Consider the following 44,564-nt stretch of genomic DNA (forward strand, 5'->3'; position numbering starts at 1 on the left):
GCCACCACCAGCGGCGGCACCGGCGCCGGCACCGGAGCCGTGGTGGCCAGGTTCAGCGACACCGTCAGCCAGTCGCCGCGGCGGTTGCCGGCACCGGGCGCGGCGCTGCTCAGCTTCACCTCGGACGCCTTGCCGCGCGAGCCGTAGATGAAGTTCGGCGACATGCTGGTCGAGCGCACGATGTGCACGAACTCGAAGCTGCTGTCGTGCGCGATGAAGTTCAGGTTGCCGTTCTCGATGAACAGCCGCGCCGTCACCGCGGTCGGCGGCGCCAGGAAGTTGTCGCGCCGCGAGCTGGACAGCAGCAGCACGTCGTCGCCCGGTTCGGCATTCGCGAAGGCCTGCACCAGCGGCTCGGTGATCTCGGCCAGCTCGTCGGCCGCGAACAGCGGCTGCGGCGTGCCGCGCAGGTCGGCGGCCTTGAACTGCGCCAGCTGCAGCCGCAGGGCCTCGACGTTCAGCTTCACCGGGTGCTGGTTGTCCGGCGCCCCGGCCTCATGCGCCAGCAGCTGCACGCTGGTGAAGTCGCGGATGCGCCAGATGCGCTGCTTGCGCGCCGCGGCGGTCTGCGCATCGGCCTGCGCGGCCTGCCGGCCCAGCAGCGAATCGAACAGGCCGGCCGCTTGTGCCGACCCCAGGGTACTTGCCACGCAGGCTGAGACGACACCCAGCTTCAGCCACGGAGATGCTCGTTTCACGGTCGGTCGATCCTCTGGGATACGGGGGGAAGCCGCGCCCTGGAAAGGCGGCGCGGGTCGCATTGTAGTTTTGCTACGCACCACGCCGCCTACGCGTTTCTCCCCGTCAGCCAAAAGGGCTGCCGCGGCGTTCAGCGCGCCAGCAGGCCGCCCCACTGCCAGAGCGCGAAGCCGGCCAGCAGCACGGCCGACGCCCGGTTGATCAGGCGGCGCCAACGGGCCTGGAAGCGCTCGCGCAGCCGCCCGACCGCGGCCGACAGCAGCAGCCACCACAGCGCCGAGCCGACGAAGACGCCGGCCACCATCACCAGCGGCGAGCCGCCGGCCACCTGGGCGCTCATGGCGCCGAAGATCGCGATGAAGGACACGATGGTCATCGGGTTCGACAGCGTCAGCGCGAAGGTGGCCGCGAAGCAGGTCCACAGCGTCGGCACCGCGGCCGCGCGCCCTGCCGCGTCGGGACCGGCCGCCTGGTGCCAGCCCGACCACGCGAGCCGCAGCAGCACCAGGCCACCGAACACCGCGAGCCAGGTCTTCGCGCCCACCAGCCACGCGATCAGCGCCGTGGCACCGAAGGCGCCGACCGCGCCATACACGGTGTCGGCCGCGGCGGCGCCCATGCCGGTGGCGAGGCCGGCGCGCCAGCCGGCGTCCAGCGTGCGCTGGATGGTCAGCAGCCCGATCGGGCCGACCGGTGCGGCGATCGACAGGCCGATCAGCACCGATTGAAGGAACAGCAGCAGCGATGTCGTCGAGGTCATGCCCCGGATTGTCCCGGCCGGCCCGCGGTTGAGCCATCCGAAACTTCAGGCCAGAATCCAATCGGCCCTCCATTTTTTCGGCCGACCTGCCCGATGACAGAAACACCTCCCGCCCCGGCGCTGGACGACAAGGCCTGGCGCATCCTGATGGCCCTGCAGCGCGACGCACGCAGCCCGCTGAAGACGCTGGCCGAGGCGGCCGGGCTGTCGATCCCCGCCACCGCCGAGCGCATCCGCCGGCTGCAGGACGCCGGCGTCGTCAGCGGCTTCGGTGCCGAGGTCGACCCGCAGCGCGTCGGCTACGGCGTGCGCGCCTGCGTCGGCATCACGGTGCAGCAGCCGCACAAGCGGCGCTTCATCGACAAGCTGCGTGGCACGGCCGAGGTGCTCGAATGCCACCACGTGACCGGCGACGATTCGTTCATGCTGAGCGTCGTCGCGCGCGACCTGCAGGACCTGGAGCGTTTCCTGGGCGAGATCAACGGCTACGGCGAGACGCGCACCTCCGTCGTCTTCTCCACGCCGATCCCGCGCCGCGGCCTGGTGCCGCCCGGCACGGGGCGTGGCAAGGCGGCGCCATGAAGCTGCGGATCGAACCGCTGACGCCCGAGCGCTGGCCCGACCTGGAGGCGATCTTCAACGCCCGCGGCTGCTCGGTGGCGCGCGGCTGCTGGTGCATGTTCTACCGCCGCAGCGGCGACAAGCCGCCGCGTCCGCCGGGGGTCACGCATGCCGAGGCGGCGCGGCGCGAGTTCCGGCAGGTCGTCGAGCGCGGCGAGCCACCCGGGCTGATCGCCTACCGCGGCGACGAGCCGGTCGGCTGGGTCGCGATGGCGCCGCGCGAAGAGTTCAAGAAGCTGCAGCGCTCGGTGGTCATGAAACCGGTGGACGACCAGCCGGTCTGGTCGATCACCTGCTTCGTCGTGCCGTCGAAGTGGCGCGGGCAAGGCGTCGCCAGCGCACTGCTGGCCGGCGCGGTGGCCTACGCGAAGCAGCGCGGCATCGCGCTGGTCGAGGCCTACCCGGTCGACAAGCCCGGGCGGGCCGACGACGACGCGATGTGGTTCGGCGCGAAGTCGATGTACGACGCGGCCGGCTTCGAGGAGGTGGCGCGCCGCAAGCCGACGCGCCCGGTGGTGCGCATCAGGCCCGGCTAGATCACCGGATCGAGCGTGCTCAGGCTGGGCCTGCCGCGGCGGCGGCGCAGCGGCGCGTCTTCGTGGCGCAACTGCTGCGCCGGCAGCGGCCGGCCGAGCAGAAAGCCCTGGATCTCGTCGCAGCCGTGCGCCTGCAGGCGCGCCAGCTGCGTCGCCGTCTCCGCGCCTTCGGCATTGACGCGGATGCCCAGCGCATGCGCCAGCGAGACGATCGAGCCGACGATCAGGTCGACCTTCGGGTCGTTCTCCATGTTCTGCGTGAAGGTGCGGTCGATCTTGACCTTGTGGAACGGGAAGCGCCACAGGTACGCCAGGCTCGAGTACCCGGTGCCGAAGTCGTCCATCACGATGCGCGTGCCCATCGCTGCCAGCGCCTGCAGCGTCTGCAGCACCTGGTCGGTGTTGCGCATCAGCAGCGATTCGGTGATCTCCAGCTGCAGGCGCTGCGGCGCGAGGCCGGTGCTGCGCAGGCAGTCGCTGACGACGCCGACCACGTCGCCCTGGAATTGCGCGGCCGACAGGTTGACCGACACGTCCAGGTGCACCGGCCAGCGCACCGCCTCCTCGCAGGCACGCAGCAGCACCCAGCGGCCCAGCGCCTCGATCAGGCCCGACTGCTCGGCCAGCGGGACGAACTCGGCCGGAGAGATCGCGCCGCGGTCGGGGTGCAGCCAGCGCGCCAGCGCCTCGTAGCCGCTGACATGCAGGCCGTCGGCCTCGACCAGCGGCTGGAAGTGCAGCGTCAGCTGGTCGGCCGCGATCGCCGCCCGCAGGTCGCGCACCAGCACGCGGCGCAGCTGCAGCTCGGCATCCATGCCGGGGTCGTAGAAGCTGAACTGGCCGCGCCCGTCGGCCTTGGCCCGGTACAGCGCCAGGTCGGCCTTGTGCAGCAGCTCGTCGCGCGTCTCGCCGTCGACGCCGTAGATCGCGGCGCCCACGCTCGCCCCGCCATCCAGGCGCAGCCCGCCCAGCTCGTGCGGCACGGCCAGCGCGTCGACCACGCGCTGCGCCAGCGACGACACGTCGTCCGATGCGCGCACGCCGGCCTGCAGGATCGCGAACTCGTCGCCGCCCAGCCGCGCCACCAGGTCGAACTGGCGCACCAGCTCGCCCAGCCGCACCGCGACGCTGCGCAGCGTCTGGTCGCCGGCCGCCTGGCCGTGGGTGTCGTTGATCAGCTTGAAATGGTCCAGGTCCAGGCACAGCACCGCGAACTTCGGCCCGCCGGCGCGGGCGCGCGCCTCGGCCTCGCTGAGCGCCGCGTTGAAGCTCGCGCGGTTCAGCAGGCCGGTCAGCGTGTCGTGCTCGGCGAGGTAGCGCACCTGGTCCTCGGCCTGGCGCTCGCGGCGCGTGCGCACGATCCACTGCCGCACGCTGAAGCCGATCAGCAGCACCAGCGCCAGCGCGACGGCCACCGACACGCGCAGGAAGGCCGACGCGATGCGCGCCGCGCGCTCGGCCTGGTCGACGTAGACCTCGACCACGCCGCCGACGTTGCCGTTGGCGCCCTGCACCGGCACGTAGGCCTCGCTGTAGATGCGCGGCCGGTYGGCGCGCGACGATTCCTTCAGGTAGACGATGCTGCGCCCGCGCAGCACCAGCTCGCGCACCTCGTCGCTGCGCTGCAACGTGTCCGGCGGCGCGGCCCGGTGCGCGCGCGCCAGCTCGTCCGGCCCCAGGCCGAGCTGGTCGGAGGCGAGCATCTCGCGCCCGTGCGGGTCGTAGAGCTTGAAGCGGAACACCTCGCCCAGGCGGCGCAGCCGGCTCAGTTGCTCCACCGCGGCCGGCGTCGGCGGCCGGCCGTCGAAGATGGCATTCAGCTCGGGGACGGTGTCGCGCACGTACTGCGCCCACTGCAGCGCGCTGTGCTCGGCGTCGGCGCGCAGCTGCGCACGCGAGGCCGTCTGCATGGCCCAGCCCACCACGGCGCACGCCAGCGCACTGGCCAGCAGCCAGGCGAGCACCGCACGCCAGGTGGGATTGAGCGAGGTCATTCGGTTCTCCGGCAACCGTTTCGTGCCCGTGCGCAGACGCGGGCGACGGTTTTCCATCCAGGGTTATCGGACACCGAGGCGGCAACCTGAGCCTGCCTTGCGCTGTCCGGCCGTGCGGAATCGCACGACCGTGCGCAGCACGCCTTCCTTCACCTCAAGAAGCGGGGGCTGGCGCCGACATAGGAGCGAGTCTCGTCATGCCCCATCAAGCCCAGCATTCCGTCCCCTTCCCTGCTGCTGGCAGCCACCTGCCGCCCACGGTGCCCGAGGAACGCCAAGCCCGGGCCGGCCGCCGCCGCGGCGAGCGGCTGCGCATGCTCGGCTGGGTGTTCGTCAGCTGCATGATCGACGCCTTGCTGCTGTCGCTGCTGGCGGCCGCGGGCGCGGTCGGCTGGACGGCGCCGGTGTTCTACATGGCCGGTGCCACGCTGGGCTGCGCCGCGTTCTACCTGATGCTGTTTCGCGGCTGGAGCGAGCGCTTCGCCGACCCGTACCTGACCGGCCCGCAGATGATCACCGCGTCGGCGCTGGAGCTGGCGATGGTGCCGCTGGCGCCGGAGGTGGGGGCCTTGACGCTCAGCGTGGTCTTCATCGTGTTCGCCTTCAGCGCGCTGCGGCTGACGCCGCGCCAGCTGCTGCCGCTGTGGGTCGCGATCTCGTTCGGGCTGGTGCTGACCATCGCGCTGTCGCCGCAGGCGCCGGCGCTGCCGCGCGGCACGCCGTGGCAGGCGGCGCTGTCGGCGCTGTGGCTGTCGCTGGCGGTGGGCCGCTGCGCGGTGGTGGGCCTGTACGGCGCCTCGGTGCGCCAGCTGCTGGGCACGCGCAACCGCGAGCTCGCGGCGGCCCAGGGCCAGCTGCAGGCGCTGGCGACGCGCGACGAGCTGACCGGTGCGCTGAACCGCCGCGCCATCATGGCGGCGCTCGAAGAAGCCCTGCAGGCCGGTGCGGCACCGACCGTCGCGCTGATGGACCTGGATCACTTCAAGCAGGTCAACGACAGCCACGGCCACCTGGTGGGCGACGGCGTGCTGCGCCGCTTCGTGGTCAGCGCGATCCGCGCGCTGCGCTCGCACGACCGGCTGGGCCGCTATGGGGGCGAGGAGTTCCTGCTGCTGCTCGCGACCGGCGAGCGCGACACCGCGGCCGCGATCGCCGAGCGGGTGCGCCGCGTCATCGCCGCCGAACCCTGGTGCGAGGTGGCGCCGGGGCTGCGGGTGACGGTCAGCATCGGCCTCGCGACGGCCGCCCCGGGCGAAAGCGCCGAGCAGTTGCTGCAGCGCGCCGACGATGCGCTGTACCGCGCGAAGGCGGCCGGGCGCGACCGCGTGCTGTTCGGCTGATCCGACAACCCGGCACCCCCGCCCTTGAAAGCGCCGTGGGCCGCGCCCACATGCGCATCCTGGAGGACCTTCCCGTGGGTGCGAACGACGCTTTCCTGCTTGATGCCTATTCCGAGACCGTGGCCGGCGTGGTCGAGCGCGCCGGGCCGAGCGTCGCGTCGGTCAAGGTGGTCGGCCACGCCGGCAACCGCGATGCGGCGCTGGGCGGCGGCTCGGGCTTCCTGTTCACGCCCGACGGCTACCTGCTGACCAACTCGCACGTCACGCGCGCCGGCGCGGCGGCGCTGCCGTCGCCGCAGGTGACGCGCCAGCGGGTGTCGCTGAGCGACGGGCGCGAGTTCGATGCGCGCTGGGTCGGCGACGATCCCGACACCGACCTGGCGCTGCTGCACATCGACGGCATGTCGCGCGGCGGGCTGACGCCTCTGACCATCGGCCGCTCGGCGCTGCTTCGGCGCGGCGAGATCGCGATTGCGATCGGCAACCCGCTGGGCTTCGAGCACACGGTGACGGCCGGCATCGTCAGTGCCCTGGGCCGCAGCATGCGCTCGGGCACCGGGCGGCTGATCCCGGACGTGATCCAGACCGATGCGGCGCTGAACCCGGGCAACTCGGGCGGGCCGCTGCTGAATGCGCGCGGCGAGGTGATCGGCGTCAACACCGCGATCATCCGGGGCGCACAGTCGATCAGCTTCGCGGTGGCGATCGACATCGCCGAGTGGGTGATCCCGCAGCTGCTCAAGCACGGCCACGTGCAGCGCGGCTACCTGGGCGTGGGCGGCAGCACGACGGTGCTCGACCGGCGCATCGTGGTCGGGCTCGGGCTGCAGCAATCGCAGGGGGTGCGGGTGCTGGCGGTGGAACGCGAGAGCCCGGCGGCGCGCGGCGGCCTGCGCGAAGGCGACCTGATCATCGGCATCGACGGCACGCCGATCGAATCGGTGGACCGGCTGCACCAGGCGCTGGACGCGAGCCGGATCAACCGCGATTGCGTGCTGAAGCTGCTGCGCGGCAACGCGACCGGGCAGCCGATGTACCTGACGGTGCGGCCGACGCCGCAAGCCGCCAGGTAGTCCGGCCTCGAATCAGGATTAGCATCCGCCCTGGCGCACCCGCCACGCGTGGTGCTCATCACGCCCCTCGGGGCAGGAGCGAAGCGACTGGGGGGCCATGAGAGTTCTGTTGGTCGAGGATGACCGGATGATCGGTGCTGCCGTGCAGCAGGCGCTGGCCGACGCCGCGCACGCGGTCGACTGGGTCACCGACGGCCAGCAGGCGCTGGCCGCCGCCTTCACGCACGCCTACGACATGCTGCTGCTCGACCTCGGCCTGCCACTGCGCGACGGCTTCGACGTGCTGCGCCAGGTGCGCAGCCGCAATCCCCAGGTGCCGATCCTCATCGTCACCGCGCGCGACGAGGTCGAGGACCGCATCGCCGGCCTCGACCTGGGCGCCGACGACTACGTGCTCAAGCCCTTCGACGTGCAGGAACTGCTGGCCCGCATGCGCGCCGTCGTGCGCCGCCAGGCCGGCACCGCGACACCGGTGCTGACCAACGGCGCGATCACGCTCGATCCGGTCACCCGCGACGTCGCCTTCGACGGCCGCAGCGCCGCGCTGTCGGGCCGCGAGTTCTCGCTGCTGCAGGCACTGCTGCTGCGCCCCGGCGCGATCCTGTCGCGCCAGGAACTCGAGGAACGCATCTACGGCTGGAACGAAGAGGTCGAGAGCAACACCGTCGAGGTGCTGATCCACGGCATCCGCCGCAAGCTCGGCCCCAAGGTGATCCGCAACGTGCGCGGCGTCGGCTGGTGCGTGGACCGCGCGGCATGATGCGCACCGCATGAGAAATTCGCTGCAGTTCCGCCTCTCGCTGTGGATGGCCGTGCTGCTGCTGGCCACCGGCGTGGCGGCCGGCGCGCTGTCGTTCTTCTGGGCCCTGCACGAGGCCAACGAGCTGCAGGACGACTTGCTGGAGCAGACGGCCGCGCTGGTGCTGGCCGGCCAGCTGAGCATCAACCCGGTCGAGCCGGCCAGCGCCCCCGTGGGCATGAAGCCGCGCGTTGTGGTCGAGCTGGTCGACACCGCCGTCGCCGAGCCGCTGGTGCCCGGCATCGGCCGGCTGCCGGCCGGCCTGCCGGACGGCCTGGACACCTACACCGCCGAGGGCCACTCGTGGCGCATGCTGCTGACCCACGTGGCCGACGGCCGGCGCATCGTCGTCGCGCAGCAGACCGAGCGCCGCGACGACATCGCACAGGACAGCGCGCTCGCCGCGCTGGTGCCGCTGGTCGTCCTGCTGCCGGTGCTGCTGCTGCTGGTGCGCGTGGTGATCCGCAACACGCTGCGGCCGATCGCGCAGGCCTCCCACCGGCTGGACAAGTTGGACCGCCATGGCGGCATCCCCCAGGTCAACGTGCCGGCCGGCGAGATGCCCGACGAGGTGCGGCCCTTCGTCAGCTCGATCAACGCCTTGCTCGGCCGGCTGGCCGAGGCACTGGAGCAGCAGCGCCGCTTCGTCGCCGATGCGGCGCACGAGCTGCGCTCGCCGATCACCGCGCTGACGGTGCAGGCCGAGAACCTGGGGCACGCCGAGATGTCGCCCGAGGCGCGCAAGCGCTTCGTGCCGCTGCGCGAGGGCCTGTCGCGCTCGCGCGCGCTGCTGGAGCAGCTGCTGTCGCTGGCGCGCGTACAGGCGCGCACCGAGATGCCGCAGCAGGCCGTGGCCCTGCACGAGGTCGTGCGCGAGGTGGTGGCCGACCTGCTGTCGCTGGCCGAGGCGCGCGGCGTCGACCTCGGCGTCGCGCGGCTCGACCCGGTGCAGCTGACGGGCACCCGCGTCGACGTGCGCACGCTGGTGCGCAACGCGGTCGACAACGCGGTGCGCTACACGCCGGCCGGAGGCCGGGTCGACATCAGCGTCTTCGACGAGGCCGGCAGCGCGGTGCTGCGCGTCGACGACAGCGGGCCGGGCATCGCCCCCGACCAGCGCGAGCGCGTCTTCGATGCGTTCTACCGCCTCGTCGGCACGCAGGAGACCGGCAGCGGCCTCGGCCTGTCGATCGCGCGCGGCATCGCGCAGCGCCTGGGCGGCCAGATCACGCTCGGCGACGCACCGGCCGGCGGCCTGCGCTTCGACTACCGCCAGCCGCACGGCCCCGCGAAACTGGGGGGGCCGCTTCCCTAAAGTTCGGTATGGACGCCACGGCGCAGGCCGCTACCGTGGCAGGCTCCTGCACCACCGGAGCAACGGCATGGCCTTGTATCGCAACGTCGGGGGCATCGTGACGATCACGCCCGGCGCCACCCACTACTGGGAATACTGGTTCGACGGTTTCGGGCGCGACGTCGGCGTCGCCGTCGCGGCGCCCAACATCCAGGAGCCGCAGGTCGACGTGAAGCTGGTGGCGCTGAACCCCGGCGTCGTCGCGCATGCCAGCGGCGAGACCGACGGCATCTTCTACACGATCGACATCCGCAACGCGGGCGCGGCGCCGATCCGGTACAACCTGTGCCTCGCAGACTGGAGATGAGCCCCATGCACAGCGCCATCGTCATCACGGAGGCCGGCCGCGTGGTCGGCGTGCAGGTCGAGCTGCCGGTGGGCTCGCGCCACGTCGGGCCGGTCGCGACGCTGCGCGCCGGGCCGTCGCAGCAACTGCACCGCATCGACGTCGAACTGCCCGAAGCGCTGGCCACGGCCGACGAGGTCGGGCGCTTCCACGCCGGCATCGAGAAGCAACTGGCCGGGCTCGGCGTCAAGACCAAGACCAAGACCAAGACCAAGTCCAAGACCCGGAAGTAGCGCCTGCCGCAGAATGCTCCCCTTCGAACGATCGACGATCACGACAAGGGGCAGCGGATGAAGGTATGCATCTATGGCGCGGGCGCCATCGGCGGGTTCATCGGCGCGCGCCTCGCGGCCGGCACCCCGGCCCAGGTCAGCGCGGTCGCGCGCGGGGCCACGCTGCAGTCGCTGCAGCACCATGGCTGGCGCCTGCGCCAGCGCGGTGAGCTGCTCACCGGGCCGGTGACGGCCGTGTCGGATGCGGCCAGCCTGGGCCCGCAGGACCTGGTCGTGATCGCCGTCAAGGGCCCGGCGCTGGCCGCCGTGGCCGACCAGCTCGCCCCGCTGCTGGCCCCGCACACCGTCGTGCTGCCGGCGATGAACGGCGTGCCGTGGTGGTTCGGCCGCGGCATCGCGGCCATCGGCGATGCGCCGCTGGAGAGCGTCGACCCCGGCGGCCGCATCGCCGCGAAGATCCCGCACGAGCAGGTGCTCGGCTGCGTCGTGCATGCCGCCACCACCAGCCCCGAGCCCGGCCTGGTCGAGCACAAGATGGGCCAGGGGCTGATCATCGGCGAGCCCGCGGGCGGCGAATCGGCCCGCGCGCGCGCGGTCGGCGCGCTGCTGGCGCAGGCCGGCTTCGACGTCACCGTGTCGGCCGGCGTGCGCCAGGACATCTGGTACAAGCTGTGGGGCAACATGACGATGAACCCGGTGTCGGCCATCACCGGCGCCACCGTCGACCGCGTGCTCGACGACCCGCTGCTGCTCGCCTTCTGCGCGAACGCGATGCGCGAGGCCTCGGCCATCGGCGCACGCATCGGCTGCGCGATTGCGCAGACGCCCGAAGACCGCCAGCAGGTCACGCGCAAGCTGGGCGCCTTCAAGACCTCGATGCTGCAGGATGTGGAAGCCGGGCGCGGCATCGAGCTCGATGCGCTGGTGGGCGCGGTGCGCGAGATCGCGCAGCGGCTTTCGCTGCCGACGCCCAACATCGATGCGCTGCTCGGGATGACACGGCTGTTCGGGCGCGTACACGGCCTGTACCCCGACTGACCCCTTCACCGGACACCCCATGAACCACCTTGCCCGCTCCCTCGCCGCCGCGCTGCTGACACTGGCCGTCACGTTCGCACATGCACAGACACCGGCGCAGCCCGCCGCCCCCACGCAGCGCCTGCGCGGCACCGTCGAATCCTTCGACAACACCACGCTGGTGGTGAAGGAACGCAGCGGCGAGGTGCTGCGCCTGGCTCTCGCCGACAGCTTCGGCATCAACGAGGTGGTACCGACCGAACTCGGCAGCATCGCCGCCGGCAGCTACATCGGCACCGCCGCGATGCCGCAGGCCGACGGCACGCTGCAGGCGCTGGAGGTGCTGGTGTTTCCCGAGCAGGCGCGCGGCACCGGCGAAGGCCACTACCCCTGGGACCTGCAGCCGGGCAGCACGATGACCAATGCCACCGTCGCCGACGTCGTCGGCCAGGCCAAGGGCCGCACGCTGAAGCTGCGCTACAAGGACGGCGAGAAGACGCTGCAGGTGCCCGAAGGCGTGCCGGTGGTCACCGTGAAGCCGGGCGACCGCTCGCTGCTGGTGCCGGGTGCGAAGGTGCTGGTCACCGCGCAGCTGCGCGACGGCAAGCCGACGGCGCTGCGGGTGCTGGCGGGGCGCAACGGGTTTGCGCCGCCGATGTAGGACCGCCCAGGTCAGGCGAACGAGGCCTGGCGCGCTCCGGTGCGGAAAGCCGCGATCACGTCCAGCAGCCCGGCCGCCTGGATCTTCAGGCTCTCGGCCGCCGCCGCGCTCTCTTCCACCAGCGCCGCGTTCTGCTGCGTGCCGGAGTCGATCGACGCCACCGCCTGGTTCACCTGCACGATGCCGGTGCTCTGCTCGGTGGTCGATGCATTGATCTCGGCGATCAGGTCGGTCATGCGGCGCACCTGGTTCACGATGTCGTCCATCGTGCTGCCGGCCTCGGTGCACAGCAGGCTGCCCGCTTCCACCTTCTCGACGCTGTCGCCGATCAAGGCCTTGATCTCGCGCGCCGCCTGCGCCGAGCGCTGCGCCAGGCTGCGCACTTCGCCGGCCACCACCGCGAAGCCGCGGCCCTGTTCGCCGGCCCGCGCCGCTTCCACTGCCGCGTTCAGCGCCAGGATGTTGGTCTGGAACGCGATGCCGTCGATCACGCCGATGATGTCGGCGATCTTCCTGCTCGACGCAGTGATCTCGCCCATCGTCGCGACGACGCGCTGCACCACCTCGCCACCGCGGCCGGCCACGTCGGCGGCCGACGCCGCCAGCTGGCTGGCCTGGCGCGAGCTGTCGGCGTTCTGCTGCACCGTCTGGGTCATCTGCTGCATCGAGGCCGCCGTCTGCTGCAGAGCGCTCGCCTGCTGCTCGGTGCGGCTGGACAGGTCCTGGTTGCCCATCGCGATCTCGGCCGAGGCCGTCGCGATGCCGTCGGCCGACTGGCGCACCTTGCCCACCATGGTCACCAGGCTGGCGTTCATTTTCTTCAAGGCGGACAGCAGCAGTCCGGTCTCGTCGCGGCTGTCGACCTGGATGTCCGAGCTCAGGTCGCCCGAGGCCACCGCCTCGGCCAGCGTCACCGCACGCAGCAGCGGTGCGGTCACCGCGTTCGACAGGAACCAGCCCAGTGCCACCGCCGCCAGCGTGGCCGCGGCACTCGCGATCACCATCACCAGCCGGTCGCCGGCATAGCCGGTTTCGGCGGCCTTGCCCTGCAGGTCGGCCTGCGCATGCTCGTAGTCGATGACGTCGGTGGTCAGCTTCAGCAGCGCGGCCAGCAGCGGCCGGCATTCGGCGTTCATCTTCGCGACCGCCTCGTCGCGCTTGCCTTCCAGTGCCATGCCGACGATCGACAGTGCGACGGCGTCGTAGCGGGTTTCCACGTCGTCGAGCTGCGCCACCAGGTCGCGGTCGCGCTGGGTCACGTCCTTGCTGGTCGACAGCGCGGCCTTCAGCCGGGCCATCGCCGCCTTGGTCGCCTCGTGCGACTGCGTGACCGCCGCCTTCTCGAGGTCGCGGTCGGCCGGCGTCGTCACCAGCACCAGGTTGCGCGCGGCGATCGCGCGCTGCGTGGCGGCGCCGCGCAGCTCGGTGGCCAGGCGCTCGCGCTGGCCGACGCCGCCCAGGTAGTCGGTGAAACGGCCGTTCGAGCGGCCCAGCGAATGCAGCGCCAGCCCCGACACCAGCAGCACGATGGCCGCCAGCAGCGCAAAACTCAGCATCAACTTGGTCTTGACGCGGACGTGCCTGAAGTTCATGGGTCTATCCTCGGGATCGCTGTGGATCGGTGACGGTGTTGAAGGTCGATTGTTCGATGGCGCTGCCATGCTGCCCAGACGGCGCCCGCCGATGCGTCCCGTCGGCGCAGCACCGATTGAACTTGAAGGCAATCAACCTACAAGGCCGGAACAGGCGCTCGTTCCGGCGCCAATCGCCGCGCCGATCCCCTGCAGTCGCGGGGGGCCGGGCCGGCTTCTCCCCAAATGTCGGGATGGCAGCCTGCACCGGGGCGCCTAAGGTTGCCGCCATGGATCCCGCGAACCTCCCCGCCGTCCCCGACACCGCCCTCGTGCTGCAGTGGGTGTTCGGCGGTGTGGTGGTGCTGCTCTACGCCCGCGACCGCTTCGAGCACCCGCAGCCGATGCGCGCCACCACCACCTTCTGGCGTTACTGGTCGGCCTGGTGCGGCTACATCGCCGCGATGCTGGCGCTGTTCGTCGTGCTGGGCGGCGGCATCACGGCGGTGAAGACGCAGCAGCTGCTGTCGCTGGTGAACCTGGCCGGTGGCGACGCGGCCACGCCGGCGGCGCTGAAGGACGCCGCCGTGCTGCCAGGCCCGCTGCTGTCGGCGCTGGTGCTGACCTCGCTGCTGCCGCACTTCCCGCTGCTCGGCCGCATCGACGACGCGGTGAAGAAATGGTTCCAGCGCGTGGGCAACATGCCGATCGAGGTGCGCATGCTCAGCGCCCGGCTTGCCGCGGCCCACTACGAACTGCCGCCGCAAGCCGCCGAACGGTTGAACCCCGGGCTGCGCGCCTTCGGCGTCGATGCGGCGTGGCTGCGCGAGCCGCCCGACACGGTGCGCAACCGCTGGGCCCGCTGCGTCGCGCTGCTGGCCCAGGTGCAGCACTGGGAGGAAGAACGCAGCTACGCTCGCTACGTCGACGAGAACAAGGCGGCGCTGAACGAGGTCCGCACGCGCATGGCGACGCTGGCCGAGCTGCTGGACGCGCAGGCGCTGGCCGAACTCGACCGCGACGGCGCGACGCCGCTGCTGCTGCACGTGCGCAAGGGCGTGTTGCGCGACCTCTCGCAGGCGCAGCGTGCGCTGCACGACTTCGTCAGCGGCGGCGTGCTGAGCGGCGGGCGCAGCCATGCACAGCGGCGCGCGGCGCTGGCGCGGCTCGGCTTCTCCGGCCTGCCGGCCACGCGCGAGCCGCTGAACGCGCACGACATCGTGCTGGTGATGGGCATCGTGTTCCTCGCGATGCTGTTCGTGCCGCTGATGACGCGGCGCTTCTTCTATGCGCAGCCGCTGGACGCCAGCCTGCGGGTGCTGGTGATGGTGCCGATGATCTACGCCATCGCCATCGTGCTGGCGGTGTACCCGAAATCGATGTGGCCGGCCGCGAGCCGCTCGACCGAGCGCCGGCCGGTGGCCGCCTACGCGCTGTCGGGCGCGCTGGCCGCGGTGGCGGCCTTCGGCGTCTCGCTGCTGTTCCGCTTCGCGTTCGACCAGCAAGGCAACGTGGTGCAGGCGCTGGCCACGCCGGATGCCTTCGTCAAGGCCTGGAGCGTGACGGTGCAGCGCTGGCCCTGGCTGCTGCAGACCTTCTTCGTGACGGTGGCGATCGCGTGGGCGGCCGACGACCACCTGCCCGCCACCGGCCCGGCACCGCGCTGGCTGCGCTGGAGCGAGACGGCCGCCCTGGCAGGCATCTTCATGCTGCTGCAGTGGACGGTCGTCGAGCTGCTGATCGCCTACACCGGCGGCGGCGCGCGCCTGGCCGGGCGGCTGCCGCAGATGCTGGCCACGTCGGGCGTCGTCGGGGGCGCGATCGGCTGTTTCGTGCCGCACCTGTTCCGCTCGCGCGCGCGGCCGCCGGCCGAGGCGGTGACCGGGCCCGAGGCCGTGCAGCCTGTCGCGCACAGGGCAGCATAGGGCACTGTCCGACCCGACGAGGGGGTCGCGTCCGGCAGATCCGGGGCCTGCGGCTGGCGACGATGGGGGTCTCTCACCCGCCTGGAGATCCGCATGGGCCTGTCCCGTTTCCTCGGCCGCGCGATGATGCCGGTCTTCCGCAAGGCCTTGCCCGCGATGGGCGACACCGAGCGGGCCGCGCTCGAGGCCGGCACCGTCGGCTTCGAAGGGCAGTTGTTCGCCGGCCGGCCCGATTTCGATGCCTTGCTGGCGATGCCACCGAACCGGCTGACGCCGGCCGAGCAAGCCTTCCTCGACGGCCCGGTGCGCGAGCTGATCGCGATGGTCGACGACTTCGCGATCGACACCGAAGGCGACCTGCCGGCCGGCGTGTGGCAGCACCTGCGCAGCCACCGCTTCTTCGGCATGATCATCCCGACCCGGCATGGCGGCCTCGGCTTCAGCCACCACGCCCATGCGACGGTGGTGGCACGCATCGCGAGCGTCAACGTCGCGACCGCCGTGACGGTGATGGTGCCCAACTCGCTCGGCCCGGCCGAGCTGCTGCTGCGCTACGGCACCGAGCCGCAGAAGCAGCACTACCTGCAGCGCCTGGCCGACGGCCGCGACCTGCCCTGCTTCGGGCTGACCTCGCCGCATGCCGGCTCGGACGCCGCAGCCATCCCCGACCGCGGCGTGCTCACCGAGCGCATCGTCGACGGGCAGCGCGTGCGCGGCTTCAGCGTCGGCTTCGACAAGCGCTACATCACGCTGGCCCCGATGGCCACCGTGGTCGGCCTGGCGTTCCAGGCGGTCGACCCGACGCGGCCCGAGGGCGAACAGGACCTGGGCATCACCTGTGCGCTGCTGCCGGTGCCCACGCCCGGCATGGAGATCGGCCGGCGCCACCGGCCGATGGACTCGGCCTTCATGAACGGGCCGATCCGCGGCACCGACGTGTTCGTGCCGATGGACTGGGTGATCGGCGGCGAGAAGCAGGTCGGCCAGGGCTGGCGCATGCTGATGGAATGCCTGGCCGCCGGGCGCGCGATCTCGCTGCCGGCGATGGGCTCGGCGATGCAGCAGACCGCGCTCTTCGTGATGAACGGCTACGGCCACATCCGCGAGCAGTTCGGCCTGCCGATCGCGAAGTTCCACGCCATCGCCGGGCTGATCGCGCGCAGCGCGGCCGACCTGTACGCGAGCGACGCGGCGCGGCACTACACCGCGGCCGCGCTCGATGCCGGCCAGCGGCCCAGCGTCGCCAGCGCCATCCTGAAGGTGCAGCTCACCGAGGCCGGCCGCCGCGCGGTGATGCACGGCATGGACGTGCTGGGCGGCAAGGGCATCATCAGCGGCCCGGGCAACCTGCTCGGTGCGGCATGGCGGCAGGCGCCGATCGCGATCACCGTCGAGGGCGCGAACCTGCTGACGCGCTCGCTGATCATCTTCGGCCAGGGCGCGGTGCGCTGCCATCCGCACGTGCTGGACGAGATGGCGGCTGTGCAGGCGAAGGACGATGCCGCGCTCGGCCGGGCCCTGCTGGGGCATGCGCGCCACGTGCTGCGCAACCTGTGGGCGAGCCTGGCCGGCGCGGCGGTGCACGGCGAAGCGCCGGTGGGGCTGGAGAAGGAGCTGCGGCTGATCGCCCGCGTGTCGGCCAAGTACGCGCTGACGGCCGACCTGGCGATGGGGCTGCTGGGCGGCAGGCTCAAGCGCATGGAGCTGCTGTCGGCGCGCCTGGGCGACGTGCTGTCCAACCTGTACCTCGCATCGGCCAGTGTCTGGCGCTACCGCCAGGAAGCGGACACGGCGCTGCTGCCGATCGCGCGCGCGGCGATCCGCGTGCAGCTGGACCAGGCCGCCGCGACGCTGCGCGAGCTGTACGCCAACCTGCCGTCGGGGTTGCTGCGCGCGCTGGCGCCGCTGCTGCTGCACGGCACCGGCCGCCTCGCGCCGCTGCGCGACCGCGACCTGGTGGCGCTGGCCGAATCTCTGCACGGCGAGCCGGCCGTGCTGGCCCGGCTGTGCATGGACGTCGGCGTGCCGGGGTCCGGCGGCCTGCGCGACCTGCACGATGCGCTGGCCCGGGCGCGCGCCCTGGGGCCCGACGAAGCGGCCGCGCTGAACAAGCGGCTGCGCGAAGGCAGCTCGCTGGAGAACAGCGCGAGCTTCTCGCGCGATCCGGGCGCCGCGCTGGCCTACCTGCGGGCGGCGGCGAAGGTGATCCAGGTCGACGATTTCCCGGGCCCGTGTAGGCCGGCTCCGACGCCGGAATCCGCCGTCGGACTAGAGACACCGGCGCCGGCGCGTCCGACGATCCGGCCACGCGCCGCCGTCGCGGCGACATCCGACTCGGAGGGCCCATGAGCAGCACCCGTCCCACCACCCGCGCGAACGCCGTCGAGAGCCCGATCCGCCGCGACGGCGTGCTGCCGCCCGAGAACAAGGTCTTCATGGCCTTCCGTTCGGCCGACGACCTGCAGGGCGCGCTGAATGCGTTGCTTGACGCCGGGTTCCAGGACAGCGAGATGCTCGCCTTCACGCCGGAACGGATGAAGCGGCAGATGGAGGTCAACATCGCCCATGCCGGACCGTTGGCCTCGATCGGGCAGGACCTGAACCTGCTGAAGACCAACCTCGCACTGGCCGAGCAGGGCCACAGCTGGCTGGTGGTGCTGTGGCCGAAGAGCGATCACGAGGACCTGCTGACCAATGTTGCGCGCGAGTACAACGCGGCGCGGGCGCAGAAGTACGGGCGCCTGATCATCGAGGAGCTGGTGGACCCGGGCTCCGAGGGGCAGCAGCATTTCGAATCGGCCGACCGCGGGTTGGATCAGAGGACCGCGTAGCGCCCCGGCTTGTGGTTGACCGCGATGAAGAGGTTCATCACGACCGCCGCGAGCACCGACCACGCGACGCGCGTCGGCTCGACCACCGTCAGCGCCAGCAGCACCACGCTGCAGTCGACCGCCATCTGCACCTTGCCGGCGCGCCAGCCGCGGCTTTGCTGCAGGTAGAGCGACACGATGGTCGCACCGCCCAGGCTTGCCCGGTGCCGGGCCAGGAACAGGCAACCCGATCCCAGCAGCAGGCCGCCCAGCACCGCCGCATAGGCCGGGTGCAGCCGCTCGATCGCGAACAGCCGTGGTGACCATTCGGTCATCGCCGACAGCAGGCTGATCGCGATGAAGGTCTTCAGCGTGAACTCGCGCCCCATGCGGCGCCACGCGAACCAGTAGAACGGCAGGTTGATCGCGAAGAACAGCTTGCCCAGGCCGATGCCGGTGGCGTAGTGCAGCACGAAGGCCACGCCGGCCGTGCCGCCGGTGAGCAGCCCGACCTGCGCGAACAGGATCAGCGCCAGCGAGACGAACAGCGTGCCGGTGAAGATGGCCTGGGCGTCTTCGAACAGCGTGTGGCGATCGGCGCGGGATGGGGCAGGCGTGGCACTCATGGCGCCGGGGATTGCAGGAAGCGTGCCGAGTCAACAAGCCGTCATGCGCGGCCCGCACAGTCCCGGCTGCCGTACCGAGCAGTCCCCAGCCACCCAACCTGCCTACCCCCTCCATGCACCATCCCATCCTCCGTGTCGTCCTGGTCGCCGCCCTCGGCCTGACCGCGATCGCCGCCCGTGCCGATGAACTCCCGCGCTGGGACACGGCCATCACGAAGTACAACGAGCAGGCGGTCCGCGACTTCCACCCRGTGTTCGATTTCGACTCCGACGGCTGCTACCCGGCCACGCCCTTCAACCGCAACAGCAACCTGGCCCAGAACCCCGGCCTGAACGCCACCGGCACGCCGTGGGGCGCCTGCCGCGACAGCAACTGGGGCATCTTCGCCAACACCGTCCACCGCCAGCTGTGCCGCGAGACGGTCGAGGGCCTCGACACGATCGAGCGCTGTGCGCAGATGTACGAGCTGTACTTCGAGAAGGACCAGGCGATCGGGCTGTCCTTCCTGGGCGGCCACAAGCACGACGTCGAGACGGTGATCGTCTGGACCGCCCGGCGCAATGGCGGCGCACCGTTTGCCACGCACACCTCCACCAGCGCGCACGGCAACTTCACGACCCGCCCGAACGGCGAGATCCTGACCCAATCGGGGCATCCGATGGTCGTGTACCACAAGGACGGTGCCGGCACGCACGCCTTCCGCTTCGCGAACAGCGACGACAAGGCGCACGTCGAGTTCCAGGGCAACTGGGGCGTGTTCTACGCGCCGGACATCATCAGCCACTACAGCGCCGTCGCGCAGTGGAACGGCGACGAGTGGACGCGCTACCAGACCAACCGGGCCTACCGCCACGCGCTGGAAGCGTCGAACTTCGGCAGCGCGAGCTTCAAGACCCGCAACGACGGCGAGATCATGGTGCAGGCGAACAACGCGGTGCCGCGCAGCGATGCGTTCTGGGCCAACGCCACGTTCACCTGGGATGACGTGTGGGCCACGCGCGGGAAGGAGTTCAAGGCGAACTACCCGCAGACGTACCCGCAGATCAGCGAATAGCCCACGGTCCGCCTGCGCGGCGGACGCTCAATGACCGCCGCTGTCCCCCGGCCGGCTCGCCTCGAACAGGAACCAGGTGCGCCGCTCGGTCTCGTCGATCCACACCTCGATCAGGCTGGCCGTCGCGATGTCGTTGTGCTCGTCGCACACCACGTGCGCTTCGCGCAGCCGCGCCGCCATCGTCTTGTTGTCCTCGCGCAGCTCGGCCAGCATGTCCGACGGCTCGACGTAGTCGGCGTCGTTGTCCAGGATGCGCTGCGTGCGCGCGATGTGGCCGATCGAGCGCAGCGTGTTGCCGCCGACCTTGCGGATGCGCTCGGCGATCGGGTCGGTCATCGCGTAGATCTGGTCGGCCTGCTCGTCCAGCATCACGTGGTAGTCGCGGAAGTGCGGCCCGCTCATGTGCCAATGGAAGTTCTTGGTCTTCAGGTACAGCGCGAACACGTCGGCCAGGATGCCGTTCATCGCGGCGGCAATGTCGCGCGTGGCCGCGGCCTTCAGGTCGGTCGGCGTGACCAGTGGGGCCTTCTGGCGCTGCTTGGGGGTGGGAGAGGCGGATTTCTTCTTCACGGGCGGTCCTTCGCGGTTGAAAAGACGGGAGCCGCGAGCTTAGGCGAAACCGGCGTCCGGCGCCTCCTCGGGCGGGCGGCACTTGCAAGCCGCGACGCCGTCCCCACCTCCTCTGCACGGGATGGCCGCAGGCCGCACCGCCCAGAAGGAACCCCATGAAAGCCACCCATTCGCAACGCAGCATCAGCAACCTGGACGTGGTGCACGCGCTGGCACGCCTGCTCCAGCGCATGGAAGCCAATCCCGCCACGATCGACGCGCACCAGTACCGCACTGTCGTCGAGCAGCTCAAGAAGGCCTTCGAACAGGTCGAGCCCGGCACGGGCCTGCAGCTGATCCTGGAAGACTGCCCGGCCGCGTCGGATGTGTATGAAAACATACGCTACGAGCATGCCGGGCTGGTTCGCGCGCCCCTCGAGAAGGCGCTGAACGCGGAGCTGGAAGCGCGCCGCGCGATCGATCACGCGGCCGCCCCGCGTCATTGAACCTACGAAGGCAGGAAGTCCAAGGGGTACGTGATGTCGATCTGGTCGACGTCGCGCGCCCCGAATTCGAACTGCTTGATCCGCGCCAGCAGCTTCGATTCCAGTTCCGGCGACTTCAGCTCGCTGGAGACGATCCTGCAGTCCACCAGCGCACCCGACGGCGCGATCTTCAGGCTCAGCACGACCTTGCCCTGCAGCCCCGGGTCCTCGCGCAGCGCCCGGTTGTAGATCGCATAGATCGCGCCCTTGTTGCGCTCGAACACCAGGCGGATCTCCTCGATCGAGCGCGCCGCCTTGCCGCTGTTGCCGCGCTGCATCGTGCCGCCGGCGCCGGTGCCGTTGCCCGTGCCGCTGCCGGCCGCCGAGCCCTTGCCGCCCCCCCCGCCGCCGCCGGCCACGCCGGCCACCAGGGTGGTCGAACGCCCGGCCAGGCCACCGCCGCCGGTGTTGCGGCTGTAGCCCGCGGTGTTGATGCCGCCACTGCCGCCGGTCGCGTTCGAGGTGATCATCGCGCGGTCCGGCAGGCCGGCTTCGGTGCCCGCACCGACGCCGACGCCCACCCCTGAACCGACGCCCGGCCCCTGCTTGATGTCCGGCTTCAGCTGCACCGCCAGCGGCGCGCCGCTCAGCTCCTGCAGCTGGTCCTTCATCGCCAGCAACCCGACGCCCGCCGCCTTGCGGCGTGCCCCCTCGATCTCGCCCGGCGGCTTGTTCGGCTGCGGGACGCGGGCCTCGGGGATCGGCTCCTTCATCTTCACCGGATCCGGCTTGGCCGGGATCGGCTTGGCCTGGTCGGGCTTGGCCTGCGGCGCCGCGGCCTCGACATCCTTCGGCTTGTCCTGCACCTTGGGTGGTGGCGGCGGCGGCGGAGGCGTCTCCAGCACCAGCTTGGCCAGCCGCGGCGGCAACTCGGCCGGCGCGGCGCGGTCGGGCTGCCGCACCGGCAGCCACGGCATGATCAGGAAGATCAGCAGGCAGATGCCGACGGTGCGCTGGATGATGCGGCGAAAGCGCGCGTCATCCTCGGGCACGCCCGCCCACGGCATCACCCGCGGGTTGAACGATACGACCGCCGCACTCATGCGCCCACCTTCTGCCGCACGGCAAACGACATGTCGGTGAAGTTGGCCCGGGCCGCCGTGTACATGATCTTGCGCAGCAGCTGGTACGGGATGTCCTTGTCACCCATGATGGTCAGGGCCTTGCCCTTGTCCTTGTTGGCCTCGCGGATCATCTCGCGGCCGGCCTGGATGTCCAGTTCGTCCTTCAGCGGCGCGATCAGGTCCGACGGCAGCTTCATCACGTCGGCCACGTTCGCGATCTTGCGGCCCTCGACGATGATCTCGGTGCCGCTGACCACCAGGATCACGTTCTGCTTCGGCTCCTTCTCGGCCGTCGACTGCGGCAGCTGCACCGCCTTCGGGCTGGGCAGCAGCTCGACGCCGGTGGCGTTCGACAGCAGGAAGAAGATCAGGATCGTGAACACGTCGATCAGCGAGACGAGGTTCATGTCGAGCCCCGTCTGGTTGCGCGCGCGGCGCTCGGCCCGCTTCTGCAGCGGTGTCATCAGTGCCATGGTCCCCGCCCCTATCGCTTGACGACCGGCGCATCGCCGATCGAGATGTTGGGGAACATTTCAGTGTGCACGACCGCCGGCCCCTTGGGCGTGGCGACCACGCGCACCGCGTCCATCACCTGCACGAGCGCGTCGTACGAGGTGTTGGGCTCGGCCAGCACGCTGGCTTCCTGCTTGTCCGGGAACTTGGCCTTGATCTGCTGGATCAGCGTCGACAAGGCCGTGGTGTCATAGCCCTTCGCGTTGTTCGGGATGCGCTGGATCAGGCCGCCCAGGCGGTCGCCGACCTCCAGCGAATCCGGGCGCAGCACCACTTCCAGCTGCAGGTTGTCCACCTTCAATTGCTCCACGCCGGAGTTCTTGGCCGGCAACGACAGGTCGATCACCGACAGCCGGGTGAAGACGGCGGTCGACAGCAGGAACGGCACCAGCACCACGATCAGGTTGATGAACGCGGTGATCTCCAGGTGTGCCGTTTCCTTGCGCAGGCGACGACGGGCAGCCATGATCAACGGGCTCCGGTGCTCTGCTCGGCCTTCAGGCGCTGCACCAGGTTCAGGAAGCTGATCTTCGCGGCCTCGAGGCCGTCGACGATCTCGGCGGTCTTGGCCTGCAGGAACGAATGCAGCAGCAGGAACGGGATCGCGACCATCAGCGCGAACGCGGTGTTGTTCATCGCGATCGAGATCGAGGCCGACAGCATCTCGGCCTTCTCGGCCGGGTTGACCTGCGCCACCGCGGTGAAGCCCTTGATCAGGCCCATGATGGTGCCCAGCAGGCCGACCAGCGTGATCACGTTCGCGAAGGTGGCGATGTAGTGGGTGCGCTTCTCCAGGCGCGGCACGATTTCCATCATGCCCTCTTCCATCGCCGCGTCGAAGTCTTCACGGCGGCCCGGGCTCTGCATGCGCGACAGGCCGTAGTTGACGATCTTGCCGATCGCCGCGTCGGAGTTGGCGGTGACGTTCTGCACTTCCTTGAAGCGGCCGTTCTGCAGCATCGGCAGCACCTGCGACCACAGCTTGCGGTTCTCGCTGCGCGCGCGGTTCAGCACGATGTAGCGCTCGATGCCGATCGCCAGGCCCACCGACATGATCAACAGGCTCGGATAGATGAACAAGCCGCAATCCTGGAAAAACTTCACTGCTGTGTTGAACGCATTCATCTCTGATCTCCGATGGAAACTTCTCTGATTCGACAAAAAACGGCAGCGGCTTCTTACTTGGTGGCTGCGGCGGGTGCGGCGGGCGCGGCGGCCAGCGGGGCGGGCTGCGTCAGCGCGTCATAGTGAACCTGGCGGCGGAACACGTCGCGGTCGACCGGCGCGAGCGCCTCGTCGAGCACGCTGACCACCGGGCGCCCGCTGGTGTCGCCGGCCAGCGGCTTCTTCCAGGGCACGATGTACAAGACCTTGGGCAGCTCGCGGTTGCCGATGATCTGCGAGCCCTTGATGTCGGCGCGGTCCTGCGCCCAGGCCGGCGCCAGGCCGGCGGCGATCAGCATCGCGAACACCGCGGCCACCGTCAGCGGCACGCGCAAGGGATCTCGGGACTTCATTGCTTTTCCTTCCGGTTGTCCGCAGCCGCCGCGGCCTTGGCCGGCGCCGCCTGCTTACGATTCTTCAAATCTGCGACCCATTTGGTCACCGTGGCATCGCCACCCGGAGTCAACGCAAGATACCGGCCATACAAGTCGGCGGCCTGTGCAACATCCCACAGATACAGGTCATACAGGATGCCGAGGTTCAGCAGCGGCGCCGCGAAGCCCGCGTCGAGCGAGATCGCGCGCTCGTAGGCGTCCTTGGCCTTCGCGAACTGCCCCTGCTGGCGGTAGGTGATGCCGAGCTGGTTGAAGTACAGCGGCTGCTTCGGGTTCAGCCGCACCGCCTGCTCCAGCTCGCCGGCCGATTCGGGCAGCTTGCCGGCCTGGCGGTAGATCACGCCCAGGTTGGCATGCGGCCCGCCCAGGTCGGGGTTGGCCTGCGCGATCGCCTTGAAGCCGCGCTCGGCCTCGTCCATGCGGCCGGCACGCAGGGCCCGGCGGGCATCGTCGTAGCTGCGTTGCACGGCGGGCGAGACCGGGGCCTCGGGCTCGGGACGGGCAACGGCAGGTGCCGACGCAGCGGGTGCGGGGGCCGACGCCGCAGCGGCCGGCTTGGCCGGCATCACCGCATCGCGCAAGGTCTGCAGCTGCGTCGAGCACCCCAGCAGCCCGGATGCCAATCCGGGGATCAACCATCGAATCCACGCGAAATCACCGGATCGCATCGACGACTCCTTCGCTGCGTTCCGACTTGCCGTACCTCAAGGGCCGCATCTCCGACAAGGCCTTGAAGCTGCTCTTGACCCACTGGTCGTAGATGCCGTTGGACGTGCGCCGCGCGTTCAGCTCGTGCAGCTCGGTGGCCTTCTCCTCGAACGGGTAGGCCTGCTCTTCCAGCATCACGTTGTACTGCTCCAGTTCCACCTTCGACAGCTTCTTCGGCCGCTGCGAGGCGATCAGCGCCTTGCCGAAATCCTGGTACAGCGATGCGATCTGGTAGGTTGCTGCCGTCGTCACGTCGGCCACGCCGTAGTCGGCCGCCACCGTGTAGGCCTTCAGCGACTCTTCCAGCCGCGCCTTCTTGTTCTTCAGCGCCACGTTGAGCGGCTCGACCAGCTGCACCTTGCGGTAGCCCTCGACGATCGGCCCGGCCATCGCCAGCGCCGCCGTCGCGCCCAGGTAGCGGCTGCGGTTGGTGCGCGCGGCGCCGCCGGCCTGGTCGGCCTGGTAGATCTCCTTCATCCACGCCAGCTCGCGTGCCGGGTTGCCGTCTTCCTTGGCGATCTTCGCCAGCCGGTAGCGCGCCTCCAGCGACGACTCGAACGACGCCCCACCCTGCTTCAGGTAGCGCTCGTAGGCCTTGCCGGCCGCGGCGCGCGAACCGGCCTTCTCGTACATCTCGGCCGATTGCCACAGCGCATCGCGCGCCAGCGCCGGGTCCTTGTTGGTGGCCGCGAAGCGCTCGTACTCGCCGGCCGCCTGCGCCCACTGGCCCTTCTCGGTGTAGGCCAGCGCGAGCTTGCTGCCGACGTCGGCCTGCAGCGGGTGGTTCGGGTAACGCTTGCGGAAGTCTTCCAGCGTGCGGCTCGCGCCGTCCCAGTCCTTCAGGCCGATCATCGCGGCCGCCGTGTCGTACTGCGCCGGCGCGGCGACGCTGGACTGCGGCGCCACCGTCGCGACGCGCGAGAAATGCTTCACCGCCTCGACCAGCTGGCCCTTGGCACGCGCCTGCTCGCCCTGCTTGTAGATCGACGCCGCCTGGCGCTCGACCAGGTCCTTGCGCGCCGGGTCTTTCTCGGGCGCCAGCGCCAGCACCTCGCCATAGGCCTTCTCGGACTGCTCGTACTGCCCGCGCTCGAACGCGCTGTGCGCGATCACGGTCCAGGCGACGCGGCGGTTCGCCGGCTCGGCCGGCGGCTGCAGCGCCAGCACCTGCTGCGCCACCGTCGCGGCGCGCTCCTGCTCGCCCAGCGCATACAGCTTCTCGGCCGCGTTCGTCAGCACCGGGCCGCTGCGCTTGTCGGACGGATTGGCCTGCGCGAAGCGCAGCGCGCTCTCGACGCTCGCCTTCTGCAGCGCCGGCAGCTCGGCCGGGGCGGCCTTCTTCTCCTGCGCGGCATAGCTCAGCAGCGCCGCATAGCCGGCGTCGGCGCTCTTCGCATGCGGCGGGTAGCCGTAGGCCGTCTTCTCGTACTCGGGCACCGCTTCCTTGAAGCGGCCGTCCTCGTACAGCAGCTCGGCCAGCAGGAAGTTGTTCTGCGCCGCCTCGGGGTCGTTCGGGAACGAGGTCAGGTAGCTGCGGTACCACTTCACCGCCTCGTGGTAGTCGGCGGTCGACTTGGTCTTCTGCGCCTGCGAGTGGTAGTGCTGCGCCAGCTCTTCCAGGTTGGTCTTGACCAGCGGCTGCGCGTTCTCCTGCCATGCGGCGGCGTTCTGGCGGCTGAACTCGCTGTCGACGCCGTAGCGTTCGACGTATTCCTTCTTCGCGTCCAGCGCCAGGCCGCCGAAGCCGGTCTGCTGGTAGATCGCGATCACGCGCGCCTGCATCAGCGGTGCCTGGCCGTGCAGCGGGTCGCGCCGCGCGAACGCGCTGAAGGTGTCGGCGGCGTCCTTCGGCCGGTCCTGCCGCAGGTACAGCTCGCCCAGCTGCTGGTAGACGCGCCACTCGTACATGCGGCGGTCCGGGTCGGTCATGTAGGGCGGGATGCTCTCGGCGCCCTGCAGGTTCTCCAGGCTCAGGCTGGTGACGCGGAAGGTGTCTTCCACCAGCTCGCGGTCGCCGCGCGTCAGGCCGGGCAGCGTCTCGAGCTCGCCCTCGTCCTTGCGCCCGCCCAGCTTCAGGTCGAGCACGCCGAAGAACGGGTGCAGCGCGTCGTCGAGCCGGCCCAGCTTGAACAGCGACCAGCCCTGCATGTACAACGCGCGGTCGCGGAACGGGTTCGACGAATCGCCCTGCAGCACCGTCGCATAGGCCTGCTCGGCCTTGGTGTAGTCGCGCGTCGAGAACAGCAGCTCGCCGCGGCGGAACTGCGCCTCGTCGCGGTAGATCGTCTTCGGGTACTGCGCGACCAGCTGGTCCAGCGTCTTCAGCGCCAGCTCCAGCTCGCCGCCCTGCTCCTGCGCACGCGCCAGCTGGTACAGCACGCGGTCGTTCGACTCGTCCTGCGGGTAGGTCTTCAGGAACTCCTGGTAGCGCGTGGTCGCGGCCTTGTAGTCGGGCGTGCCGTTGGGCGTCTGCTGGCCGGCGGCCAGGCGGTTGTCGGCGCTGTCCATCTCCAGGTCGCCCAGGCGGCGCATCGCCTCGGAGCGCTGCTTGGCCTTCGGGGCCGACTTCAGGAATTCGTTGTAGGCGGCGATGGCCTGGTTCTCGTCGGCCTGCACGCCACGGTCTTCCGCGACCGTGACCTCGCGGCCGGACATCGACTTCAGCGTCGGCTGGTCGTCGCCGGGCAGCGTCTTCTTGCCGGCGCAGGCGGCAAGCCCGAGCAGCATCAGCAGCGCCAGACTATGGCTTGGGCGGCGCATTGGCGGGTTCCAGTTGCTTGTTGGCCTGGCTCGCGGCGCGGTCGTACAGCTGTGCGACGGCGAAGCGGGCCTGCGTGGTGTATTCGACCAGGCGTTCCTTCTGGTGCACGAGCTCGGTCACGGCCAGCTCCTGCACGAACTGCTGCTGCTCGGTGCTGAGCGACGCGACGCGCGGCAGCAGCGCCTGGATGGCCTTGCCGAGCTCGGCGATGCGGGCGGCGAAGGCATCGAACTTCGCCGGCTCGTCCTGCTGCGCCTGCGCCAGCGCGGCGTCGACGCGCCGCGTGTCGGCCAGCGCTTCGGCGGTGCCGCGCGAGTTCTTCTTCGCGTCCCACAGGTGCTGCGGGTATTCCTGCGACAGCTGCCAGGTCAGCGCACCGGACGCGAGCCGGAAGCGCTCGCGCGCCGCCACCGCTTCGGGCAGGTCGCCGGCCTGGGCCAGCGTCGCGCGGATGCGATCGACGCGCTCCTTCAGCGCGAGCTGCTTCTCGTCGGCCAGCGCGTCGGCGTCGCCTTCGGCCTCGATGCGCGACAGCTCGGCCGTCAGCGCGTCCAGGCGCTTCTGCAGCAGGTCGAGCCCGCCCTCGGCCGCCTTCGCGCGCACCTTGGGCAGGCGCTCGGCATAGGCCTGGCGGCGGTTGTCCAGCATGTCGCCGAACACGCCCAGGTTGTCCTGCCACTGCAGCAGGTTGCCGCGCAGGAACTGCAGGTCGCGCCAGTTCTTGAAGGCTTCCTGGAACTGGTGCTGCGCGAACAGCGGCGCCAGGTGGTTGGCGTGCGGCATCTCGGGCAGCTCGGCGATGTTCCAGAACCAGCCCATCTCCTCGCCGGGGTTGCGTTCGAGCAGGCCGTCGAGCAGCTTGCCGCCGCGGATCGCGGCGATCGACTGGTCGAGGTTGGCGTTCTCGCGGTCGAAGGCGGCAATCGCCTCCTGGTAGTGGTCCAGCGACTGGCCGCTCGCGCCGGCCTCGGCATAGGCGTAGGGCACGGCGATCATCGCCTCGAGCACCGCCGAGTCGCCCGGGTCGCGCTTGGCCAGTTCTTCCCACGGCACCAGCGCCCGCTTGGGCTGCTTCAGCGCCGCCTGCGCCCAGCCGAAGCCGAGCAGCGCCTTGTTGGCCTGCAGCCCGTTCAGGCGCACGCGTTCGAGGTAGATGTTGGCGGCCTCGGGCTTGTTCTCCTGCAGCGCGGCAAAGCCGAGCGCGACATTGGCCTTGTCGCGCAGGCTGCGCAGTTCCTCGTTCGGCGCCGGCGCCTTGCCGAGCTCGTCGAGCAGCAGGTTGCCGCGCTCGGTGTCGTCGCCCTGGCCGCTGCGGATCAGGGCCACGCCCAGGTTGAAGCGCGCATAGCGGCTGGCGTTGGTGCCGCCCGGCATCTTGCCCGGATCGGGCTGCTTGCTCAGCGCCTCGAGCTGGGCCGCCGCGCCGGCGAAATCGCCGCGCGCCATCAGCACGTTGGCCTGCAGCAGCCCGCGCTCTTCTTCCAGCTCGGGCGGCAGGTTCTTCTCGATGCGGTTCAGCGCCTCTTCGGCCTCGGGCAGGAAACCGCGCTGGTAACGGATCTTCGCCAGGTAGAACCAGGCGCGATCGCGCACCGCCGGCGACGCGCCCTTCTCGATCAGCTGCGAGAAGATCTCGCCCGCTTCACGGTGCAGCCCGTACGACAGCAGCAGCCCGCCGCGCAGGATCTCGGCCTCGTCGACGTGGTGCGGGACGCGGCCGAAGTGCTGCGACACCATCAACCCGGTGACCGACGAGAAGTAGCGGCCCTGGTAGAACTGGAACAGCGTCTCGCCGTAGTACGGGTCGTTGACGACGTGTGCAGGCACCGGCTCGGCGGCCCGCGCCCCGCCCGCGGCCAGCGGGGCGGCCAAGGCGGCGGCGATGACGGAGAGGATCCGAAGGCGCATGGACGCTTACTGCCAGACCTTGACTTCGAACTCGGGCTGCAGCTTGCCGGTGTTGTCCTTGATCTGCAGCTCGATGTACTTCGGGTCGGTGGTCTTGTCGAACTTGACGGTCGCGCCGCGCTTGTAGTCGCGGAAGTGCGGGCCGCCGCCGGTGAAGACGGCCACGATCTGGTGCTCGCCGGCCTTCAGGTTGCCGAGGTAGACGCGCTGCACGCCGCCGCGGTGCAGGGCCTTCACCTCCAGCGGCGTGTACAGGTAGTTGGCGACGACCTTGTCGTCCAGCTTCACCTGCACCGAACCGAGCTCGAACATCTTGCCCACGTCCATCGACACGAACACCGCCACCTGCGTGTTGGCGGGGAACAGCAGTTCCTCCTCCAGCACCAGCAGGTCGCGGTTCAGGCGGATCACGTCGCCCTTCAGGTCCTGGATGCGGCCGTCCAGGCTCGCGGCCGACGCGGCTGTGGCCGGCGCCGCAGCAGCCTCCGGCGCACTGGCCGCCGCGACGGGCGCCGAGGCGGCCACCGCCGCCGGCACCGGATCGGCCGCGAACACTTGCCCACCCAGCAAGCCCATCAGGCACCCTGCAGCCAGCAGGCGGCGACTACGTTTGAACATGAGCGCGGTCTTTCTCAAAAGGTGGCCGAGACGAACAGCTCCAGCACGTTCGCATCGAACGAATACAGGCTGCCATTGCGGATGTCGGTGAAATTCTTGTAGCGAAAGCGCATGAACTGGTACTGCGCATTCAGCTTGACGTCGAAGCGGTCGGCGTACCGGCCCACCGAATAGGTGCCCTTGGCGCCGATGCTCACGTCGTTGAAGTCGCTCAGCTGCTTGTTGCGCGACACGTACAGCGTCTCGCTCAGCGCGTTGTCGCTGTAGAACAGCGCCTGCTTCTGCGTGTAGTAGCGCACGAAGGCCTCGCCCAGCCACTGCGCGCCGAAATAGCGGGTGTAGCCGAGCTCGACGGTGTGCGCCTTGATGTCCCAGTTGTCCCAGAAGTAGCGGTACTCGCCGCGGATCGCGGCGCGCTGCTCGCCCTGGCCGATGTCGCCGACCGCGCGCAGCTTGACGGCGCGGCTCGAACGGGTGCGCGGGTAGCGTTCGAGCACCGTGGTGCCGAACACCTGGGCCACGCGGTACGGGTTGCCGAGGTAGCCGTTGTCGGACACGGCCTCCAGGTTGACGCTCATCAGCCAGCGCGGCGTCAGGATCTGCGTGACGCCGAAGCGGTAGCGCCAGTGCTGGGCGGTGTCGAAGAAGCCCTGGTAGCGCGAGCCGACCTTGTCGGCGCCGCGCGAGAAGCCGAGCGCCACCGTGGTCATGCCGCCGAACACCTCCTGCGAGACGTCCAGGCTGACGGTGTTGGCCTTGTAGTCGGGCTCGTCGCTGGTGGTGCCGGACACCGACACCATCGCGTCGCGGTAGACATAGTCGGCGCCGAGGCTGTACTCGGTGCGCTTTTCCTTGTAGGGGCTGGCGGTCGTCACGACGTCGATCGACGCGTTGCTGACCGAGTCGATGAAATACGAGCCGGTCAGCGACAGCCGGTCGGCGACCTTCTTGCGGATCAGCAGCGCCGGCCCGTCGGCGCGCGTGCCGCCGCCGTCATACCGGTGGTACATCATCTCGGCCCGGTCTTCCGGCAGGTCGACCGCGTGCACCACGCCCGCGCCGGCCACCAGCGCGCCGCCCACCACCACCGTGCGGCCGAGCAGCCGGCTGGCGCGCACCGCATGGTGCGGCCGGCGGGCCAGCACCCGGCGCAGCAGGCGTACCCAGGGGCTAGTTGCAACCACAGCCGCCCCCTTGCACGCCGGTGGCGCCGCGGCTGCTCTCGCGCACGTCGTAGACGTGCTCGCGGTGCTTGTCGGCCAGCGCGTCGCGCGACAGCCGCATGATCGGGTCGGCCAGTCGCTCGCGCTCGTACGGCTTGACCCAGGGTTCGGGCGCGGCGCAGCCACTTGCCAGGGCAGCCAGGGCAGCGACGCCGAGCGCGATCACGAGTGCACGCATGCTCATTCCTTCAGCAGGTCGCGGATCTGCTTGTCGTAGGTGACCTCGTAGCCGTCCTGGTAGCCGCGGTGCAGGAAGCGCACGCGGCCGTCGCGGTCGATCAGCACCGTCGACGGCATGCTGTTCAGCTGGTACAGCTTGCTGACGTTCTTGTCGGTGTCGAACAGCACCGGGAACTTGACCCCCAGCTTGGCGGCGACGCCGGCGGCATTGCGCGCATCGTCGTCGACGTTGACGCCCAGCAGCACGAAGCCCGAGCCCTTGTACTTGTCGTACAGCGCGTTCAGCTTGGGCATCTCCTGGCGGCACGGCGCGCACCAGGTGGCCCAGAAGTTGACCAGCACGACCTGGCCGCGCTGTTCCTTCAGGCGCAGGTTCTGTCCTTCGAGGGTGCGCAGCGTGAAATCGGGGGCCGGCGTCATCGGCGCGGCGGCCTGCACGACCAGGCCGCTGCACAAGGCCAGCGCGAGCGCGCCGCGCAGGATCCGGACCAGGCCGGAAGAGATCTTGAAGCTCATGGATGGCACCGATGCATCAGAAGAAGAAGGTCACGCCGCCGGTCAGCTCGAGGTTCTGCGTGTTCTGGCGCTTGCCGAGCAGGTCGAGCGTGAAGATGTGGTCGCGCATGTCGACCTGGATCGCCGCCCAGTCCTTCAGGAACAGGCGCACGCCCAGCCCGACGTTGAAGGTCTGCTTGCGCTGGTCGTTGAACTTGGTGCTGCCGACGCCGCCGATAAGGTAGACGGCCGACGCCTTGGCGACGTTGCGGCCGAAGAAGATCTCGCCCGGCAGCACGTTCACGCCGACCGAGACGTTGTAGTAGCTCAGCTTCTCGGTCTCGTCCGAGAACACGCCGCCCGGCAGGATCTGGCGGAACGACTCGTCGCTGACCTTGGTCTGCGCGTAGGCGCCCTCGACGAAGTAATCCTCGGTGATGTGGTAGCCCACGCGCAGGCCGACGACGCGGCTCGCGCCGAAGTTCTGCGTGCTGTAGGTGCCGCCGAACAGGCCGAACTCGAAGTCGTTGGACGGGATCTTCGGCACGTTCACCGGGCGGCGGTCGACCTGCGGCACGATCACCTGCTCGTTGCCGGGCTCGACCACCTGCTGCTCGGTTTGCGCCAGCGCCTGGGCGCGCGCCGCCAGGGGGGCGGCCAGGCAGGCCGCGGCCAGCAGCAGCAGCGACGGGAGGGCAAGGCGTTGTCGTTCGCGCATGGGAGGCTCGCGATCCATCAATTGAAGAAGAAGGAGAAGCCGATCGTGGCTGCACGGTACTCCGCGCTGCGCGTGTCGTCGACGAAGGCGGTGTAGATCGACCAGTCGGCGCGCACGACGAAACGGTCGGTCAGGTGGTAGCGCACGCCGATGCCGGCGTTGGCCAGCTTGGCCTTGGTGTCGATCGCGTTGACCAGCGTGGTGTTGGGCACGTTCTTGAACTTGCCGAAGCCGACGCCGAAGAACGGCGACAGCCGCTTGTCCGACCACGGCTCGACCATCAGGTTGGCATGCCAGAAATCGCTGCCGGAGAACACGCCCTGCACCTGGCCCAGCGTGCCTTCCATCGTCAGCGTGTCGGACAGCCGGTAGCTGGTCCACATCTTCAGCATCGGCTCGCCRTGGAAGCGGCCCCAGCCGGCACCGAACTCGACGCGGCGCGTCAGGTAGTCGTCCAGCAGCACGTCGCGGAAGGTCTTGGTGCCGCCGGCCTCGGTCAGCGTGGTCTCGAGCTGGGCCCGCGTGACCCAGCCTTCCTTGCCCTTGTCGGTGCGCACCTTGAACCAGTCGGTGTGGCGCAGCAGCACCTCGATCCACTCGCCCTTCTCGGCGATGTGGAACACCGGATAGCCGCGACCGGCGCCGGTGTGCAGCTCGATGTAGGGGTCGCTGACCTGCAGCCGCTCGGGCGGCGTGTCGGCGGCAAGAGCCGGCAGCGCGGCGGTGCCGAGCACGCAAACCAACGCCAGGCCCTGCAGGACCTGGCGGAAGACGGCACGGACGCGATGTTGAGATGACTCGGACGGCTCGGCGAGGGTCATGCTGTCATTGTGTATTGCAAGTCCCGGTGTTCGGGTCGGCTGGCGTGAACATGTTGTAGGTCGAGGCGCTGAACTCGTCCTGGCCGGCCGGCACCGGGTGCGTGATCCAGTACTGGATCAGCTTGACGTTGGCGTCCTGGTCGTTCTCGAAGATCTGGCCGCCGCCGTGCAGCACGTTGATCAGCAGCGGCTTGGCGAGCAGCCGGCTCTGCGTGGTCGAGCCTTCCACCACCTCGCCCTGCGCGGAGTAGAAGTTCTTGTACATGTCGGTCAGGCGGATCGAGTCCGGCGTGTTCGCCGGGTCGGTCACGTCCAGCGGCTGCGCTCCCGGCGCGATGCGGAACGCACCGCCGGTGCCGCTGACGGTGTCATGGCAGCCCGAGCCGGCGCAGGTGTTGGTGGTGGTCACGCCGTTGTGCGTGATCGGCAGCTGCGCCAGGAAGATCGGGTTGATGCACTTCTGGAAATAGGCGTACGACAGCTTCTGGCCCACCGCCCCGCCCGGGTTGTTGATGGACGACGGGTTGCCGAGCGGGTTGCCGCCGCCCCCGCAGCCGGCCAGCAACAGCAGGCCGGCCGCGGCAGCGGCCCAGGGGAACGCAATCGTCATGGGGTCGTACAGCCCTTCTTGATCCAGTTGGCGATCGTCACGTAGTTGGCACTGCCCACCGGCAGCACCGCCGTCGGCGAGCTCGCGGCGCCGGCCGGGTGCGGGATCGTCGACGGCCGCTTCAGCAGCGCATTGGCTTCCGGATGGCAGGCGTCGTTGATCATCGTCAGTGTGACATTGAAATCGCCCTCCGCGTCACCCAGCAACACGAGGCGGTTCTCGCGGAACGCCTTGCCGGCGGCGATCTCGTCGCTGCCGATGGCCTGGTGGCAGCCGGCCGCGCAGGTGCTGCGCAGGATCGGGTACACCTCGGCCTCGAACGAGGCCTGGGTGATCAGGCCGATGCCCTTCACGCCGCCGTCGGACAGGTCGTTGTAGTACTTGCCGCCCAGGTCCATCCACTCGGCCAGCAGGCGCTTCTCGGCCTTGGTCAGCAGCTTCGAGTGGTCGGGCGCGCCGGCCGCCGGAGTCGGGTACAGCAAGCGCGCATCGGCAGCGGCCATCAGCGTCGCGCCGGACAGGATCTCCATCAGCCGGCTCTTGCGGGCCAGGCCCAGTGCATCGCCCTCGCTGGCCTCCGCGTTGACCATCGCCGGCTGGCGGTCGATCATCGGCACGCCCTCTTCCAGGTGGGTCTTGGGCAGGCCGGTGGCCTCGTCGATCACCGGGTCGCCGATCATCAGCCGCTCGTACGACGCGTTGCGGCCGGTGCCGGCAATGGTCGCGCTCAGGTCCAGCTTGGTCGGGTCGGCGTGGCAGGTGACGCAGGTGTTCGCGCCGTTGGTGCCGCGGCTGACCGTCCACATCGGCTGGATGTGCGTCGGGTAGTTGATGACGCCGTTCACCGGGGCGGCCGTCAGCAGGTCGTCCTTCGAATCGGTGTTGTTCTTGTAGAGGATGCGGATCGATTCGCGCTTGGTCACGCCGGCCTGGGCGGTGTCGGCCCAGACGTCGTCGGAGACCATGTCGGTCAGCAGGTTCAGCACGTTGGCGTCCAGGCGGGTGCGGGTGCCGGCCATCGTCTCGCCGGACTGGTGGGCACCGGCCAGGCTGGCCACCAGGGCGGCCGGCATGGTGTTGGCGACCGCACCCGAGTTCAGCGCGCCGCCGCGGCGCGGGCTGTGGCAGCCGTCGCAGGTGCGACGTTCGCCCGGGCGCACCTGGATCCAGTTGGTGTGCGTCTGGAAGGCGCGGCCTTCGGCGTCGACCACGGCCAGCCCGATCGGGGTGTCGGCCGGCACCTTCAGCTTGAACGAACCGTCCGGCTCGATCGGCGCATAGCCCAGGATCTGCTGCGGCTCGAAATCGGTCTCGCCGATCGCTTCGCGCACGCCCATGCCCTGGCTCGGCGCCACCGCGCGCACCGCGCGGATGAAGCGCGCCGGGGCACAGCCGTAGGCCGCGTTCGTCGGGTCCTTCATCTTGACGATGTCGGCCACCTTGGCGCGCGTGTCCAGCGGATCGGTCGGGTTGGTCTTGGCGATCGCGGTGGTGCAGGTGGCCGACAGGTCGGCCGGTGCGATCACGGAGTCACCCATGCGGCCCAGGCCGTCGGTGTCGTAGACGCTGCGCACTTCGAGCAGGCCGAGGCCTTGCGAGGCCAGCGTCGCGTCGACCGGCGTCGGGTCGGTGGCATTCGGCTCGGCGCGCGGCTGCAGCGGTACCGGGTCGGTGTTCATGAAGCCCGGCGGGGGCGAGGCCACCGGCTGCATGCTCTTGTCGGCCGGGTTGAACATGTAGATGGCGTACGGCGGCGGGACGTTGTCCTGCACCGGGTCGGCAGCTTCCTCGCTGACCAGCCGGTTGTCGTCGGCCAGGCGGGCCTTCTCTTCCGTGGTCAGGTTGACGCAGGGGGTCACCTTGCCGTTCTTCGTGACTTCGCACGGGCGGTAGGCCACCAGCACGCGGTCGGTGCCGTCCCACAGCGGGAACGGCGTGGTGATGCGGCCGAACTGCGACAGCCCGCCGCCGATGTTCAGCGCCTGCTCGGTCGGCTGGTACTGGCCGCCCTGCGCCGCCACGCTCGGGTTGGCCGGCGTGTTCTGCTCGGAGTAGTTGGCGGCGTCGACGAAGACCAGGCCGCCGCCTTCGCGGGTGCGCGACAGCGGCATCAGGTCGGACGACAGGAAGCCCTTGTACTTGCCGTTCGGGTCCATGTCGCGCGGGTGCAGGAAGCTGTTGCCGTCGCTGTGCGCGCCGTACAGCACGAACATGTCGGTGCCGTCGGGCTTGACGCGGAACACCTTGAAGTGGTTGCGCATGCCGACGTGGTCCCAGCGCGAGAACATGATGTCGCCGTTCGGGCGCACGACCGGGTTGCGGTCATGGCTCTGGTTGACCGAGATCTGCGTGATGTTGCCGCCGCTGGCGTCCATCGTGTGCAGGTTGAACACGCGCTCGCGCTCGTACTCGTCGAGCGCGAAGCGGTTGCCGCCCACGCCCTGGTTGAAGAACGACGAGGTCTGGCGGTTGGAGGTGAAGACGAAACCCTTGCCGGCCGGCAGGTAGGCCGGGTCGACGTCGTCGGCGGTGGTCGAGCTGGTCAGGCGCTTGAAGGTGCCGCCGGTCAGGCCGCCCTTCGTCATGTCGTATTCCCAGATGTTCCAGCGGCCGGTACAGGCCTTCACGCCGTCGACCATCGAGGTGTTGGTGGTCGCGCAGCGCAGCGCGAAGACGATCTTCTTGCCGTCGAAGGACACCTCGGGGTCGGAGGCGTCGCCGTGGCCCTGGGTGATGCCCTGCGTGATGTTGTGCTCGGGTGCGCTCGGCGAGGATTTCTCGCGGATCATCAGGTCGCCGCCGTCGGCCGTGGGCGCCCCGTTGGTCGGGTTCATGCCCATGGTGTTGACGCGCTGCACGTAGGCCAGGGGCACGTCGCCCTGCACCGTGAGGCTCGACGAGTCGCTCGAACTGCCGCTGCCGCAGGCCGCGAGGACTGCCACGAGCGCCACAGCCAGTGCCGTTTGGGTTGCTGTCTGGTACTTCATCTTCGCCTCCGATGTCGCCGGTCGTATCACTGCCGGCCTGGGTTACCGGCAGGCGGGGCAGCGCCCAGCAAGCCGGAGGAGTAATGCAAAACACCCTCGGCATCGACCACGATGGCGTCGACGCCCTCCTGCGACTCGACGAGCCGCATGCCTTCTTCAAGGCCCTTCACGAAAACACTCTTGGACAGCCCCTCGGTCGTGAGCCCGTCCTCGGCGAGGATGGTCACGCTGCGGATGCCGCTCGGCGAACGACCCGTCTTCGGGTCGATCACATGGTGGAAGCGCACGCCGTCGCGCTCGAAGAAGCGCTCGTAGTCGCCCGAAGTCGACATCGCGACGTCTTCGAGCGGCAGCACGGCGACGACTTCGCCGGGGCGGCGCGGGTCGCGCACCGCGATGTTCCAAGGCCGGCCGCGGCGATCGCCCAGCACATAGCTGTCGCCGCCCGCCGCGACCACCGCATGCGCGATGCCGTGGCGGCGCAGGATCGCGGCGGCACGGTCGACGGCGTGGCCCTTGGCGAAGCCGCCCAGGTCGATGCGCATGCCGGGATGGCCGAAGCGCACCGTGCGCTGCACCGGATCCAGCAGCAGCTGCTGCCAGCCGATCGCGGCGCGGGCCGTGGCCAGCTGCTCGTCGCTCGGGGCGCGCTGCTCGCGGTAGTCGTAGAACTGGCCGACACTCGCGTAGGTGATGTCGAAGGCGCCTTCGGACAGGCGCGAGAAATGGAGTGCGCGGTCCAGCAGCGCATAGAGTTCGTCGCTCAGCGGCACGGCCTGCGTGGCGGCTTCGCGGTTGATGCGCGACAGGTCGGACGCGGCCTGCACCGGGCTCATCGTGCGGTCGATGCGGTGCATGTCGGCCATCACCGCGGCGATGGCGGCTTCGCCGGCACGGCGCTCGTCGCTCCACAGCTCGACGCTGACCGAGGTGCCCATGATGGCTTCTTCCGCACGCAGCCAGCCGCCCGCCCGGGACGCCGCATCGGCGTGCCTGGCTGGGTTCATCGACCTTGCTGGCTTGTTGGACACCAGGCCCTCCGGAAGCAACTGCACTTCGACCCCTCGGTTCACTGACCGCCCATGGATATTTGTCCTACGCAGATCACGTGCCTGCGCAGCGGAGCGGATCTTCGTCCCCAAAACCCCCGAAAATGTGTCAATAGTTGGCAAACGGGAAAAGCCTTACATCCTGTTCCAGAAGAAACGGTGACCCTTTTTGTTCATCAAGACGTGTTCTGAATCAGATGTGAACGAAGGCAACCGGTTGCGGCTGGCGCGCCACGGTCGAAAGCCCGGCGGGCGATTGGCGCGGATCGTGCTGTCCCTGATGTGCGGTATCCGGCATGCACCGATACTCCGGGATTCGCGCAGAAACCTCCCATTCGGCAGTCACCTCACCATCGATACCGGCACCCGATAGCCCGGTCCTCCCGCCCTCCATGCTCAGTGCCCACCACCTCCGCTGCTCGCGCGGCGATCGCACCCTGTTCGCGGACCTGAGCCTGTCGCTGGCGCCGGGGCGCTGGCTGCAGGTGGGCGGCGCCAACGGTGCCGGCAAGACCACGCTGCTGCGCACGCTGGTCGGCCTGAACCCGCCGGACGAGGGCGAGGTGCGCTGGAACGACACGCCCATCCGGGGCGCCGGCGACGATTTCAGGCGCGCCTGCCTGTACCTCGGGCACCACGCCGCGGTGAAGGACGAGCTGACGCCGGTGGAGAACCTGCGCCACGCCTGTGCCATCGACGACCAGCCGCTGGACGATGCCCGGGCCGGCGACGCGCTGCGCCGCATCGGCCTGCGCGGGCGCAACCACCTGCCGACGCGCGTGCTGTCGGCCGGGCAGAAGCGGCGCGTGCTGCTGGCACGGCTGCTGGTGCGCCCGGCCACGCTGTGGGTGCTGGACGAACCGTTCGCCGCCCTCGACACCGAGGCGGTCGCGCTGATGGGCGAGCTGATCCAGGGCCATCTCGCCGAGGGCGGCATGGCGATCCTGACCAGCCACCAGCCGGCGCCGCTGCCGGCGGGCGACCTGGTGAGCCTGGCCGCCACATGATGGGCACCTTGTGGGTCGCCCTGCGCCGTGACCTGCTGCTGGCCGCCCGCCGGCGCAGCGAGGTGGTCACCGCCCTCTTCTTCTTCGTGGTCGTGGTCAGCCTGTTCCCGCTCGGGATCGGGCCGGAGCCGGCGGTCTTGCGCCGCATCGGGCCCGGCGTCCTGTGGGTCGCCGCGCTGCTGGCCACGCTGCTCGGCCTGCCGCGGCTGTTCGCGAGCGACCATGCCGACGGCACGCTGGAGCAGATGGCGCTGTCGCCCCGCCCCTTCGCGCTGCTGGTCGCAGGCAAGATCGCAGCGCACTGGCTGCTGTGCGGCCTGCCGCTGGTGCTGCTGGCGCCGCTGCTCGGGCTGCAGTTCAACCTGGACGCCGGCGAGCTGCAGGTGCTGATGCTGGCGCTGCTGCTGGGCACGCCGGTGCTGAGCCTGATCGGCGCGATCGGCGCCGCCTTGACGCTGGGCGTGCGCGGTGGCGGCACGCTGCTGGCACTGCTGGTGCTGCCGCTGTACGTGCCGACGCTGATCTTCGGCGCCGGCGCGGTGGAGGCGCACAGTGCGGGGCTGGGCTCGTCGGCCCAGCTGTCGATCCTGGGGGCCCTGCTCGCGGTGGCCGTATTCTTCGCACCCTGGGCCACCACCGCGGCCCTTCGCATCGCAATCGAATGATGGACAAGCAAGCTGCCAGTTCCTGGATGCGCTACGCATCGCCCGCCACGTTCTACCCGATCGCCGGCAAGCTGCAGCCGTGGTTCGCGGGGCTCGCCGCGGCGCTGACGCTGGCCGGCCTGTGGCTCGGCTTCTTCGTCGCGCCGACCGATGCGACCCAGGGCGAGGGCTACCGCATCATCTTCGTCCACGTGCCGGCCAGCTGGATGTCGATGTTCATCTACTGCGTGATGGCGTTCTGGGCCGCGATCGGGCTGGCCTTCAACACCCGGCTGTCGTCGATGATGGCCTCGGCGCTGGCGCCGACCGGCGCGATGTTCGCGCTGCTGTCGCTGCTGACCGGCTCGCTGTGGGGCAAGCCGATGTGGGGCACCTGGTGGGTCTGGGACGCGCGGTTGACCTCGGAGCTGATCCTGTTCTTCCTGTACCTGGGCTTCCTCGCGCTGCAGGCCGCCATCGAAGACCCGAAGCGGGCCGACCGGGCCGGCGCCGTGCTGGCGTTGGTCGGCGTGGTCAACGTGCCCATCATCTATTTTTCGGTGAAGTGGTGGAACACGCTGCACCAGGGCGCGTCGATCTCGATGACCAAGTCGCCGTCGATGGCCGCCACGATGCTGTGGGGCATGCTGCTGATGGCGCTGGCCTTCTGGATGTATTCGATCGCCGTCGCGCTCTCGCGGGTGCGCAACATCATCCTCGAACGCGAACGGCATGCCGACTGGGTGCGGCAGGTGCTGGTGGAGAAAGCGTGATGCAGTGGAACAGCGTGGGTGAGTTTTTCGCGATGGGCGGCTACGCCTTCTACGTATGGGGCAGCTTCGGCGCGTGCGCACTGGCGATGCTGGTCGAAAGCCTGCTGCTTCGCCAGCAGCACCGGGAACTGTTGCGCTCCCTCAGAGATCAGCACGAGGCATGACCATGATGAAACCCCGACACAAACGCCTTGCGATCATCATCGGCGCCGTCGCCAGCCTCGGCGTGGCCGCCGGGCTGGTGCTGAACGCGCTGAACAGCAACGTCGCCTTCTTCTTCACGCCGTCGCAGGTGGTGACCGGCGAGGCCCCGAAGGACCGCGCCTTTCGCGTCGGCGGCATGGTGCGCGCCGGCAGCCTGAAGCGCGACCAGATGACCGTCAGCTTCACGATCACCGACACCGCCAAGGACGTGCCGGTGCGCTACACCGGCATCCTTCCCGACCTGTTCCAGGAGGGCAAGGGCGCCGTGGTGCAGGGCAAGCTGGCCGGCGATGGCGCCTTCGTCGCCACCGAGGTGCTGGCCAAGCACGACGAGAACTACATGCCGCCCGAGGCCGCCCACGCGGTCGAGGAAGCGAAGAAGATGAGGAACACGCTCAAATGACCCCCGAACTCGGCCACCTGGCGCTGATCCTCGCCTTCATCGTCTCGCTGGTGCAGGGCACCCTGCCCCTGGTCGGCGCGCACCGCCGCAACCCTGCCTGGACCGCCCTCGCGCGGCCCGCGGCGCAAACCCAGTTCCTGCTCGTCGCGTTCGCGTTCGCCTGCCTGATGCAGGCCTTCGTCGCCAACGACTTCTCGGTCGCCTACGTGGCCGCGCATTCGAACTCGCAGCTGCCGACGCCCTACCGTGCCGCCGCCGTCTGGGGCGGCCACGAAGGCTCGCTGCTGCTGTGGCTGCTGATGCTCAACGGCTGGACGCTGGCCGTCAGCCTGCTGTCGCGCCAGCTGCCGCTGCCGATGGTGGCGCGCGTGATCGGCGTGCTGGGCCTGGTGGCCGCCGGCTTCCTCGCGTTCATGCTGCTCACGTCGAACCCGTTCGACCGGCTGATCCCCGCCGCCGCCGAGGGCCAGGACCTGAACCCGCTGCTGCAGGATCCGGGCCTGATCGTGCACCCGCCGATGCTCTACATGGGCTACGTCGGCTTCTCGGTGGCCTTCGCGTTCGCCATCGCCGCGCTGCTGGCCGGCACGCTGGACGCCGCCTGGGCGCGCTGGTCGCGCCCGTGGACCAACGTCGCGTGGACGTTCCTGACGCTGGGCATCGCGCTCGGCTCGTACTGGGCCTACTACGAACTCGGCTGGGGCGGCTGGTGGTTCTGGGACCCGGTCGAGAACGCCTCCTTCATGCCCTGGCTGGTGGGCACCGCGCTGATCCATTCGCTGGCCGTCACCGAGAAGCGCGGCAGCTTCAAGAACTGGACCGTGCTGCTCGCGATCTGCGCGTTCTCGCTGTCGCTGCTCGGCACCTTCCTGGTCCGCTCGGGCGTGCTGACCTCGGTGCACGCCTTCGCGACCGATCCGCGGCGCGGCATCTTCATCCTGCTGTTCCTGAGCGCGGTGATCGGCGGTTCGCTGAGCCTGTTCGCCTACCGCGCACCCAAGGTCGGGCTGGGCGGCGCGTTCGCGCTGCTGTCGCGCGAGACGCTGCTGCTGATCAACAACGTGCTGCTGATGGTGGCCGCCGGCTCGGTGCTGCTGGGCACGCTGTACCCGCTGATCATCGACGGGCTGGGCCTGGGCAAGCTGTCGGTCGGGCCGCCCTACTTCAACTCGGTGTTCGCGCCGATCATGGTGCCGCTGCTGTTCCTGATCGCGATCGGGCCGGTGGCGAACTGGAAGCACGCCGACACGCGCGACCTGTCGCAGCGGCTGTGGATGGCCGCCGCGATCGCGGTGGTGCTGGGCGCGCTGCTGCCGCTGCTGGTGGGCAGCTGGTCGCCGCTGGTCGCGCTGGGCCTGCTGCTGGCGGTGTGGATCGCGGCGAGCAGCGCGTTCCAGATCCGCGCCCGCCTGAAGTCGGGCTGGCCGCCGCGCGCCTACTGGGGCATGCACCTGGCGCACGTCGGCATCGCGATCTTCGTCGTCGGCGTCACGCTGGTGAAGGGCTACGAGGTCGAGAAGGACGTGCGCATGGCCGTCGGCGAGACCGTCGAGCTGGGCGGCTACACCGTCAAGCTGCTCGGCGTGAACGAGGTGCGCGGGCCCAACTACGTCGCGCAGCGCGGCGAGGTCGAGCTGTCGCGCAACGGCCAGGTGCTGCGCACGCTGAACCCGGAGAAGCGCAACTACCTGTCGTCGCAGATGCCGATGACCGAGACCGCGATCGACAGCGGCCTGACGCGCGACCTGTACGTGTCGCTGGGCGAACCGCTGGACGGCCCGAAGGGCGGCCAGGCGAGCGCCTGGAGCGTGCGCGTCTACTACAAACCCTTCGTCGTGTGGATCTGGGGCGGCTGCCTGCTGATGGCCTTCGGCGGCGCGCTGGCCGCGAGCGACCGTCGCTACCGGCTGAAGCTGAAGCAGGCGGTGTCGCTGCCGGCGCAGGGAGCGGCCGCATGAAGAAGTTCTTCCTGGTGCCGCTGGTGCTGTTCGCGATCCTCGCGGTGTTCCTGGGCGTGGGGCTGAACCACGACCCGCACGAGGTGCCCTCGCCGCTGATCGGCAAGCCGGCGCCGATGTTCTCGCTGCCGCGGCTCGAGGCTGCGGCCGATGGCGCGAAGTTCGGCCCGCAGGAGATGCGCGGCAAGGTCTGGATGCTCAACGTGTGGGCCACCTGGTGCGGCCCGTGCCGCGAGGAGCACCCGGTGCTGGTGAACTTCGCGAAGACCGGCCTCGTGCCCATGGTCGGGCTGAACTACAAGGACCAGGCGCCCGATGCGACCCGCTGGCTCGCCGAGTTCGGCAACCCGTACCTGACGACCGCGGTCGACGCGGACGGCCGCGTCGGCATCGACTACGGCGTGTATGGCGTGCCCGAGACCTACCTGATCGACAAGACCGGCACGATCCGCTTCAAGCAGATCGGGCCGCTGACGAATGAAGTGCTGAAGAACAAGGTTGTTCCCATGATCGCGGAGCTGTCGAAGTGAGGCGCTGGGCTGTTGGCATGGCCGCTGCCGTGCTGCTGGGCGCGGGGAGCGCCAGCTGGGCCACCGACGCGCAGCCGCTGGCCGCCGACCCGGTTGTCGAGGCGCGGCTGGTCGGCATCGCCGAGGAACTGCGCTGCCTGGTGTGCCAGAACGAATCGCTGGCCGGCTCGCGCGCCGACCTGGCGGAAGACCTGCGCCGCGAGATCCGCACGCTGATCCGCCAGGGCAAGACCGACCAGGAGGTGATGGACTTTCTGGTCAGCCGCTATGGCGACTTCGTGCGCTACCGGCCGCCGGTGAAGCCCACCACCTACCTGCTGTGGGGCGGGCCCTTCGTGCTGCTGGGCGCCGGGCTGGTCGGCCTGGTGATGTTCCTGCGCCGGCGCACCGCGCCCGATGCGCTGGCCCTGACGCCCGAGGAGCAACAGCGCGCCACCGCCCTTTTGAACGACAACAAGAACGCATAGATGGCCACCTTCCTGATTGCGGCGGCACTGCTCGTCGCCGCCACCCTGCTCGTGCTGCTGCGTCCGTGGCGGCGTGCCGCGAAAGCGGCCGAATCGACGGCCCGCGAGGCCAACACCGCCGTCTACCGCGACCAGCTCGCCGAGCTGGACCGCGACCTGGCCGCCGGCGCGATCGGCGCGGTCGACCATGAGCAGGCGCGCGGCGAACTGCAGCGGCGGCTGCTGGCGGATGCCGGCGTGCCCGAAGCGGCGATGGCCCCGGCCGCCTCAGGACGCATGACGATGGTCGCGCTGGCGCTGGGCGTGCCGCTGCTCGCCGCCGGCCTGTACGGCTGGCTCGGCAACCCGGCCGCGCTGAACCCGCCGCCGCCGCCGCAGCAGGGCGAGGTCACGCAGCAGCAGGTCGAGCAGATGATCGCCGCGCTGGCGGCGCGGCTGCAGAAGGACCCGAACGACCCGAAGGCGTGGATGGTGCTCGCGCGTTCGTACCGCGCGATGGGCCGCGCCGCCGATTCGGTCAAGGCCTTCGAGCACATCCCCGAGATGGTGGAGCGCGACCCGGTGCTGCTGACCGAATACGCCGACGTGCTGGGTGCCAGCGCGAACGGCGACCTGCAGGGCAAGCCGCTCGAGCTGGTGCGCAAGGCGCTGGCGCTGGACCCGAACAACGCGATGGGCCTGTCGCTGTCGGCGACCGCGGCCTACCAGCGCAAGGACCTGAAGACGGCCGAGGCGCACTGGCAGCAACTGCTGCCGATGCTGCCGGCGGAATCGGACTACGCGAAGTGGATCGTCGCGACGCTGGCGGAGATCCGCGGCGGGGCCGCGTCGGCACCGTCCGCGGCCACCG

At 70.0% G+C, this 44,564-nt stretch carries 47 protein-coding genes; 24 read left to right on the plus strand and 23 right to left on the minus strand.

The annotated features are described in order from the left end of the window. Both AC1DYN_RS17820 and AC1DYN_RS17825 read right to left on the minus strand, forming a co-directional pair. Positions 1 to 698, minus strand: a 698-nt coding sequence (locus tag AC1DYN_RS17820; RefSeq protein ID WP_477961916.1) for a hypothetical protein, incomplete at its 3' end; no start/stop codon positions are given. 131 nt (positions 699 to 829) lie between these two features. Further along, the gene (locus tag AC1DYN_RS17825; RefSeq protein ID WP_477961918.1) at positions 830 to 1,459 is read right to left on the minus strand and encodes a LysE/ArgO family amino acid transporter; all 630 of its coding nucleotides are present in this window, start codon (positions 1,457 to 1,459) and stop codon (positions 830 to 832) included. Between the two features lie 93 nt (positions 1,460 to 1,552). On the opposite strand from AC1DYN_RS17825, the gene AC1DYN_RS17830 reads away from it, so the two are divergent. Beyond that, complete coding sequence (locus AC1DYN_RS17830) at positions 1,553 to 2,041, plus strand: Lrp/AsnC family transcriptional regulator (RefSeq protein ID WP_477961920.1); 489 nt, start codon at positions 1,553 to 1,555, stop codon at positions 2,039 to 2,041. Further along, positions 2,038 to 2,616 (plus strand): GNAT family N-acetyltransferase, encoded by a 579-nt coding sequence (locus AC1DYN_RS17835; RefSeq protein WP_477961922.1) that lies wholly within the window; start codon positions 2,038 to 2,040, stop codon positions 2,614 to 2,616. The genes AC1DYN_RS17830 and AC1DYN_RS17835 overlap by 4 nt, the downstream gene beginning before the upstream one ends. On the opposite strand, the gene AC1DYN_RS17840 is transcribed toward AC1DYN_RS17835, so the two are convergent. Further along, positions 2,613 to 4,610, minus strand: a complete 1,998-nt coding sequence (locus tag AC1DYN_RS17840) for a putative bifunctional diguanylate cyclase/phosphodiesterase (protein ID WP_477961924.1) — start codon at positions 4,608 to 4,610, stop codon at positions 2,613 to 2,615. The two genes, AC1DYN_RS17835 and AC1DYN_RS17840, sit on opposite strands and share 4 nt — an antisense overlap. Before the next feature lie 197 nt (positions 4,611 to 4,807). Here AC1DYN_RS17840 and AC1DYN_RS17845 point away from each other — a divergent pair, with 197 nt between their 5' ends. From AC1DYN_RS17845 to AC1DYN_RS17880, 8 genes are all read left to right on the plus strand, one after another. Beyond that, a complete protein-coding gene (locus tag AC1DYN_RS17845) occupies positions 4,808 to 5,950 on the plus strand; it encodes a GGDEF domain-containing protein (RefSeq protein WP_477961926.1) in 1,143 nt (380 codons plus the stop codon). Between the two features lie 50 nt (positions 5,951 to 6,000). Beyond that, complete coding sequence (locus AC1DYN_RS17850) at positions 6,001 to 7,023, plus strand: S1C family serine protease (RefSeq protein ID WP_477962007.1); 1,023 nt, start codon at positions 6,001 to 6,003, stop codon at positions 7,021 to 7,023. A 97-nt stretch (positions 7,024 to 7,120) separates the two neighbouring features. After that, positions 7,121 to 7,783, plus strand: coding sequence for a response regulator transcription factor (locus AC1DYN_RS17855; protein ID WP_477961928.1), 663 nt, complete (start codon positions 7,121 to 7,123; stop codon positions 7,781 to 7,783). 10 nt (positions 7,784 to 7,793) lie between these two features. After that, positions 7,794 to 9,137, plus strand: coding sequence for an ATP-binding protein (locus tag AC1DYN_RS17860; RefSeq protein ID WP_477961930.1), 1,344 nt, complete (start codon positions 7,794 to 7,796; stop codon positions 9,135 to 9,137). 67 nt (positions 9,138 to 9,204) lie between these two features. Beyond that, on the plus strand, positions 9,205 to 9,483 hold the full coding sequence (locus AC1DYN_RS17865; protein WP_477961933.1) for a hypothetical protein: 279 nt from the start codon (positions 9,205 to 9,207) through the stop codon (positions 9,481 to 9,483). Continuing rightward, on the plus strand, positions 9,480 to 9,755 hold the full coding sequence (locus AC1DYN_RS17870) for a hypothetical protein (RefSeq protein ID WP_477961935.1): 276 nt from the start codon (positions 9,480 to 9,482) through the stop codon (positions 9,753 to 9,755). Before AC1DYN_RS17865 ends, AC1DYN_RS17870 begins: the two co-directional genes overlap by 4 nt. 57 nt (positions 9,756 to 9,812) lie before the next feature. Next, complete coding sequence (locus AC1DYN_RS17875) at positions 9,813 to 10,793, plus strand: 2-dehydropantoate 2-reductase (RefSeq protein WP_477961937.1); 981 nt, start codon at positions 9,813 to 9,815, stop codon at positions 10,791 to 10,793. A gap of 19 nt (positions 10,794 to 10,812) precedes the next feature. Beyond that, entirely contained in the window at positions 10,813 to 11,433 is a 621-nt protein-coding gene (locus tag AC1DYN_RS17880; protein ID WP_477961938.1) for a hypothetical protein, read from the plus strand. 11 nt (positions 11,434 to 11,444) lie between these two features. On the opposite strand, the gene AC1DYN_RS17885 is transcribed toward AC1DYN_RS17880, so the two are convergent. Further along, positions 11,445 to 13,025, minus strand: coding sequence for a methyl-accepting chemotaxis protein (locus AC1DYN_RS17885; RefSeq protein WP_477961940.1), 1,581 nt, complete (start codon positions 13,023 to 13,025; stop codon positions 11,445 to 11,447). Positions 13,026 to 13,294: 269 nt separating this feature from the next. On the opposite strand from AC1DYN_RS17885, the gene AC1DYN_RS17890 reads away from it, so the two are divergent. The 3 genes from AC1DYN_RS17890 to AC1DYN_RS17900 all read left to right on the plus strand — a co-directional run bounded on the left by AC1DYN_RS17890 (position 13,295) and on the right by AC1DYN_RS17900 (position 17,760). Beyond that, positions 13,295 to 14,929 carry a hypothetical protein gene (locus AC1DYN_RS17890; RefSeq protein ID WP_477961942.1) on the plus strand — a complete coding sequence of 545 codons (1,635 nt, stop codon included), beginning with the start codon at positions 13,295 to 13,297 and terminating at the stop codon, positions 14,927 to 14,929. 93 nt (positions 14,930 to 15,022) lie between these two features. Continuing rightward, entirely contained in the window at positions 15,023 to 17,278 is a 2,256-nt protein-coding gene (locus tag AC1DYN_RS17895) for an acyl-CoA dehydrogenase (protein ID WP_477961944.1), read from the plus strand. Continuing rightward, a complete protein-coding gene (locus AC1DYN_RS17900) occupies positions 17,275 to 17,760 on the plus strand; it encodes a hypothetical protein (RefSeq protein WP_477961946.1) in 486 nt (161 codons plus the stop codon). Before AC1DYN_RS17895 ends, AC1DYN_RS17900 begins: the two co-directional genes overlap by 4 nt. On the opposite strand, the gene AC1DYN_RS17905 is transcribed toward AC1DYN_RS17900, so the two are convergent. Beyond that, positions 17,745 to 18,365 (minus strand): DUF6198 family protein, encoded by a 621-nt coding sequence (locus tag AC1DYN_RS17905; RefSeq protein WP_477961948.1) that lies wholly within the window; start codon positions 18,363 to 18,365, stop codon positions 17,745 to 17,747. The genes AC1DYN_RS17900 and AC1DYN_RS17905 overlap by 16 nt on opposite strands. Before the next feature lie 113 nt (positions 18,366 to 18,478). Between AC1DYN_RS17905 and AC1DYN_RS17910 the strand changes: the two genes are divergently transcribed. Next, positions 18,479 to 19,420 carry an NPP1 family protein gene (locus AC1DYN_RS17910; protein ID WP_477961950.1) on the plus strand — a complete coding sequence of 314 codons (942 nt, stop codon included), beginning with the start codon at positions 18,479 to 18,481 and terminating at the stop codon, positions 19,418 to 19,420. 27 nt (positions 19,421 to 19,447) lie between these two features. On the opposite strand, the gene AC1DYN_RS17915 is transcribed toward AC1DYN_RS17910, so the two are convergent. After that, on the minus strand, positions 19,448 to 19,990 hold the full coding sequence (locus AC1DYN_RS17915) for a Dps family protein (protein WP_477961952.1): 543 nt from the start codon (positions 19,988 to 19,990) through the stop codon (positions 19,448 to 19,450). Between the two features lie 155 nt (positions 19,991 to 20,145). On the opposite strand from AC1DYN_RS17915, the gene AC1DYN_RS17920 reads away from it, so the two are divergent. Then, the gene (locus tag AC1DYN_RS17920) at positions 20,146 to 20,475 is read left to right on the plus strand and encodes a hypothetical protein (protein ID WP_477961954.1); all 330 of its coding nucleotides are present in this window, start codon (positions 20,146 to 20,148) and stop codon (positions 20,473 to 20,475) included. Positions 20,476 to 20,477: 2 nt separating this feature from the next. Here the strand turns inward: AC1DYN_RS17920 and AC1DYN_RS17925 are convergent, their stop codons facing one another. The 17 genes from AC1DYN_RS17925 to AC1DYN_RS18005 form a co-directional block, all read right to left on the minus strand. Continuing rightward, complete coding sequence (locus tag AC1DYN_RS17925) at positions 20,478 to 21,557, minus strand: AgmX/PglI C-terminal domain-containing protein (protein ID WP_477961956.1); 1,080 nt, start codon at positions 21,555 to 21,557, stop codon at positions 20,478 to 20,480. Beyond that, positions 21,554 to 22,051 (minus strand): ExbD/TolR family protein, encoded by a 498-nt coding sequence (locus tag AC1DYN_RS17930; RefSeq protein ID WP_477961958.1) that lies wholly within the window; start codon positions 22,049 to 22,051, stop codon positions 21,554 to 21,556. Before AC1DYN_RS17930 ends, AC1DYN_RS17925 begins: the two co-directional genes overlap by 4 nt. Before the next feature lie 11 nt (positions 22,052 to 22,062). Beyond that, the gene (locus AC1DYN_RS17935) at positions 22,063 to 22,557 is read right to left on the minus strand and encodes an ExbD/TolR family protein (RefSeq protein WP_477961960.1); all 495 of its coding nucleotides are present in this window, start codon (positions 22,555 to 22,557) and stop codon (positions 22,063 to 22,065) included. Between the two features lie 2 nt (positions 22,558 to 22,559). Then, complete coding sequence (locus AC1DYN_RS17940) at positions 22,560 to 23,171, minus strand: MotA/TolQ/ExbB proton channel family protein (protein WP_477961962.1); 612 nt, start codon at positions 23,169 to 23,171, stop codon at positions 22,560 to 22,562. Positions 23,172 to 23,269: 98 nt separating this feature from the next. Next, positions 23,270 to 23,608, minus strand: a complete 339-nt coding sequence (locus AC1DYN_RS17945) for a hypothetical protein (RefSeq protein ID WP_477961964.1) — start codon at positions 23,606 to 23,608, stop codon at positions 23,270 to 23,272. Beyond that, on the minus strand, positions 23,605 to 24,318 hold the full coding sequence (locus AC1DYN_RS17950) for a tetratricopeptide repeat protein (protein WP_477961966.1): 714 nt from the start codon (positions 24,316 to 24,318) through the stop codon (positions 23,605 to 23,607). The genes AC1DYN_RS17945 and AC1DYN_RS17950 overlap by 4 nt, the downstream gene beginning before the upstream one ends. Next, complete coding sequence (locus AC1DYN_RS17955) at positions 24,305 to 27,118, minus strand: tetratricopeptide repeat protein (protein WP_477961968.1); 2,814 nt, start codon at positions 27,116 to 27,118, stop codon at positions 24,305 to 24,307. The genes AC1DYN_RS17950 and AC1DYN_RS17955 overlap by 14 nt, the downstream gene beginning before the upstream one ends. After that, on the minus strand, positions 27,099 to 29,027 hold the full coding sequence (locus tag AC1DYN_RS17960) for a tetratricopeptide repeat protein (protein ID WP_477961970.1): 1,929 nt from the start codon (positions 29,025 to 29,027) through the stop codon (positions 27,099 to 27,101). Before AC1DYN_RS17960 ends, AC1DYN_RS17955 begins: the two co-directional genes overlap by 20 nt. A 6-nt stretch (positions 29,028 to 29,033) precedes the next feature. After that, entirely contained in the window at positions 29,034 to 29,645 is a 612-nt protein-coding gene (locus AC1DYN_RS17965) for an AraC family transcriptional regulator (RefSeq protein WP_477961972.1), read from the minus strand. Positions 29,646 to 29,659: 14 nt separating this feature from the next. Next, positions 29,660 to 30,829, minus strand: a complete 1,170-nt coding sequence (locus AC1DYN_RS17970; protein ID WP_477961974.1) for a DUF3570 domain-containing protein — start codon at positions 30,827 to 30,829, stop codon at positions 29,660 to 29,662. Further along, positions 30,816 to 31,046, minus strand: coding sequence for a DUF4266 domain-containing protein (locus tag AC1DYN_RS17975; RefSeq protein WP_477961976.1), 231 nt, complete (start codon positions 31,044 to 31,046; stop codon positions 30,816 to 30,818). The genes AC1DYN_RS17970 and AC1DYN_RS17975 overlap by 14 nt, the downstream gene beginning before the upstream one ends. A 2-nt stretch (positions 31,047 to 31,048) precedes the next feature. Then, on the minus strand, positions 31,049 to 31,564 hold the full coding sequence (locus tag AC1DYN_RS17980) for a TlpA family protein disulfide reductase (RefSeq protein WP_477961978.1): 516 nt from the start codon (positions 31,562 to 31,564) through the stop codon (positions 31,049 to 31,051). 16 nt (positions 31,565 to 31,580) lie between these two features. Continuing rightward, complete coding sequence (locus tag AC1DYN_RS17985) at positions 31,581 to 32,261, minus strand: outer membrane beta-barrel domain-containing protein (RefSeq protein ID WP_477961980.1); 681 nt, start codon at positions 32,259 to 32,261, stop codon at positions 31,581 to 31,583. 17 nt (positions 32,262 to 32,278) lie between these two features. Beyond that, positions 32,279 to 33,082 carry an SH3 domain-containing protein gene (locus tag AC1DYN_RS17990; RefSeq protein ID WP_477961982.1) on the minus strand — a complete coding sequence of 268 codons (804 nt, stop codon included), beginning with the start codon at positions 33,080 to 33,082 and terminating at the stop codon, positions 32,279 to 32,281. 4 nt (positions 33,083 to 33,086) lie between these two features. Beyond that, positions 33,087 to 33,692 (minus strand): hypothetical protein, encoded by a 606-nt coding sequence (locus AC1DYN_RS17995; RefSeq protein WP_477961984.1) that lies wholly within the window; start codon positions 33,690 to 33,692, stop codon positions 33,087 to 33,089. Beyond that, on the minus strand, positions 33,689 to 36,679 hold the full coding sequence (locus AC1DYN_RS18000; protein ID WP_477961986.1) for an HzsA-related protein: 2,991 nt from the start codon (positions 36,677 to 36,679) through the stop codon (positions 33,689 to 33,691). The genes AC1DYN_RS17995 and AC1DYN_RS18000 overlap by 4 nt, the downstream gene beginning before the upstream one ends. A 26-nt stretch (positions 36,680 to 36,705) precedes the next feature. Then, positions 36,706 to 37,686: an FAD:protein FMN transferase gene (locus AC1DYN_RS18005; protein ID WP_477961988.1), complete on the minus strand. Its 981-nt coding sequence runs from the start codon at positions 37,684 to 37,686 to the stop codon at positions 36,706 to 36,708. Positions 37,687 to 38,120: 434 nt separating this feature from the next. On the opposite strand from AC1DYN_RS18005, the gene ccmA reads away from it, so the two are divergent. The 9 genes from ccmA to ccmI all read left to right on the plus strand — a co-directional run. Further along, the gene (gene ccmA / locus AC1DYN_RS18010; RefSeq protein WP_477961990.1) at positions 38,121 to 38,735 is read left to right on the plus strand and encodes a cytochrome c biogenesis heme-transporting ATPase CcmA; all 615 of its coding nucleotides are present in this window, start codon (positions 38,121 to 38,123) and stop codon (positions 38,733 to 38,735) included. Next, positions 38,732 to 39,400 carry a heme exporter protein CcmB gene (gene ccmB, locus AC1DYN_RS18015; RefSeq protein ID WP_477961992.1) on the plus strand — a complete coding sequence of 223 codons (669 nt, stop codon included), beginning with the start codon at positions 38,732 to 38,734 and terminating at the stop codon, positions 39,398 to 39,400. Before ccmA ends, ccmB begins: the two co-directional genes overlap by 4 nt. Next, positions 39,400 to 40,152 carry a heme ABC transporter permease gene (locus AC1DYN_RS18020; protein WP_477961994.1) on the plus strand — a complete coding sequence of 251 codons (753 nt, stop codon included), beginning with the start codon at positions 39,400 to 39,402 and terminating at the stop codon, positions 40,150 to 40,152. Before ccmB ends, AC1DYN_RS18020 begins: the two co-directional genes overlap by 1 nt. After that, positions 40,152 to 40,316, plus strand: a complete 165-nt coding sequence (gene ccmD / locus AC1DYN_RS18025; RefSeq protein WP_477961996.1) for a heme exporter protein CcmD — start codon at positions 40,152 to 40,154, stop codon at positions 40,314 to 40,316. Before AC1DYN_RS18020 ends, ccmD begins: the two co-directional genes overlap by 1 nt. 5 nt (positions 40,317 to 40,321) lie before the next feature. Next, complete coding sequence (gene ccmE / locus AC1DYN_RS18030) at positions 40,322 to 40,759, plus strand: cytochrome c maturation protein CcmE (RefSeq protein ID WP_477962009.1); 438 nt, start codon at positions 40,322 to 40,324, stop codon at positions 40,757 to 40,759. Next, entirely contained in the window at positions 40,756 to 42,717 is a 1,962-nt protein-coding gene (locus AC1DYN_RS18035) for a heme lyase CcmF/NrfE family subunit (RefSeq protein ID WP_477961998.1), read from the plus strand. The genes ccmE and AC1DYN_RS18035 overlap by 4 nt, the downstream gene beginning before the upstream one ends. Next, positions 42,714 to 43,247 carry a DsbE family thiol:disulfide interchange protein gene (locus AC1DYN_RS18040; RefSeq protein WP_477962000.1) on the plus strand — a complete coding sequence of 178 codons (534 nt, stop codon included), beginning with the start codon at positions 42,714 to 42,716 and terminating at the stop codon, positions 43,245 to 43,247. The genes AC1DYN_RS18035 and AC1DYN_RS18040 overlap by 4 nt, the downstream gene beginning before the upstream one ends. A gap of 17 nt (positions 43,248 to 43,264) precedes the next feature. Beyond that, complete coding sequence (locus tag AC1DYN_RS18045; RefSeq protein ID WP_477962002.1) at positions 43,265 to 43,714, plus strand: cytochrome c-type biogenesis protein; 450 nt, start codon at positions 43,265 to 43,267, stop codon at positions 43,712 to 43,714. Further along, positions 43,715 to 44,564, plus strand: an 850-nt coding sequence (gene ccmI, locus AC1DYN_RS18050; protein WP_477962004.1) for a c-type cytochrome biogenesis protein CcmI, incomplete at its 3' end; no start/stop codon positions are given. It lies immediately after the preceding gene.

Source organism: Rhizobacter sp. P2_D12 (genome assembly GCF_056404395.1).

What these genes read in the sequence shown, in the direction of transcription:
- AC1DYN_RS17825 (WP_477961918.1), bottom strand. Translation starts at nt 1,459, where the DNA reads ATGACCTCGACGACATCGCTGCTGCTGTTCCTTCAATCGGTGCTGATC.
- AC1DYN_RS17830 (WP_477961920.1), top strand. Translation starts at nt 1,553, where the DNA reads ATGACAGAAACACCTCCCGCCCCGGCGCTGGACGACAAGGCCTGGCGC.
- AC1DYN_RS17835 (WP_477961922.1), top strand. Translation starts at nt 2,038, where the DNA reads ATGAAGCTGCGGATCGAACCGCTGACGCCCGAGCGCTGGCCCGACCTG.
- AC1DYN_RS17845 (WP_477961926.1), top strand. Translation starts at nt 4,808, where the DNA reads ATGCCCCATCAAGCCCAGCATTCCGTCCCCTTCCCTGCTGCTGGCAGC.
- AC1DYN_RS17850 (WP_477962007.1), top strand. Translation starts at nt 6,001, where the DNA reads ATGCGCATCCTGGAGGACCTTCCCGTGGGTGCGAACGACGCTTTCCTG.
- AC1DYN_RS17855 (WP_477961928.1), top strand. Translation starts at nt 7,121, where the DNA reads ATGAGAGTTCTGTTGGTCGAGGATGACCGGATGATCGGTGCTGCCGTG.
- AC1DYN_RS17860 (WP_477961930.1), top strand. Translation starts at nt 7,794, where the DNA reads ATGAGAAATTCGCTGCAGTTCCGCCTCTCGCTGTGGATGGCCGTGCTG.
- AC1DYN_RS17865 (WP_477961933.1), top strand. Translation starts at nt 9,205, where the DNA reads ATGGCCTTGTATCGCAACGTCGGGGGCATCGTGACGATCACGCCCGGC.
- AC1DYN_RS17870 (WP_477961935.1), top strand. Translation starts at nt 9,480, where the DNA reads ATGAGCCCCATGCACAGCGCCATCGTCATCACGGAGGCCGGCCGCGTG.
- AC1DYN_RS17875 (WP_477961937.1), top strand. Translation starts at nt 9,813, where the DNA reads ATGAAGGTATGCATCTATGGCGCGGGCGCCATCGGCGGGTTCATCGGC.
- AC1DYN_RS17880 (WP_477961938.1), top strand. Translation starts at nt 10,813, where the DNA reads ATGAACCACCTTGCCCGCTCCCTCGCCGCCGCGCTGCTGACACTGGCC.
- AC1DYN_RS17885 (WP_477961940.1), bottom strand. Translation starts at nt 13,025, where the DNA reads ATGAACTTCAGGCACGTCCGCGTCAAGACCAAGTTGATGCTGAGTTTT.
- AC1DYN_RS17890 (WP_477961942.1), top strand. Translation starts at nt 13,295, where the DNA reads ATGGATCCCGCGAACCTCCCCGCCGTCCCCGACACCGCCCTCGTGCTG.
- AC1DYN_RS17895 (WP_477961944.1), top strand. Translation starts at nt 15,023, where the DNA reads ATGGGCCTGTCCCGTTTCCTCGGCCGCGCGATGATGCCGGTCTTCCGC.
- AC1DYN_RS17900 (WP_477961946.1), top strand. Translation starts at nt 17,275, where the DNA reads ATGAGCAGCACCCGTCCCACCACCCGCGCGAACGCCGTCGAGAGCCCG.
- AC1DYN_RS17905 (WP_477961948.1), bottom strand. Translation starts at nt 18,365, where the DNA reads ATGAGTGCCACGCCTGCCCCATCCCGCGCCGATCGCCACACGCTGTTC.
- AC1DYN_RS17920 (WP_477961954.1), top strand. Translation starts at nt 20,146, where the DNA reads ATGAAAGCCACCCATTCGCAACGCAGCATCAGCAACCTGGACGTGGTG.
- AC1DYN_RS17925 (WP_477961956.1), bottom strand. Translation starts at nt 21,557, where the DNA reads ATGAGTGCGGCGGTCGTATCGTTCAACCCGCGGGTGATGCCGTGGGCG.
- AC1DYN_RS17930 (WP_477961958.1), bottom strand. Translation starts at nt 22,051, where the DNA reads ATGGCACTGATGACACCGCTGCAGAAGCGGGCCGAGCGCCGCGCGCGC.
- AC1DYN_RS17935 (WP_477961960.1), bottom strand. Translation starts at nt 22,557, where the DNA reads ATGGCTGCCCGTCGTCGCCTGCGCAAGGAAACGGCACACCTGGAGATC.
- AC1DYN_RS17945 (WP_477961964.1), bottom strand. Translation starts at nt 23,608, where the DNA reads ATGAAGTCCCGAGATCCCTTGCGCGTGCCGCTGACGGTGGCCGCGGTG.
- AC1DYN_RS17950 (WP_477961966.1), bottom strand. Translation starts at nt 24,318, where the DNA reads ATGCGATCCGGTGATTTCGCGTGGATTCGATGGTTGATCCCCGGATTG.
- AC1DYN_RS17955 (WP_477961968.1), bottom strand. Translation starts at nt 27,118, where the DNA reads ATGCGCCGCCCAAGCCATAGTCTGGCGCTGCTGATGCTGCTCGGGCTT.
- AC1DYN_RS17960 (WP_477961970.1), bottom strand. Translation starts at nt 29,027, where the DNA reads ATGCGCCTTCGGATCCTCTCCGTCATCGCCGCCGCCTTGGCCGCCCCG.
- AC1DYN_RS17965 (WP_477961972.1), bottom strand. Translation starts at nt 29,645, where the DNA reads ATGTTCAAACGTAGTCGCCGCCTGCTGGCTGCAGGGTGCCTGATGGGC.
- AC1DYN_RS17975 (WP_477961976.1), bottom strand. Translation starts at nt 31,046, where the DNA reads ATGCGTGCACTCGTGATCGCGCTCGGCGTCGCTGCCCTGGCTGCCCTG.
- AC1DYN_RS17980 (WP_477961978.1), bottom strand. Translation starts at nt 31,564, where the DNA reads ATGAGCTTCAAGATCTCTTCCGGCCTGGTCCGGATCCTGCGCGGCGCG.
- AC1DYN_RS17985 (WP_477961980.1), bottom strand. Translation starts at nt 32,261, where the DNA reads ATGCGCGAACGACAACGCCTTGCCCTCCCGTCGCTGCTGCTGCTGGCC.
- AC1DYN_RS17995 (WP_477961984.1), bottom strand. Translation starts at nt 33,692, where the DNA reads ATGACGATTGCGTTCCCCTGGGCCGCTGCCGCGGCCGGCCTGCTGTTG.
- AC1DYN_RS18000 (WP_477961986.1), bottom strand. Translation starts at nt 36,679, where the DNA reads ATGAAGTACCAGACAGCAACCCAAACGGCACTGGCTGTGGCGCTCGTG.
- AC1DYN_RS18005 (WP_477961988.1), bottom strand. Translation starts at nt 37,686, where the DNA reads ATGAACCCAGCCAGGCACGCCGATGCGGCGTCCCGGGCGGGCGGCTGG.
- ccmA (WP_477961990.1), top strand. Translation starts at nt 38,121, where the DNA reads ATGCTCAGTGCCCACCACCTCCGCTGCTCGCGCGGCGATCGCACCCTG.
- ccmB (WP_477961992.1), top strand. Translation starts at nt 38,732, where the DNA reads ATGATGGGCACCTTGTGGGTCGCCCTGCGCCGTGACCTGCTGCTGGCC.
- AC1DYN_RS18020 (WP_477961994.1), top strand. Translation starts at nt 39,400, where the DNA reads ATGGACAAGCAAGCTGCCAGTTCCTGGATGCGCTACGCATCGCCCGCC.
- ccmD (WP_477961996.1), top strand. Translation starts at nt 40,152, where the DNA reads ATGCAGTGGAACAGCGTGGGTGAGTTTTTCGCGATGGGCGGCTACGCC.
- ccmE (WP_477962009.1), top strand. Translation starts at nt 40,322, where the DNA reads ATGAAACCCCGACACAAACGCCTTGCGATCATCATCGGCGCCGTCGCC.
- AC1DYN_RS18035 (WP_477961998.1), top strand. Translation starts at nt 40,756, where the DNA reads ATGACCCCCGAACTCGGCCACCTGGCGCTGATCCTCGCCTTCATCGTC.
- AC1DYN_RS18040 (WP_477962000.1), top strand. Translation starts at nt 42,714, where the DNA reads ATGAAGAAGTTCTTCCTGGTGCCGCTGGTGCTGTTCGCGATCCTCGCG.
- AC1DYN_RS18045 (WP_477962002.1), top strand. Translation starts at nt 43,265, where the DNA reads ATGGCCGCTGCCGTGCTGCTGGGCGCGGGGAGCGCCAGCTGGGCCACC.